Annotated in this window: 51 protein-coding genes and 1 pseudogene (1 of these 52 running past the window's edge); 23 read left to right on the forward strand and 29 right to left on the reverse strand. The window is 59.4% G+C overall.

The genetic code is table 11. The annotated features are described in order from the left end of the window. Window positions 1–104 precede the first annotated feature (104 nt). From GV764_RS07830 to GV764_RS07870, 9 genes are all read right to left on the reverse strand, one after another. Window positions 105–758: an aspartate/glutamate racemase family protein gene (locus tag GV764_RS07830; protein ID WP_161659666.1), complete on the reverse strand. Its 654-nt coding sequence runs from the start codon at window positions 756–758 to the stop codon at window positions 105–107. Continuing rightward, window positions 755–1,174 (reverse strand): GlcG/HbpS family heme-binding protein, encoded by a 420-nt coding sequence (locus GV764_RS07835; protein ID WP_161659667.1) that lies wholly within the window; start codon window positions 1,172–1,174, stop codon window positions 755–757. The genes GV764_RS07830 and GV764_RS07835 overlap by 4 nt, the downstream gene beginning before the upstream one ends. Window positions 1,175–1,182: 8 nt before the next feature. Continuing rightward, on the reverse strand, window positions 1,183–2,532 hold the full coding sequence (locus tag GV764_RS07840) for a bile acid:sodium symporter family protein (RefSeq protein ID WP_161659668.1): 1,350 nt from the start codon (window positions 2,530–2,532) through the stop codon (window positions 1,183–1,185). Between the two features lie 42 nt (window positions 2,533–2,574). Beyond that, entirely contained in the window at window positions 2,575–3,381 is an 807-nt protein-coding gene (locus GV764_RS07845) for a beta-keto acid cleavage family enzyme (RefSeq protein ID WP_161659669.1), read from the reverse strand. Window positions 3,382–3,410: 29 nt separating this feature from the next. Further along, window positions 3,411–4,187: a hydroxypyruvate isomerase family protein gene (locus GV764_RS07850; protein ID WP_161659670.1), complete on the reverse strand. Its 777-nt coding sequence runs from the start codon at window positions 4,185–4,187 to the stop codon at window positions 3,411–3,413. Then, window positions 4,180–4,980 carry a DeoR/GlpR family DNA-binding transcription regulator gene (locus GV764_RS07855; protein ID WP_161659671.1) on the reverse strand — a complete coding sequence of 267 codons (801 nt, stop codon included), beginning with the start codon at window positions 4,978–4,980 and terminating at the stop codon, window positions 4,180–4,182. The genes GV764_RS07850 and GV764_RS07855 overlap by 8 nt, the downstream gene beginning before the upstream one ends. Beyond that, complete coding sequence (gene otnC, locus GV764_RS07860) at window positions 4,980–5,645, reverse strand: 3-oxo-tetronate 4-phosphate decarboxylase (RefSeq protein WP_161659672.1); 666 nt, start codon at window positions 5,643–5,645, stop codon at window positions 4,980–4,982. The genes GV764_RS07855 and otnC overlap by 1 nt, the downstream gene beginning before the upstream one ends. Next, a complete protein-coding gene (gene otnK, locus GV764_RS07865) occupies window positions 5,642–6,907 on the reverse strand; it encodes a 3-oxo-tetronate kinase (RefSeq protein ID WP_161659673.1) in 1,266 nt (421 codons plus the stop codon). Before otnK ends, otnC begins: the two co-directional genes overlap by 4 nt. A gap of 214 nt (window positions 6,908–7,121) precedes the next feature. Continuing rightward, window positions 7,122–7,706, reverse strand: a complete 585-nt coding sequence (locus GV764_RS07870; RefSeq protein ID WP_161659674.1) for a TetR/AcrR family transcriptional regulator — start codon at window positions 7,704–7,706, stop codon at window positions 7,122–7,124. A 255-nt stretch (window positions 7,707–7,961) separates the two neighbouring features. Between GV764_RS07870 and GV764_RS07875 the strand changes: the two genes are divergently transcribed. Both GV764_RS07875 and GV764_RS07880 read left to right on the forward strand, forming a co-directional pair. Beyond that, entirely contained in the window at window positions 7,962–8,306 is a 345-nt protein-coding gene (locus GV764_RS07875; RefSeq protein ID WP_161659675.1) for a RamA family antibiotic efflux transcriptional regulator, read from the forward strand. Between the two features lie 66 nt (window positions 8,307–8,372). Further along, window positions 8,373–8,624 (forward strand): DUF1158 domain-containing protein, encoded by a 252-nt coding sequence (locus GV764_RS07880; protein ID WP_161659676.1) that lies wholly within the window; start codon window positions 8,373–8,375, stop codon window positions 8,622–8,624. On the opposite strand, the gene GV764_RS07885 is transcribed toward GV764_RS07880, so the two are convergent. Next, window positions 8,625–9,665 (reverse strand): LacI family DNA-binding transcriptional regulator, encoded by a 1,041-nt coding sequence (locus GV764_RS07885; protein ID WP_161659677.1) that lies wholly within the window; start codon window positions 9,663–9,665, stop codon window positions 8,625–8,627. A gap of 187 nt (window positions 9,666–9,852) precedes the next feature. Between GV764_RS07885 and GV764_RS07890 the strand changes: the two genes are divergently transcribed. After that, window positions 9,853–12,942, forward strand: coding sequence for a beta-galactosidase (locus tag GV764_RS07890; protein ID WP_161659678.1), 3,090 nt, complete (start codon window positions 9,853–9,855; stop codon window positions 12,940–12,942). A 35-nt stretch (window positions 12,943–12,977) separates the two neighbouring features. Here the strand turns inward: GV764_RS07890 and GV764_RS07895 are convergent, their stop codons facing one another. Together GV764_RS07895 and GV764_RS07900 are read right to left on the reverse strand one after the other, a co-directional pair. Then, window positions 12,978–14,882 carry a methyl-accepting chemotaxis protein gene (locus GV764_RS07895; RefSeq protein ID WP_161659679.1) on the reverse strand — a complete coding sequence of 635 codons (1,905 nt, stop codon included), beginning with the start codon at window positions 14,880–14,882 and terminating at the stop codon, window positions 12,978–12,980. 264 nt (window positions 14,883–15,146) lie between these two features. Continuing rightward, the gene (locus tag GV764_RS07900; RefSeq protein WP_161659680.1) at window positions 15,147–16,268 is read right to left on the reverse strand and encodes a YbdK family carboxylate-amine ligase; all 1,122 of its coding nucleotides are present in this window, start codon (window positions 16,266–16,268) and stop codon (window positions 15,147–15,149) included. Window positions 16,269–16,474: 206 nt separating this feature from the next. On the opposite strand from GV764_RS07900, the gene GV764_RS07905 reads away from it, so the two are divergent. Beyond that, on the forward strand, window positions 16,475–17,182 hold the full coding sequence (locus GV764_RS07905; protein ID WP_161659681.1) for a GNAT family N-acetyltransferase: 708 nt from the start codon (window positions 16,475–16,477) through the stop codon (window positions 17,180–17,182). A 46-nt stretch (window positions 17,183–17,228) separates the two neighbouring features. Here the strand turns inward: GV764_RS07905 and GV764_RS07910 are convergent, their stop codons facing one another. From GV764_RS07910 to GV764_RS07930, 5 genes are all read right to left on the reverse strand, one after another. After that, a complete protein-coding gene (locus tag GV764_RS07910) occupies window positions 17,229–18,341 on the reverse strand; it encodes a M20 family metallopeptidase (protein WP_161659682.1) in 1,113 nt (370 codons plus the stop codon). 10 nt (window positions 18,342–18,351) lie between these two features. After that, window positions 18,352–18,819 carry a YjiG family protein gene (locus tag GV764_RS07915; protein ID WP_161659683.1) on the reverse strand — a complete coding sequence of 156 codons (468 nt, stop codon included), beginning with the start codon at window positions 18,817–18,819 and terminating at the stop codon, window positions 18,352–18,354. Further along, window positions 18,816–19,538, reverse strand: coding sequence for a nucleoside recognition domain-containing protein (locus tag GV764_RS07920; RefSeq protein WP_161659684.1), 723 nt, complete (start codon window positions 19,536–19,538; stop codon window positions 18,816–18,818). Before GV764_RS07920 ends, GV764_RS07915 begins: the two co-directional genes overlap by 4 nt. A gap of 198 nt (window positions 19,539–19,736) precedes the next feature. Beyond that, entirely contained in the window at window positions 19,737–20,402 is a 666-nt protein-coding gene (locus GV764_RS07925; RefSeq protein ID WP_161659685.1) for a 4'-phosphopantetheinyl transferase family protein, read from the reverse strand. Window positions 20,403–20,505: 103 nt separating this feature from the next. Then, a complete protein-coding gene (locus tag GV764_RS07930) occupies window positions 20,506–22,758 on the reverse strand; it encodes a TonB-dependent siderophore receptor (protein WP_161659686.1) in 2,253 nt (750 codons plus the stop codon). Window positions 22,759–22,998: 240 nt separating this feature from the next. On the opposite strand from GV764_RS07930, the gene fes reads away from it, so the two are divergent. The 3 genes from fes to GV764_RS07945 are packed head-to-tail and all read left to right on the forward strand — an operon-like array spanning window position 22,999 to window position 28,347. Beyond that, window positions 22,999–24,228 carry an enterochelin esterase gene (fes, locus tag GV764_RS07935; protein WP_161659687.1) on the forward strand — a complete coding sequence of 410 codons (1,230 nt, stop codon included), beginning with the start codon at window positions 22,999–23,001 and terminating at the stop codon, window positions 24,226–24,228. 16 nt (window positions 24,229–24,244) lie between these two features. Then, a complete protein-coding gene (locus GV764_RS07940; protein WP_161659688.1) occupies window positions 24,245–24,460 on the forward strand; it encodes an MbtH family protein in 216 nt (71 codons plus the stop codon). Next, complete coding sequence (locus GV764_RS07945; RefSeq protein WP_161659689.1) at window positions 24,457–28,347, forward strand: enterobactin synthase subunit F; 3,891 nt, start codon at window positions 24,457–24,459, stop codon at window positions 28,345–28,347. The genes GV764_RS07940 and GV764_RS07945 overlap by 4 nt, the downstream gene beginning before the upstream one ends. Before the next feature lie 88 nt (window positions 28,348–28,435). Here the strand turns inward: GV764_RS07945 and fepC are convergent, their stop codons facing one another. From fepC to fepD, 3 genes are read right to left on the reverse strand one after another with little or no spacing between them, the layout of a single operon-like run. Beyond that, entirely contained in the window at window positions 28,436–29,239 is an 804-nt protein-coding gene (fepC, locus tag GV764_RS07950) for an iron-enterobactin ABC transporter ATP-binding protein (protein ID WP_161659690.1), read from the reverse strand. Further along, the gene (gene fepG, locus GV764_RS07955) at window positions 29,236–30,225 is read right to left on the reverse strand and encodes an iron-enterobactin ABC transporter permease (RefSeq protein WP_161659691.1); all 990 of its coding nucleotides are present in this window, start codon (window positions 30,223–30,225) and stop codon (window positions 29,236–29,238) included. Before fepG ends, fepC begins: the two co-directional genes overlap by 4 nt. Then, a complete protein-coding gene (fepD, locus tag GV764_RS07960) occupies window positions 30,222–31,229 on the reverse strand; it encodes a Fe(3+)-siderophore ABC transporter permease (protein WP_161659779.1) in 1,008 nt (335 codons plus the stop codon). Before fepD ends, fepG begins: the two co-directional genes overlap by 4 nt. A 110-nt stretch (window positions 31,230–31,339) precedes the next feature. On the opposite strand from fepD, the gene entS reads away from it, so the two are divergent. Then, on the forward strand, window positions 31,340–32,587 hold the full coding sequence (gene entS, locus GV764_RS07965) for an enterobactin transporter EntS (protein ID WP_161659692.1): 1,248 nt from the start codon (window positions 31,340–31,342) through the stop codon (window positions 32,585–32,587). On the opposite strand, the gene fepB is transcribed toward entS, so the two are convergent. Further along, entirely contained in the window at window positions 32,582–33,538 is a 957-nt protein-coding gene (fepB, locus tag GV764_RS07970) for a Fe2+-enterobactin ABC transporter substrate-binding protein (RefSeq protein ID WP_476561214.1), read from the reverse strand. The genes entS and fepB overlap by 6 nt on opposite strands. 210 nt (window positions 33,539–33,748) lie before the next feature. On the opposite strand from fepB, the gene entC reads away from it, so the two are divergent. The 6 genes from entC (at window position 33,749) to GV764_RS08000 (ending at window position 39,843) form a co-directional block, all read left to right on the forward strand. Continuing rightward, complete coding sequence (entC, locus tag GV764_RS07975) at window positions 33,749–34,939, forward strand: isochorismate synthase EntC (protein ID WP_161659694.1); 1,191 nt, start codon at window positions 33,749–33,751, stop codon at window positions 34,937–34,939. Beyond that, window positions 34,936–36,549 carry a (2,3-dihydroxybenzoyl)adenylate synthase gene (locus tag GV764_RS07980; RefSeq protein ID WP_161659695.1) on the forward strand — a complete coding sequence of 538 codons (1,614 nt, stop codon included), beginning with the start codon at window positions 34,936–34,938 and terminating at the stop codon, window positions 36,547–36,549. The genes entC and GV764_RS07980 overlap by 4 nt, the downstream gene beginning before the upstream one ends. A gap of 11 nt (window positions 36,550–36,560) precedes the next feature. Beyond that, complete coding sequence (locus GV764_RS07985) at window positions 36,561–37,412, forward strand: isochorismatase family protein (protein WP_161659696.1); 852 nt, start codon at window positions 36,561–36,563, stop codon at window positions 37,410–37,412. Continuing rightward, window positions 37,412–38,161, forward strand: a complete 750-nt coding sequence (gene entA, locus GV764_RS07990) for a 2,3-dihydro-2,3-dihydroxybenzoate dehydrogenase EntA (RefSeq protein WP_161659697.1) — start codon at window positions 37,412–37,414, stop codon at window positions 38,159–38,161. The genes GV764_RS07985 and entA overlap by 1 nt, the downstream gene beginning before the upstream one ends. Next, window positions 38,162–38,575, forward strand: a complete 414-nt coding sequence (gene entH, locus GV764_RS07995; protein WP_161659698.1) for a proofreading thioesterase EntH — start codon at window positions 38,162–38,164, stop codon at window positions 38,573–38,575. A 107-nt stretch (window positions 38,576–38,682) separates the two neighbouring features. Next, complete coding sequence (locus GV764_RS08000; RefSeq protein ID WP_161659699.1) at window positions 38,683–39,843, forward strand: pyridoxal phosphate-dependent aminotransferase; 1,161 nt, start codon at window positions 38,683–38,685, stop codon at window positions 39,841–39,843. Between the two features lie 9 nt (window positions 39,844–39,852). Here the strand turns inward: GV764_RS08000 and citR are convergent, their stop codons facing one another. Both citR and dsbG read right to left on the reverse strand, forming a co-directional pair. Then, on the reverse strand, window positions 39,853–40,767 hold the full coding sequence (gene citR / locus GV764_RS08005; protein ID WP_161659700.1) for a DNA-binding transcriptional repressor CitR: 915 nt from the start codon (window positions 40,765–40,767) through the stop codon (window positions 39,853–39,855). Between the two features lie 115 nt (window positions 40,768–40,882). After that, the gene (dsbG, locus tag GV764_RS08010) at window positions 40,883–41,641 is read right to left on the reverse strand and encodes a thiol:disulfide interchange protein DsbG (protein ID WP_161659701.1); all 759 of its coding nucleotides are present in this window, start codon (window positions 41,639–41,641) and stop codon (window positions 40,883–40,885) included. Window positions 41,642–42,021: 380 nt separating this feature from the next. Between dsbG and ahpC the strand changes: the two genes are divergently transcribed. Both ahpC and ahpF read left to right on the forward strand, forming a co-directional pair. Next, on the forward strand, window positions 42,022–42,585 hold the full coding sequence (gene ahpC, locus GV764_RS08015) for an alkyl hydroperoxide reductase subunit C (protein ID WP_125294595.1): 564 nt from the start codon (window positions 42,022–42,024) through the stop codon (window positions 42,583–42,585). A 132-nt stretch (window positions 42,586–42,717) separates the two neighbouring features. After that, window positions 42,718–44,283, forward strand: a complete 1,566-nt coding sequence (gene ahpF / locus GV764_RS08020) for an alkyl hydroperoxide reductase subunit F (RefSeq protein WP_161659702.1) — start codon at window positions 42,718–42,720, stop codon at window positions 44,281–44,283. 64 nt (window positions 44,284–44,347) lie between these two features. Here the strand turns inward: ahpF and uspG are convergent, their stop codons facing one another. After that, window positions 44,348–44,776: a universal stress protein UspG gene (gene uspG / locus GV764_RS08025; protein ID WP_161659703.1), complete on the reverse strand. Its 429-nt coding sequence runs from the start codon at window positions 44,774–44,776 to the stop codon at window positions 44,348–44,350. 257 nt (window positions 44,777–45,033) lie between these two features. On the opposite strand from uspG, the gene GV764_RS08030 reads away from it, so the two are divergent. Continuing rightward, on the forward strand, window positions 45,034–46,272 hold the full coding sequence (locus GV764_RS08030; protein WP_161659704.1) for a zinc-dependent alcohol dehydrogenase: 1,239 nt from the start codon (window positions 45,034–45,036) through the stop codon (window positions 46,270–46,272). Between the two features lie 79 nt (window positions 46,273–46,351). On the opposite strand, the pseudogene GV764_RS08035 reads toward GV764_RS08030, so the two are convergent. Beyond that, window positions 46,352–46,537, reverse strand: a pseudogene (locus GV764_RS08035) (IS1 family transposase); the annotation flags it as partial. A 34-nt stretch (window positions 46,538–46,571) separates the two neighbouring features. Between GV764_RS08035 and GV764_RS08040 the strand changes: the two are divergent. Continuing rightward, window positions 46,572–48,509 (forward strand): inverse autotransporter beta domain-containing protein, encoded by a 1,938-nt coding sequence (locus GV764_RS08040; RefSeq protein ID WP_236651856.1) that lies wholly within the window; start codon window positions 46,572–46,574, stop codon window positions 48,507–48,509. Between the two features lie 399 nt (window positions 48,510–48,908). Here the strand turns inward: GV764_RS08040 and rnk are convergent, their stop codons facing one another. Together rnk and GV764_RS08050 are read right to left on the reverse strand one after the other, a co-directional pair. Next, on the reverse strand, window positions 48,909–49,319 hold the full coding sequence (rnk, locus tag GV764_RS08045) for a nucleoside diphosphate kinase regulator (RefSeq protein WP_161659706.1): 411 nt from the start codon (window positions 49,317–49,319) through the stop codon (window positions 48,909–48,911). A 149-nt stretch (window positions 49,320–49,468) separates the two neighbouring features. Then, complete coding sequence (locus tag GV764_RS08050; RefSeq protein ID WP_161659707.1) at window positions 49,469–50,845, reverse strand: GntP family permease; 1,377 nt, start codon at window positions 50,843–50,845, stop codon at window positions 49,469–49,471. Window positions 50,846–51,188: 343 nt separating this feature from the next. Between GV764_RS08050 and GV764_RS08055 the strand changes: the two genes are divergently transcribed. After that, entirely contained in the window at window positions 51,189–52,019 is an 831-nt protein-coding gene (locus tag GV764_RS08055; protein ID WP_161659708.1) for an alpha/beta fold hydrolase, read from the forward strand. A gap of 14 nt (window positions 52,020–52,033) precedes the next feature. Here GV764_RS08055 and rna read toward each other — a convergent pair whose 3' ends face one another. Beyond that, window positions 52,034–52,840, reverse strand: a complete 807-nt coding sequence (gene rna, locus GV764_RS08060; RefSeq protein WP_161659780.1) for a ribonuclease I — start codon at window positions 52,838–52,840, stop codon at window positions 52,034–52,036. Between the two features lie 102 nt (window positions 52,841–52,942). After that, window positions 52,943–54,319, reverse strand: coding sequence for an anaerobic C4-dicarboxylate transporter DcuC (dcuC, locus tag GV764_RS08065; protein ID WP_161659709.1), 1,377 nt, complete (start codon window positions 54,317–54,319; stop codon window positions 52,943–52,945). A gap of 423 nt (window positions 54,320–54,742) precedes the next feature. Between dcuC and GV764_RS08070 the strand changes: the two genes are divergently transcribed. From GV764_RS08070 to GV764_RS08085, 4 genes are all read left to right on the forward strand, one after another. Then, window positions 54,743–55,150 (forward strand): hypothetical protein, encoded by a 408-nt coding sequence (locus tag GV764_RS08070; RefSeq protein ID WP_236651854.1) that lies wholly within the window; start codon window positions 54,743–54,745, stop codon window positions 55,148–55,150. Window positions 55,151–55,214: 64 nt separating this feature from the next. Next, window positions 55,215–55,550 carry a copper-binding protein gene (locus tag GV764_RS08075; protein ID WP_161659710.1) on the forward strand — a complete coding sequence of 112 codons (336 nt, stop codon included), beginning with the start codon at window positions 55,215–55,217 and terminating at the stop codon, window positions 55,548–55,550. A gap of 11 nt (window positions 55,551–55,561) precedes the next feature. Then, on the forward strand, window positions 55,562–56,821 hold the full coding sequence (locus GV764_RS08080; RefSeq protein WP_161659711.1) for a TolC family protein: 1,260 nt from the start codon (window positions 55,562–55,564) through the stop codon (window positions 56,819–56,821). Next, window positions 56,814–57,671: the 5' portion of an efflux RND transporter periplasmic adaptor subunit gene (locus GV764_RS08085; protein WP_161659712.1), read on the forward strand. 573 nt of this gene lie beyond the right edge of the window; the window shows 858 of its 1,431 coding nt (coding positions 1–858); its start codon is at window positions 56,814–56,816; its stop codon lies off the right edge, out of view. The genes GV764_RS08080 and GV764_RS08085 overlap by 8 nt, the downstream gene beginning before the upstream one ends.

Raw genomic sequence — 57,671 nt, forward strand, 5'->3', positions numbered from 1 at the left:
CGTAGTCTGAGCGAACGGAACCCTTCCACCTTATAAAAAAACGGAACCCTTCCACCGACCTGAACACTCCCGCCAAACGGAACAATTCCCCCGAACGGAATGATCTAACTGGCACTCGCCTCCTTAAGCCACTTAATCCCACTTTCCGGTGACGTCAGCACCGGCACCGGCGGTTCCGGCAACTGCTGCAACACCCGCGCCATTGACGCCTGCGCCAGCATCACCACATCACTGCTGGCGAACGCCTGCTTCAGCCCCTCCGCGACAATCGCGTCATGCTTCGCCATATCCCCCGCCAGCAGCGCGGTAAACGCCTCCGACATCAGCAGCGGGGTGATTTCCAGCGCTTTACCCGCCTCGGCGGCTTTGCGCTTCACATAGGCCAGCGTCGGCTCCAGCGTCGTGCCCACCGTTGCCAGCACCGCCAGCCGCCCGCCTTTAACAATAGCGGCATCCACCATGGCGCAATCGATGCGCGCCAACTGTAGCGGCGTCATAAACTGGCATTGCTCCACCGCGCCGCCAATCGAGGAACAGGCGGTCATAAAGATCTCGCATCCGGCTTTTTCCGCCACCTGAATGTACCCGGCGATGCGGGCACTGATATCCGGCGTCACGCCGTCGTTTTTCATCACCTGCTTAATCATCGACTCTTCGATGATATGCATCACGTCCGCATCGGGTATGATGTCGCCAATCAACTGCTGCATCATCGCCAGCGTCGCAGAACTGGTGTGGAACAGGGCTATCTTTTTCATGCCGGGATCTCCTCATTGAGATAGTGGGCGACGGCCTGCGCCGCCTCGTGATCTTCTTTAGCGGACAGGCCGCCAATCGCCACCGCGCCGAGGCAGCGATTGCCATCGGTGAGCGGAATGCCGCCCGGCAGCGCCGTGAACCGCGGGTCGCCAAAGTAGCCGATATCCAGCTGCTCGGTTTGCAGGCGCTGTAAAAACGCCTGCGTCGTGCAGCCCAGACGGCTGCTGGTACGGGCTTTGCGCTGCGTCAGTTCGATGGTCAGCAGCTTTGCGCCGTCCATGCGGGCAAAGGCCAGCAAATCGCCGTTGGCGTCGCTCACCGCCACGCTGAACGGGCGCTGCGCGTAAGTTTCCTGCGCCAGCTGTAAGGCATAGTCCACCGCCTGGCGCGCCTGTTGTAAGGTCAGAGTTTTCATGGTTATCCCTATAAGGTCTGTTCAGAAGAATACGGCTTTTCCGCCGTCGCGCTGCTCCGGGCGGCAGGCTTTGCGGCGCGGGCGTCTTTTTTGCGCCAGTAGTTGGCGAGCAGCGATCCGCTGACGTTGCCAAGCGGCGTCATTACCGCCGAGGCCAGCCCTACCGTCGCCAGCTTGCCCATCGCCGCCGCGAGGCCGGAGGCCATCCCGCCGTTTTGCAGGCCCACTTCAAAGGCCACGGTGCGGGCGGATTGCACATCCATGCGGAAAACAAAGCGGCTCATCAGATAGCCGATGGAGAAGCCGCCGAGGTTGTGCAGCAGCATGGCGACGCAGAGTAAAAAGCCCACCTGCATCAGATTGTCGCGCCCGGCGGCGGCGGCGGTGGTGGTGAAGAAAATAATCCCGATCATCGACACCTTCGGCATGTAGCTCTGGATCTTCGGTTTCTGCTGGGTCAGCCAGTTATAGAACAGGCTCCAGATAATCCCGCCGGCAAAGAAGTTCGCCACCACGGCAAACATCTGGGCATCCGCCGGGGCGCTTTCGAACAGACTGTTCCAGCCGCCGAACGCCATAAACAGCAGCCAGCAGGCGCTGAGGGCCGCCAGTCCCTGCACGATGCGCCGACCGCGCAGCGAGGCATAGCTTTTGAGGTAATCGTTGAGGATCGCCGCGCCAATCGGGATCAGCACGATTTTGATCACGTCCATAATCATCGACATCAGCTTGATGTCGATCAGCGAGCCGGCCAGCAGGTTGACCCACAGCGGCGTCATAATGGTGGCGGCGAGGGTCGAGACCGCGCAAATGGAGACCGCCAGCGCCAGATTGGCATTGGCGATATACACCATCACCGTGGACGACAGCCCGCTTGGACAGGCGCCGATCAGCAGAATGCCTACCGCCACCTCTGGCGGGAAATCAAACATAACGGTCAGCGCAAAGCCGAGCAGCGGCATGATCAGGAAGTGGCAGAAGGTGCCGACGAATACCGCCCACGGCATTTTGGCGACGTCGATAAAGTCCTGAATAGTCAGTTTGGTGCCCATGCTGAACATGGTGGCCTGGATCACCAGGAACACGATCCATTTGTGGGTGATATTAAAGCCGCCCCAGATAATCAGCTCGCTGGCGTATACCATCGCGGCGACAAACCCGGCGATGATCCACAAGGTAAACTGATAACTGCGTAGCGCAGGCCAGAAGCCCGCGCCGATGGCAAACCCGGTCACCCCTAATACCAGGCCGCCATGCCAGACGTTGGTGGCCTGGATAAGCGCGCCGACCACGGCAATAAGCGCGCCAGCGGCGCTGGCCGCGAGGCCAGCCTTATAAACTGCTGCGTTGATGGTCATTGTGATGCCTCCCGGAGGCGTTGAGTATTATTATTAGCGCGATTAACGGTGGCGAATATTCAGCAGCTTGCGGGCATATTCCGGCGTTGCCACTTCTTTATCCTGGCTGCGAATTAACGTGGCGAGTTTTTCCACCAGTAATACATTTCGGGTCACAGTTTCGCTGGCGTTAATATAATAGCTGTCTTCAAAACCAATTCTGACTTCACAGGCCCCCATGCCCACCGCAGCGGCAATTAATCCAAAATCGCGGCGGCCAAAATGAGTAATTCCCCATAAGGCGTCGCGCGGGATCATACTGCGCATGGCAATTAACGCGTCGATAGTGGCGGGCGTACTGCCGCGATGGCCTAACACAATATTAAACAGCATCGGCTGGGTGAAATTAATTTTCTCCTGTAATGCCAGAATATTATTAATCATGCCGATCTCGAAGACTTCAAATTCGGGAATAATGCCGCGCTCAACGATATGGCGTGAGCAGTATTCCACGTCCGGCGTCGGGTTAAAGTAGACGTTATCGCCGAGGTTCACCGAGCCGACATTCAGCGAGGCCATCTCAACGCCCCGGCAGGCCAGCGGCGCGCAGCGTTCGGCAATGCTCATCGGCGACACGCCGCCGGTCGAGGCCTGAATAATCAGATCAGACTGCGCCATGACCGGCGCAATAGTTTGTTCAAAGTAGCGGGTGTCGGGAGTGAGTTTCCCCTGCGGGTCACGCACATGCAGATGCACGATGGCGGCACCCGCCTCCACGCAGGCTAAAATCTCATCCGCCACTTCACTGGGTTCTACTCGGGGGCAATCCGCGGCGACGGGCGCCAGCGAAATAATCACGCGATCGGACATAATTCATTCCTCAGGGTCAGAGTGTTATTTTATTTATACGGCGCTAACCAGTGAATATCGGCACCTGGCGGTGTTAGCGGTTGATATTCACAACCCACCCAGCCGTGATAGTTCATGTTGTCGATTTGCGAAAAAATCCAGTCGTCATTTAATTCGCCGCTTCCCGGTTCATTGCGACCGGGCGAGGAGGCAACCTGATAATGACGGGTAATCGGTAAATAGCGTTGAATATGGGTAATAATATTGCCGTGCAATTTCTGGCAGTGATAAATATCGAACTGCAAACCGATATTATCGCACCCGACATCGTGAATAATCTTTTCCGCCAGCGGAAAACTATTCACAAAATAGCCCGGCATATCCTCTTTATTTAACGGCTCAATTAAGACGTTGATATTTTTCTCCGCCAGTAAACTGGCCGCCTGGCGTAACCGTTGAATCAATAATTGATACTGCTGCTGTTCACTCAGGCTATTCACCCGATGGCCCGCCATAACGTGTACCTGACGGCAGCCGAGGGCGCTGGCGTATTCGCGGGCTAACAGGATCGCGTCGATAAACGCCTCATCACAGTCCGGCTGCGCCGCCAGCCCGCGTGCGCCGCGCGCCCAGTCGCCGGGCGGCGCATTGATTAATACCACCGGCAGGCCGCTCTGCCGCTGCGCCTCGCACAGTTCTGCAAGCGGAACGTCATAGGGAAACAGACACTCGACGCCGGTAAAACCGGCTTCACGGGCGCGGGCGAAGCGCGCGACAAACGGCAGTTCGGTGAACAGCCAGCTGATATTCGCCGCGAACTTAGGCATGATTTTGCTCCCGCTCGGTGGACACCAGGTGCAGCTTGAGGTTTTGCGCCGCCAGCGTCTGCCGCGCGTCATCCGGCAGCGCCGTGTCGCAAATAATATCGGTAAGCTGCGACAGGGCGCAGATATGGAACATGGCGTATTTGCCGAATTTGCTGCTGTCCGACACCAGAACCCGCCGTTTCGACACCTGCAATACCCGCTCTTTCACCGACGCCTTGCCTTCATCCGGCGTCGACATGCCGCGTTCCAGATCCCAGGAGGAAGAGCTGATAAACGCCACATCAATATTGATGGTGCTGAGGAAGTTCGCCGCGCTTTTTCCCAGGCACGAACGGTTGCGTTTTTCCACCAGACCGCCGGTGTGGTACAGGGTAATGTGCGGCATATCCATCAGGTAATGGCTGATGGAGAAATCGTTTGTCACCACCGTCAGGTTGAAGCAGTTGCTGGCCGCCACCGCTTTGGCGACTTCAAAAATTGAGGTGCCGGCGTCGAGATAAATCGTCTGGCCCGGTTCGATCAGCATCGCCGCCAGCTCGCCCATTTTGCGCTTCACTTCATGGTTGAGTTCCGCTTTTTCGCGCCACGGCAACTCCAGCTTGAGCAAGTTGTTCAGCTTGATGCCGCCGTTGATCAGCACCACTTTGCCTTCTTCTTCCAGCGTGAGGATGTCGCGGCGCACGGTCATGTGCGACACGTTCATCAACTCCGCCAGCTCGTTAAAGGAGGCGACGTTTTTTTCATGCACGTAGCGATAGATAAAGTCGCGTCGTTGTTCCGGGATCATTGTCATTACCCCATTTTTGCACGGTAGACCTGCTCCAGTTCCGCGATGGCGGCATCGCTTAGCGGAACGTGGCCCAGCGGTTTTAAGGTCAGCCAGATACGGGCGCTGTCTTCCAGTTCTTCAATGTTGAACACCGCTTCGCGCAGCGTACCGCCGCACACTACCGGGCCGTGGTTGGCTAACAGCGCTGCGGTGTGCTGGCCTGCGGATTCATACAGCGCCACGGCGATATCCTGATGACCCGGGCGGAAGTAGGGCAGCAGCGGCAGTTTGCCGATGCGCATCACGTAATAGGGCGTCAGCGGCGGCAGGCAGTTTTCCGGCGTCTCGCACGGCAGGCAGGCGAGGGCGGTCAGCCATGGCGAATGCAGATGCACCACCGCGCCGCAGGCCGGACGGCGCTGATAAAACGCCATGTGCATCGGCACTTCTTTGGACGGACGGTCGCCGCCAATGTGCTCGCCGCTGGCGTCCAGGCGGCTCAGACTGTCGATCTCTAACTCCCCAAGACAGGAATTGGTCGGCGTGACCAGAAAGCCGCCGTCGGGCAGCTTGACGCTGATATTCCCGGAACCGCCGCTGCTGTAGCCGCGCTGAAACAGCGAGCGGCCATAATGAACCAGTTGCTGACGCAGCGCGGTCTCTTCGGCGCTGATGGCGTAACGACTCATGCCTGGTACTCCTGTGCACGGAAAAAGAAATCTTCATCGCCAAAATTGCCGGATTTCAGCGCCAGCGAGAGCTGCTGCGCGCTGTCCTGCACCCAGGGTACGCCGGGGACGATGGGGCGGCCTACCTTCAGGCGCTTGACCTTCAGCGCGTCCACCGTGGTACCGGAGGTTTCGCCGCCCGCCACGATAAAGGTATTGAAACCGCGTTCCCGCAGCCGGGCGGCCAGTTGGGCGAAGGTGCGTTCGACGGCGGCGCTGGCGGCGCGTTCCCCGAAGCGCTGTTGTGTGGCCTTAAGCTGCTCTGGCGGCTGGGTGGCGTACACCAGCGGCGCAAGAGTGCCGCCGCTGTGTGCGTCAACCCAGTCGGCGAGAGTGGCGAGGTACTGCGGGTCACCGCTAATGCAGGACGCAACGTCCAGCGCCAGCGCGGGGGCCTGGGCCTTATAGGCATTGACCTGGCGGTTAGTCATCACTGAACAGCTGCCGGACAGCACCACCGCTTTTTTATCCCCGGGAAAGATAAAACGCCCGGCAGCCGTGACCTGCGTCGACGCGCGCGCCGCCAGCGCGCCGCCGAGGCCGGAACCGCCCGCCAGCAGCGGTAAATCGCCAAACGCCGCAGCCTGGATCGCCAGGTCGTCTTCGGTTAACGCATCCACCACGATATGGCTGAATCCCTGGTCGGCAAGCGCCTGATAACGTGCGCGCAGCGCAGCGCAACCGGCGCGCACCGTGACAAGATCGATCACCGCCGCCTTGCCGTCGGTTTGCGGTTTCAGCAGTTCGACCAGCCGGGCGTCCCACATCGGGTTAATCGGGTGATTTTCCATACCGGACTGGTTTAACAGCAAGCCGTTCACAAACAGATGCCCGTGCACCAGGGTGCGGCCATTCTGCGGCAGCGCCGGGCTGTGAATGATGGCGCGGCACGGCGTCCGGGCCATCAGCGCGTCGCTGACCGGGCCGATATTGCCGTCGGGCGTGGAGTCGAAGGTGGAGCAGTATTTGAAGTAGATCTGCCGGGCGCCGGCGAATTCTGTCAGCCACTGGGCGCAGCACAGCGTCTGGCGAATCGCCTCTTCTGCGGGCAGCGAGCGGCTTTTCAGGGAGATGACAATGACGTCGGCGTCATCCTGCCAGCGGGCGTCGGGGGCCGGAACGCCGGGCAGCAGCGCTACCTGCAATCCCTGCTGCGCCATAAATCCGGCGATGTCCGTCGCGCCGGTAAAATCATCGGCGATAACGCCGGTAAGAAGGGCCATGAGGCTGTTTCCTGTCGCTCTGCTTTCGAATGGGATCATTATTCAAAAGCGGGCTTCACATTCCCACGACAGGTCTCACAAATATTATCATCCTGAATGTGTAACTCAGAATGATTAACTATTTGAAATGAATCAATAAATGAATGATGAGGGGATTTTTTCGCTTCACACTACGCTGTGAAAATTCGTGAACATCCCCGGAATGCACAAATTCTCACAAATCCTGCCTGCCCAGCGCGCGCCACATCGCTTCGTAGCCGACGGTTTTAAACTCCTCGGTACGCGCGGGTTCGCGGGTGGCGAATTCCATGGTGGTTTCCGCCATCGCAAAGAAAATGGTGTCGCCAAAGCGGCGAAACGGCGGGCTTAAAAACAGCGGCAGAATGGATTTTTCACACATCTGATGCAGTTCAGGATTGCTGTCGTTGACCTGCTGCTCGGTTTCCTCGGTGATTTTGTCGCTGATCGCCAGCTGGCGCATCGCCTGGTGGGCGACCGGATGGGCAAGGCCCCAGTCGATCAGCCGATCCCAGATGTAGCGGGTTAAGCCTTTGCTGTCCGCCGGGCGGTCCGGCTGTTCAAGGATAGAACGGCCAAACTCGACTTTGAGATGCAGATACAACGCGTTGAGCAACACGTCCTTGGTCGCGAAATAGCGGAACAGCGTGCCTTCCGCCACGCCCGCGCCGCGGGCAATCATCGCGGTGGAAGCGCTAATGCCAGCGCTGGCGATGGCTTCGGTTGCCGCATCAAGCAGCGCCATTCTCTTATCTTCACTACGGGGACGAGCCACTAACATTACCCTCCAGTCATCAGGACCGCAGATTGAAACACGGAGGCCGCAGGGCTGCAAGCCGCCAGAAGTACTCAAAAACCGGTTGACGCTTAACGCATCGTTTCTATAATGAGTGTTTACTCACTCATTATCAATGTCTGACGTAGGGTTTTCTGTAACCTGTGCGGGATCTCAACTTTTCAGGTAACAAAAGACGGCGTTGTACATTGAAGTGAGCAGGGTACTAACGTTTGTAACGGCGAGTAAAGGGGAACAGGCATGGAACTACCCGCTCAGGTTATTGAAACCATTACCGGCTGGATTGATGACAATTTGCATAAACCGCTGCGCATTGATGAAATCGCGCGTCACGCGGGCTATTCAAAATGGCATTTGCAGCGGCTCTTTCAGCATCACACCGGCGAAAGTCTCGGGCGCTACATCCGCGAGAAAAAGCTGCGGCTGGCGGCGCAGGATTTACGCAGTACCGACGCGCGCGTGCTGGATATCTCCCTGAAATACGGCTTTGAATCCCAGCAATCGTTTACCCGGCTGTTTACCCGTAAATTCAATATGTCGCCGGGTAACTATCGCCGTCATGGCGGCGACAGCGCCATCCATTAGCGCCACGGTTTGCAAGGCCCGACAAATTCCCGGACAATGCCCGTTTTAACTCGGGCGTAACATCCAATGAAACATCCACTCGAAACGCTGGTGACCGCAGGCGGTATTTTGCTGCTGGCTTTTCTCTCCTGCCTGCTGCTGCCCGCGCCTGCGCTGACGGTGTCGCTGGCAAAACAGCTAATGGAGACCTTCCATCTGGTGGACTTAAACCAGCTTTACACCCTTATCTTCTGTATCTGGTTTTTACTGCTGGGCGCGCTGGAATATGTCGTTATTCGCTTTATCTGGCGGCGCTGGTTTTCCATCGAACGCATCTAGCTACAGTTGACGGGCAAGCGCTTTGATCCGGGCGATCAGCGCATCGCGCGGCGCGGCGATGGATTTCGGCGCGGTGGATTGCCGGACGATCAGCCGCGTCGGCAGGCGATGATGGCGACGCGCGGGCTCGGCTAACAGTGCGACGGCGCGCTCGCCCAGCAGGTGGAAATCCTGCGCCACCGTGGTCAGCGTCGGCTGGAAATACTGGCTGTCCGGCGTATCGTCGTAGCCGGTGACAGAAATCTCCCGGCGGTCCATCTGCGCCAGCGCGCTTAATACCCCCAGCGCCATCTGATCGTTTGCCACCACAATCGCCGACAGCGTCGGCTGCTGCGCCAGCATCTCCACGGTGCGGATAAACCCGCTGCCCGCGCTCCAGTCGCCGAATGCGGTAATGGCCTGATGGCCGCCGTTGCGGTGCAGCGCATCGCGCCAGGCATGCAGCCGCAGCCGGGCCGAAATGGCGCTCTCCGGCCCGGCTAAAAAACCAAACTCCCGATGCCCTGAATCCCACAGATGGTCGATGGTGGCCCGGCAGCCCTGCTGGTGGTCGAACAACAAACTGGCGACCTCGCTGTCCGGCGGCACATCGAGAAACAGGCAGTGGATATCCGGGTTTTCCCGCGCCAGCTGTTCCGCCATTGCGCTCTCGAGCGGCAGGTTGACGATCGCGCCGCCAATATTCTGCGCCCGGCACTCCGCCAGCGCCGCCTGCAACGCCCCGTAATCCGCCTGACTGAGCATCGCGATGGACACGTCCAGCCCGCGAGCCTGGGCGTGGGTTTTCACCGACGCAGCGATTTGCGACGGAGCATGTAGCGTTAGCGACGCGCTGATCAGGCCGATAGCGGGCAGCACTTTCCCGGCCAGCAGCTGAGCGGAGCGGTTCGGCACGTAGTGCAGATCGCGCATCGCCTTGTGCACCGCGTCCTGGGTGCGTGCCGCCACTTTATTCGGGCTGTTCAATACCCGCGAAACGGTTTGCAGAGAGACGCCAGCGGCTCTGGCGACATCATCAAGGGTGGCGACGCGTCGGGTCATGGTGTTTTCCTGAGCAAAATGTCGTGCGTTAACACGCAATGAGTGGGGTACGACATTTTACCCGCTTTATCCGCCATTTCTGTGAGGGCCGCCGGAGAGTTGCTGCGCGGTTATTGCTGAAAACGCGCCATTACGCGATAACGGTCGCTATATGTTGTGCGTATGACATTTAAGGCGACAAACTCTGATGAATCAGCAACAGCCCACTTTTACTGAGATCCTGGCGCGCCAGGACTGGCAAAACCCCACCATCACGCATCTCAACCGGCTGGACGCGCACCCCGCATTCTCCAGTTGGCATAGCGTTGAAGCCGCGCGCGATGCCGAAGCCAGCGCCCGCCGCCAGTCGCTGGACGGCATCTGGCAATTTCACTACGCCGCCAGCCCGCAGGCAGTGGATGCAGCGTGGATTGACGGCGATTTGCCGGACAGCGCGCCGCTTAACGTGCCGTCAAACTGGCAGATGGCGGGTTATGACGCGCCGATTTACACCAACGTGCGCTATCCCATTGACACTCAGCCGCCGCGCGTCCCGGCGCAGAACCCCACCGGCTGCTATTCGCGCACCTTCACCCTCGACCCGCAGTGGCGGGATAACGGCCAGACGCGGATCATCTTTGACGGCGTCAACTCGGCGTTTCATCTGTGGTGCAACGGTGTCTGGGTGGGCTATTCCCAGGACAGCCGCCTGCCTGCGGAATTCGATCTGACGCCGTTCCTCAGGGCGGGCGAAAACCGGCTGTGCGTGATGGTGATGCGCTGGAGCGCAGGCACCTGGCTGGAAGATCAGGACATGTGGCGAATGAGCGGCATTTTCCGTTCGGTGTCGCTGCTGAATAAACCCGACTGCCATCTGGCGGATTTGCAGGTCACGCCGCAGCTGGATGATACATACCGCGACGCGGTGGTCAATGTTGCGCTGCGCGTTGCCGCACCCGCCGCGCAGCTGGCGAACGTAACCGTCGAACTCACCCTGTGGGATGGCGACCAACAGGTAGCGCAACTGCGCGGTAAACCGGGCAGCGCGCCGGTGGATGAGCGCGGCAACTATCCCGAGCGCGGATTTTATCGCCTGCCGGTGCGCGAGCCGAAAAAGTGGAGCGCCGAAACCCCGCACGGCTACCGGCTGGTGGCGGCGCTGTGGCAGGACGACATGCTGCTGGAAGCCGAAGCCTGCGACGTGGGATTCCGGCGCGTGGAGATCGACAACGGCCTGCTGAAACTGAACGGCAAACCGCTGCTGATCCGTGGCGTTAACCGTCATGAACATCATCCCGAGCGCGGTCAGGTGGTTACCGAGCAGGATATGATCCAGGACATCCTGCTGATGAAGCAGAACAACTTTAACGCCGTGCGCTGCTCCCACTATCCGAACGTGGCGCGCTGGTATGAACTTTGCACCCGCTACGGGCTGTACGTGGTGGATGAAGCGAATATCGAAACCCACGGCATGGAGCCGATGAACCGCCTGTCGGACGATCCGGCGTGGTTCGCGGCCTTCAGCGCCCGCGTCACCCGGATGGTGCAGTGCCACCGCAATCACCCCAGCATTATCATCTGGTCGCTGGGCAACGAATCCGGCCATGGCGCGACCCACGACGCGCTGTACCGCTGGGTGAAAACCGCCGATCCGTCGCGCCCGGTACAGTACGAAGGCGGCGGCGCGGATACCGCCGCCACCGATATCATCTGCCCGATGTACGCCCGCGTTGAACAGGATCAGCCGTTCCCGGCGGTGCCGAAGTGGAGCATCAAAAAATGGCTCAGCCTGCCGGGGGAGCAGCGCCCGCTGATCCTGTGCGAATACGCCCACGCCATGGGCAACAGCCTGGGGAATTACGCCGCCTACTGGCAGGCGTTCCGGGAGTATCCGCGCTTGCAGGGCGGTTTTGTCTGGGACTGGGCCGACCAGGCGATTGTCAAAACCTTCGATGACGGCACCACCGGCTGGGCCTACGGCGGCGATTTCGGCGACAAACCCAACGATCGCCAGTTTTGCATGAACGGCCTGGTGTTCCCGGACCGCACCCCGCATCCGTCGCTGACTGAAGCCAGGCACGCCCAGCAGTTTTTCCGGTTCGCGCTGGTCAGCCAGCAGCCGTTAACCGTGCGCATCGCCAGCGAATACCTGTTCCGTCATACCGATAACGAAACGCTGGCCTGGCGGGTAGAAAGCGCGGGGCAGATAGTGGCACAAGGGGAGGTGGCGCTGGATCTGGCCCCGGAAACCGACGCGTTGCTGACCCTGGCTGATACGCTGGCGCTGCCGGACAACGCCCGCGACGTCTGGCTCCAGTTGGACGTGATCCAACCCAACGCCACGGCCTGGTCGGATGCCGGGCATCGCGTCGCCTGGCAGCAGTTTGCCCTGGCCGCGCCGCTGGTTATCGAACCGCAAACGCCGCGCGGCGCGGCGCCGTCGCTGGTGGTCACGGATGAGGCCTTCACCGTGCAGTACCACCATCAGCGCTGGCAGGTTGCGCGCGCCAGCGGGCGGATCGTCCAGTGGGAGATCGACGGCGAGCCGCAGTTATTATCGCCGCTTGCGGATCAATTTGTGCGCGCGCCGCTGGATAACGATATCGGCGTCAGCGAAGTGGATCGCATCGATCCCAACGCCTGGGTCGAGCGCTGGAAAAGCGCCGGTCTGTACGATCTGCAAACCACCTGCATCCGCTGCGAAGCCGAGGCGCGCGCCCATGAGGTGATGATTGAAAGCGTCTGGCATTACCGTAATGCCCGGGGCGTGGTGCTGGTGTCGCGCTGGGAAATGCGTTTTGACGACGCCGGGAAACTGCATATCGCGGCGAGCGGCGAGCGGGCCGGGGACGTGCCGCCGCTGGCGCGCACCGGGCTGCGTTTCCAGGTGAAACCGCAGTCGGCGCAGGTCTCCTGGCTGGGCCTCGGCCCGCACGAAAACTACCCGGACCGTAAAAGCAGCGCGCGGTTCTCCCGCTGGCAGTTGCCGGTTGACCAGATGCATACGCCGTATATTTTCCCGACGGAAAACGGCCTGCGCTGCGATACCCGGCAGCTCCGGTGGGGCCAATGGCACGTGGAAGGGGATTTTCATTTCTCGCTGCAACCCTTCGGCACGGAACAGCTTACCCGCGTCGACCACTGGCACCGGATGCAGCCGGAAGAGGGGGTGTGGATCACCCTCGACGGGCAACACATGGGCATCGGCGGCGACGACTCCTGGACGCCGAGCGTCCAGCCTCCGTTCCTGTTGAACGACACCCGCTGGCGCTACGCCGTTACGATCTGGATGGGGTGATCCTGAAAACGTCGCCCCGCGCAGGGCGACGTGGTTCATGCCACAAAGCGATCGACTAATTCCGTCATGGCGGCGCTTTGCTGATCCAGACTCAGGCTTTCGCTGGCGGCCTGGGAGACCAGCGCGGCGTTTTGCTGGGTCACCTGTTCCAGCTGGCTCAGCGCCAGATGCACCTGGGCGACGCCCAGCGACTGTTCCCCGGCGGCGCGGGCGATATCGCTGATGTAATCGCGCATCCGGTCGCTCTGCTCGGCGGCCAGCTGCAACGCTTTGCCGGAAGCGGTGACCCGATCCACCCCCTCGCCAATCTTCGCCATATTCTCATTCACCAGCTCGCGGATTTGCTGCGCCTGAGTGGCGCAGCGCTGCGACAGGTTGCGCACTTCCGTCGCCACCACGGCGAAACCGCGCCCGGCTTCTCCGGCGCGCGCCGCTTCCACCGCCGCATTCAGCGCCAGCAGGTTGGTCTGGAACGAGATATCGTCAATCGACTTAATGATGCTGGAAATCTGCTCGCTGGAGGCGCGGATCGCTTCCATACTCTGGCTGGCCTGCGCCGCCACGGTATTGGCCTGGCTGACCTCCTGCTGCATGGCGAGGGTCAGTTTTTCGGCTTCGCGGGCGTTGTCCGCCGTCAGGTTGATGGTGGTGGAGATCTGCTCCATGCTGGCGGCGGTTTCCACCAGCGAGGCCGCCTGTTCATCGGTGCGCTGGGCCAGGTTCTGATTGCCGTCGGCAATGTTGGCGCTGGCGTGGCGCAGCACTGTGGCGCCGGATTTAATCTCGCTGACGATATGCTGAATATTTTCGATAGCGTGGTTATAGGCACGATTGAGCGACGACAGCTCATCACTGCCGGGCACCGTCAGGCGACGGGTTAAATCGCCCTCCATCTCGGCAATTTCCCGCAGCGTCGATCGCAACTGACGGTGAATGCTGCGCGCGACAATCGCGGCAATAGTGAGCGCCACGATCAGCGCCAGCAGGCTGACAGCCAGGAAGCGCAGCCAGGCGGCGTGCGCCTCATCCGCCAGCCGCGCGGCGGTGGTCAGCAGGTTGCTGGCAGCGGCGTCCTCCCGGGTTTTTAAAATTTCGATGCGCTGGGTCTGAATGGCGAACCAGGTGGTGGCCTGCACGCCAAACCCGCCTGCGTCGGCTTTGGCGATAGCCGCATCACGCAGGGCCAGCGCGTCGGCGGCTTTCGGCTGCGCCAGCGCAGCATCCAGCGCCCGGGCCTGATCCGGGGTGAGGAAACGCCGCGCCGCATTCAGCCACGCCTCCTGTTTGCCGACCACATTGCTCAGGCGTTGAAACTGGCCGGGGGCAAACTGGTCGGCGGAAAAAATATTCGCTAACAGCGCGCGCTCAATTCCGGCCTGCTCTTTGGCATTCAGCAGGCTGAAATAACCTGCCAGCTGATTGACTATTTCGCCGGACGGGGAGAGATGGCTGATATCGGAAACAATATTCAATAAGGTGGTGACGCTCTCGGTGTAATTCGCCAGCGCGCGATTGGTTTCAATGGCGATATCGCTGACCTGCTGGCGCAGAGCGGTAAATTGCTGGCGGGTTTGTTCAAAACGCGCCAGCGCATCGGCGACATGCCCGGAAAGAATCGTGCCGTCGAGGCGGGTAAACGCCCGATCAAAACGCGTCAGCGCCTGGTCGGTTAACTGACGCTGGGCCGCCAGTTCATCGCGAAATCCCTGGCCTTTTGCGCCGAGGTAGCCAGCGCTCATTCCGCGCTCTTTCTGCAGTTCGTGGACCACTTCCCCGGCTTTAATGGCAAGCTGAGTCAGGGTCGCCATATTTTCCATCTGCCTTTGCGCCGCCACGCGCCCGGCAATCCCGGAACCTCCCAGCCACAATAGCGCCAGCAATAATGGCAACAGCGCGATGAATAATTTCATTTTCATCGAAATACGATATATCCATAACATGGAAGTTTCCCTCTAATAATGGCAGGTTGATTTAAGGCTTATCGGAGGGAGGATTTATTTACTTTAGCGCTAATGGCGCAGCTATCAGAAATTCCATTTGATGGCATATTTTGAATAACTCTTTAGAGTTATTTTGGCGATCCAGATTAATAAAGCATGCGTTATTTATCGGCTTGTGAATAATCGTTTTCGACGGTAATTAATAAATTAGAAATAATTTTTGCTTATGCCTGGAAAGGGTATTCCAGGCATAAGACAACGTTATTACAGCGGGGCTGCCCAAATTTCCGTCATTCGCCTGACCATTTCCGACAGCACGCCGCCGTTGGCGATAAACTCGCGCATCAGCGCCGCGTCGCTGTGGTTGGTGCGCACGATTTGCTCGATATCCAGCAGCGCGCTTTCGCCGTTGAGGCGCTGGGCGTAAGGCATCAGTATCGGGATATGGCGCAGAATGTCGTCGGCAATCGAAGAATGCTCACCGGTACAGACATCGGTCAAGGTGCCCTTCAGGCCGTAGCGACATGCCTGGAAGCGGTTAAAGCGATACAGCAAATAGTCGTCGCGCTGCGGCCTGAACGGGCGCTCCTCCAGCAGCCAGTTGGCCAGCGCCTGAAGGAAGCCGGCAACATTGATCGCGCGCGTCATGGTCAGCGGCGTATCCATCACCCGCACCTCCACGGTGCCGAAGCCGGGGCTGGGGCGGATATCCCAGTGCAAATCCTTAATCGACTCAATGATCCGGCTGCGTTCCAGATGGTGATACATGGTCTCGAACTGCTGCCAGTTTTCAACAAACGGCGCGGGACCGTTATCCGGGAAGGCGGAAAAAATGTTCAGCCGCGAGGAGGCAAACTGGGTGTCGGTGCCCTGGATCCACGGCGACGCGGCGCACAGGGCGATGACGTGCGGCACGAAACGCGACAAACCGTGCAGCAGATAAATCGCATCATCGCCGTTGCGACAGCCAATATGCACATGCTGACCAAATACCGTGGCCTGCTGCATCAGGTAACCGAAGCTTTCCAGAGTGCGGGTGTAGCGCTCGCTCTTGCAAATCTCCTGGCGCTGCCATTTTTGATACGGGTGCGTCCCGCCGCCGCAAATCGCCAGATGGTGGCGGCCCGCAACGGCCAGAATCACCTGCTGTAGCGCGGAAAACTGGCTGCTGGCCTGGTGAATGTCTTTGCACACCCCCGTGGCGATCTCCAGCATGCTTTCGGTGATGTCGTGTTTAACTTCCCCCGCGCGAATCTGGCCCGCAATTTCATCAATCAACGTAGAGGAGTCCTGACTCAAATCCCAGCCTGGCGGCGTGACGATTTGCAGTTCAAGCTCAATCCCCAGAGTATAGGGTTCGGAAGCGGTAAAAGGCGTAAGAGGCATAGTGGCTCACTTTTTCAGGCGTTAACCTTAAAAAGTATAGCCAGCAGGGGAAATGTTACAGCTGAAAGACATGTCTGAAAAACATGGCATTTCAGGGCGGCAGAAAGCGAGGGCGCTAATTTTGCGCGCCGGTTGGCCCTTTATTGATTTATCCCTTGTATGATTAATGCCTTTCCATTACAGCGCTCATTTACCCGGAGAAATCTATGCCCGAAATTAACGCTTATGGTCAGCCGGTCGGCGATGTGGTTCCCGGCTGGCAAGGCGCGCAGCCGTTGCCCCGCACGCCGCTTCAGGGGCGGGCCTGCCGGCTGGAGCCGTTGAATGCCGAACGGCACAGCGACGACCTGTTTCTGGACTACCAGCAGGCGGCGGACGATCGCGACTGGACGTGGCTCGGCGCATCGCGGCCCGATACCCGCCAGGCGACGTGGCACTGGGTTCAGGGCAAAATCGCGGATGACAGCCTGATCCCCTGGGCGGTCGTTGACCAGGCCAGCGGGCGGGCGGTGGGCGTGGTGTGCTTTATGCGCATCGACCCGGTCAATGGGGTGGTGGAAATCGGCCACGTCACCTGGTCGCCGAAGATGAAACGCACCCTGATGAGCACCGAGGCGCAGTGGCTGCTCTTAACGGCGGCTTTTGGCGCAGGCTATCGCCGGGTGGAATGGAAATGCGACTCGCTGAACGCCGCCTCTCGCGCGGCGGCAGAGCGTCTGGGATTCAGCTGGGAAGGGCGCTTTCGTCAGGCGATGGTCAGAAACGGCCGCAACCGGGATACCGACTGGTTATCGATGTTAGACAGCGAATGGCCGCGCATCAATGCCGCGCTAACCCGCTGGCTGGCGGTGGATAATTATGATGCGAACGGCGGGCAGATACAGCGGTTAGGGGATTTACTGGCGGCGGAGTGACAACGAAAATCCCGTACCCGGCCAGAACCGGATACGGGGAAAGTCATTACAACATACTGACCACGCGACGCAGCAGGCGGATGCGCGGTTCCACCGAGGCGATCTCCAGATATTCGGCAGGGCTGTGGAAGCCCGCGCCAATCGGGCCAAAACCATCCAGCGTCGGAATGCCCAGCGCGGAGGTGTAGTTGGCATCGCTGCCGCCGCCGACCGCTTTCCAGCTGATCGCCACGCCTTCCTGCTCACCGGCGTGTTCGACGAGCTTCATCAGCGCTTCGGTTTGCGCGTTGATCGCCATGGCCGGTTTATGGTTCCGGCGGGTAATCGTGGTGGTCACACCGTCCATAAAGCCTTTTTCGCACAGCGCGTGCAGGGCGCGATTAACCCGCTCATCTTCACTGTTCTCCCAGAAGCGCAGATCGACTTCCGCTTTCGCCCAGGATGCGACGATATTCGAGGCGTCGCCGCCGCTGACCACGCCGACGTTGAGCGTGGTGCCGCGTTCCGGGTCCGCCAGCGCGTTGATCGCCAGGATACTGTGCGCCAGCGCGGTCACCGCCGAACGGCCTTTTTCCGGATCGTTGCCCGCGTGGGCCGCAACGCCGGTAAAGGTCAGTTCATAACCCGCCAGCCCCTTGCGGGCGTTGACCAGCGAACCGTCCGCCCGCGCCGCTTCGCACACCAGCACGTGACGCGAGCGCTCCGCCAGCTCCCCCAGCCACTGGTGGGAATGCACCGAGCCGGTCTCTTCATCCGGGTTCATGGCGACGGCAATCGACAGGCGTTGCAGGCGGTTTTTCTCCATCCCACGCATCGCCCAAAGTATATTCAGCAGACCGCTCTTCATATCTGACGCGCCCGGGCCGTAGATGCGCGTCTCGTCCTGGCTCATCGGGCGCTGCGCCACGGTTCCGGCGGGGAATACGGTATCCAGGTGGCCGATCAGCAGCACATCAAAATGGGTGGCGTGAGGCTTGTTGGTCACCAGCACGCCCGGCCCTACCGCAGTGCCCAGATCGACTTTCTCGCACTGCCAGCCCTCTTTTGCCCAGAACGACGCCAGAATATCCGCCACCTGTGCCACGCCCTCAGTCGTCCCGGTGCCGCAGTCAACGTTAACTAACTGACGCAGCTCGTCAGTCCATAATTTCAAATCCATTTGTCTCTCCTTAAATAATCACGCGCATAAGCAGCATGGCGATAAACGCATTGAGCACAGAGATAGCGATCATCAGCGGAATACGTTTGGCGCGGGTGCCAATCACGCCGAGGATGCGCCCGAGATACTGCACCTGCGAGCCCATTAAATAGATAGCCGGGGCGAGGATCGCCAGGTGCTCGCCGGTAATAATGCCTTTTTCAAACAGGCCGATGGCGACGCCGATCCCGCCGCCCATCGACATCCAGCCGCCAATCAGCACCGCAGCGGCTTCGCCCGGCAGGCCGAACAGCCCCATCAGCGGGGCGAACACCATGCCCAGCCCTTTTAGCGCGCCGGTGATTTCCAGCGCCTTGATGATGATAAAAGCCATGACAACGTTAGGCAGCGTGCTGGACGTGGCGATGCCCCAGCCCTTGCGCGCGCCTTCTACAAACACATCGGTGATAACCGGTTTGGCATTTCCCTGCGCACTCATGATGCTTCTCCCTGGGTATCCAGACGCTGTTGGGCTTTGTTACCGCTGAGTTTGAGGATCAGGCGCAGTATATTCGCGCCAACGATTTTCATCATAAACATCACCGCCACGCAGGCGCCGATGGAGGCAGGCACCGCCGTGGTGCCGTCAGCCGCCACCAGGGTAAACAGCACCGCGCCGGAGGAGAAGAAGTTAGTGATCATCGCGCCCGCGGAGAACTGGAACATGGCGAAAATGTCCTTTTCGCGCTCGGTGATTTGCCCTTCATCGGCCAGGTTGCGGGTTAACGACGCGCCAACATCCGTGCTTTGCAGGCTGCCGATCAGCGCCAGCCCGGCGGTGCCGGGGATGCCCAGCAGCGGGCGCAGCAGCGGAGTGAGCAGCCGTCTTGCGGCCCGAAGCGCGCCGTAGTGTTCCAGCACGTTAATCATGCCCAGCGCGAACATCACGGCAGGAATCAGCCCCAGCGCAAACAGAAAGCCGTCCATCGCCCCATGACCGCCGGTGCCGCGAAACGCGCTGGTGGCGGTGACCAGCTCATCGCCGTTCAGGCTGACTTTGCTGACCACTTTGCCGAATGCGCCGTTCAGGGTGGTGAAATCAAACACCCCGTACCACTCTTTCCCTCCCAATAATCCTGAAAAGAACACCGCCGCGAACGCCAGCGCGATATACGCGCCGATGCCCGGACGATTGTCCTGCGTATCGAACTTATCCATTTCATTTTCCTTGTGTTTACACGCGAACGCCTCGCCGCCGTATCATTACCGGCCGATCCTCAGGAAAAAATGACGGTAGTCATGTTTATTGTGTGGTTATTAGGGTGGGTGTCGGTTCTGTGAGGCTGCGCATTTAAGATAACGCATTCCAGTATCGGGTTTTTTCACCTGAAATTGACGTTTTATGTCGTGATGGCGTTACAGGTCGGCAAGGGTGACGATGCCGTCGCCAAACGGCATCCAGGCAAGGGTAAAGCGCGACCCCACCGGAAAGGGGCCCAGTGGGCAGGCGAGTTCCAGCGTCACCGTCCGGGGAGCCAGCGCAACCATCTGTGCGCAATCAAACCCAAACCAGTTTTGCACGGCGGGGAACAGCGCTTTGAACAGGCTCTCTTTCGCCGAAAAAATCTGGCTGAGCGCCAGGTGGAAGGGCATGGATGCCGCCTGAATCCGCGCCCGCTCATCGCCGAACAGTACGCCGTCGGCCAGCTTTTGCGCATCGTTATCGGTGAGCAGCGGCTGGTAATCAATCCCCAGGCTGGCAAAGCGCTCGCCGGTTGGTTTCGCCGTCGCCAGCGCCAGGTTGCCCGCATGGGTAATGCTGCCGGTAAAGCCTGCCGGCCACAGCGGCTCGCGGTACGCGCCAATCCCCGGCGGCGTCGCGGGGCCGCCCGCCTGGCGCAAGGCGTGGACCGCCGCAATGCGTCCGGCGAGATGCTCGGCTTTGCGCGACACTACCGCCCGGGCCAGCATCGCGTGATGCGGCAACCACAGCAGATCCTGCGCGGCAAAGCTGTCCGGCGCGAAGCGCAGGCAAAACAGCGTGCGCTGATTTAACGCGAGCGTGGTGAGTTCGGTATTCATCGGGTTCCGGTGCGGCGAAAGGGGAAATCACTGTTACACAACCGGGGCCTGGCCGCCAATAAAAAAGGGGAACCGCAGTTCCCCCTGTCATCAGGCTTTTATATCAGAAGTGGGTATTCACACTCACGAAGTAAGTCCGGCCCGGTTCGTTATAGGTTTCCGCACCCGCGCCATACATCCAGGAGTTGGTGTTAGCGTTGCCGGTGGTCTGGGCGTTGCCCGCGCGCCACTGGCGTTTGTCGAACACGTTGTCGATACCGGCGGTGAAGCTGACGTTTTTAGTGGCATCCCAGGTGCCGCTCAGGCCAACGATGCTGTAAGGGCTCACTTCCTTGGTTTCAGGATAGCCAACGCGCTGGCCCTTGTAGTTGTACATTTTCGGCTTCTGACGGCCGTACCAGGTCAGGGTGCTCTGCAGGGAGATATCCTGGCGAACCTGCCAGCTCAGCGTGGAGTTAAGCGTAAATTCCGGGATGATCGACAGACGATCGCCGGTGGTTTTGTTCTTACTCTCCAGCATCCAGGTCATGTTGTTGCTCCACTGAACGGTGTCGGTGACCGGTACGTTCAGCGTCCCTTCCAGCCCTTCAACCACGGCTTTCGGTACGTTTTCCCACTGGTAGATATCGGTGGTGGTACGGCCGTTGCTGGTGCGGCCAATCGGCGCATAGCCCGCTTCAATCTTGTCGCGGTAGTCGTTGCGGAACCAGGTCACGCCCGCCAGCCAGCCTTCGTGTTTGTACTCCAGGCCGATTTCTTTGTTGATGCTGGTTTCGGCATCCAGATTGTTGTTGCCCATCATGTAGCAGCCACCCGCGCTGGCGTAGCAGCCCTGACCGCGGCTGTACAGGATGTAGTTCGGGTTGGTCTGGTACAGGCTCGGCGCTTTATAGGCGCGGGCGATGCCCATTTTCAGGGTGATGTCGTCGGTCAGGCCCTGGGACAGGTTCAGCGCCGGGCTCCAGTTGTCGCCCACGATGGAGTGATGATCGAAACGCAGCCCCGGCGTCAGGATGGTGCTGTCGGTCAGCTCCATGTTGTTTTCGGCGAACAGCGAGAAGATTTCCGCGCTGGAGTACGGGTTGCGGTGGGTGCTGTCGACGCCCGGGATCGGGCCGCCTTCAATCAGCGACTGTATGTTGGACGAGCGGTCCTTCATGCGCTGCTGGGTCCATTCGGTGCCCAGGGTCAGCGTCTGGTTCACCAGCACGTCGAGCGGCAGGTTAACTTCGCTGTGCAACGTGACATCGCTTAAATCGATGTCGGATTTCAGCGCGTCAGAGAAAATCCCTTCGGTGCCGCCCGCCAGGCCTTCATTGGTGCGCGAGTTACGGGTTTTTTCATACTGCGCCCAGGTGCTGGAGGTCACGCCGTTATCCCAGCCGCCGTTCCAGGTGAGGGAGTAGTCCTGGCGATAGAGACGGTTGGTCTCTTTGCCGTAGTTGCTCTTCACCAGCGCGTTGCTGTTGGTGTTCTGGGTATCGCCCGCGTACAGGTTGCCCTGGCGGCCATAGCCCGCTTCAAATTCCAGCGACTGCATCGGGGCGAATTCCCAGCGCAGCTGGCCGTTGACGTCTTTGTTTTCAACCCCTTCCCGTCCGGCGGGCAGGGTGCTGGCATAAGTGCCGGTACGCTCGGACTGATGGCCTTTGTTGATGTCCCACGCGTCGGCCTGGGTTTTATCCAGGTTGCCGTACAGGCGGAAGCTGACGCTGTCGCCCAGCGGGCCGGTCAGGCTGAAGTTGGTGCGTTTGGTGGAGCCTTCCTGCTTGTGCTGCGGCGCGTTCAGGTAGGTATCCCAGGTGCCGTGCCACTCGTTGCTGCTGCGTTTGGTGATGATGTTCACCACGCCGCCCGCCGCGCCGTCGCCGTAACGCGCTGCCGCCGGGCCGCGCAGCACTTCGATGCGTTCGATCATTTCCGGCGGCACCCAGCCGGTATCGCCACGGGTGTCGCGCTCGCCGCGCCAGCCCAGACGCACCGAGTTACGGCTGCTGACCGGTTTGCCGTCAATCAGGATCAGGGTGTTTTCCGGGCCCATGCCGCGAATATCAATCTGACGATTGTTGCCGCGCTGGCCGCTGGTGGAGTTGCCGGTCAGGTTGACGCCCGGCATGGTGCGGATGATCTCCGACACATCGCGCGCCGGCGGGTTTTTACGGATCTCTTCCGCGGTAATGGTCGATACGCCCGGCGCCTGCAAATTTTGCTCGGCGGCGGTAACGACCATGGTGTCTTCGTATGTTTGCGCGCCATCTTCTGAGGTCGTGGTTTCGGCAGCCAGAACCGGCATAGCCGCGCCGTAAATCCCCAGATTGATTAACATGGCGAGGGAGTAGTGGATTTTCTTATTCATTTTTTTGCCTGCTTTTCTCTGCTGCGTCTCGCTTTTTCCGTGCCAGGGGCGGATAGCAGCATGATGTCGTCTAACAAATTTTTGGCGCACCGAAGGTGACTGCCAGGTAAACGCCAGTGAGTGAACAAAAACAACGGGATAATGCGCGCCAATACGCTATTGCAAATACGAATAATTATCAATAATATTATCAAACATTTCTTACGGTAATTTTTTAATGCCATATAATTCATAAGGTTGATGGTTGAGATGTTGCTCGAAACAGGAAGTGAGGCGTGGTGGCAAGCACGCCAGCGGCAGGGCATTCCCTGCATAGAGCCGTTGGAAAAGGGCAAATGTCGGGTAACATTCTGGTGGCGCGATCCGGCTGGCGATGAGCGGCATTCCGCCGTACAGCGGGTGTGGCTGAATATTACCGGCGTCACGGACCATCATCAGCGGGCGCGTCCGGTGACGCTCGCGCGCCATCCCGGCACCGATGTCTGGCATTATCAACTCGAACTCACCGATAGCTGGCGCGGCAGTTACTGCCTGATCCCGTCAACCGCGACGGACGATTTCCCGCCGGAAGCCTTCACCGACGATCTTCCCTCACCGATGGTGCTGCGCGCGGGCTGGCGCAAGCTGTTCCCGCAGGCGCAGGTCGACCCGTTTAATCCGCGCCAGTGGCGCGGCGGACGCGGCCACCCGGTGTGCGCGCTGGAGATGCCGCGCGCGCCGCAGCAGCCAGGCTGGGACGCGCCGGATACGCCGCATCAGCCGCCGCTGTGCATCGACTGGCAGAGCGAAAAACTCGCCAACACCCGCAAGGTCTGGGTGTTTACCACCGGGGAAGAGAACGGCGGCAATCGTCCGCTGGCGCTGCTGCTCGACGGCCAGTTCTGGGCGCAAAGTATGCCGGTCTGGCCCGCGCTGCAATCCCTGACCGATCGGGGCCTGTTACCTCCGGCGGTGTATGTGCTGATTGACGCCATCGACACCGCCCATCGCGGCGCAGAGCTGCCCTGTAACCCCGCGTTCTGGCAGGCGGTGCAGGACGAACTGCTGCCGCAGATCCAGAATCTCGCCCCGTGGCGCGACGACCCGTCTACCACCGTGGTGGCGGGCCAGAGCTTTGGCGGGCTTTCTTCCCTGTACGCGGGCCTTAACTGGCCGGAGCGTTTTGGCTGCGTGCTGAGCCAGTCGGGGTCGTACTGGTGGCCCGGGCGCGAAACCCGGCAGGGCTGGCTGATTTCGCAGCTTGAGCAGGGCGCGCTGGGCCAGGCGTCGCTGCGGATTTTCCTCGAAGCGGGCAAGCGCGAGCCGGTGATCCATCAGGCCAACCTACGGCTCTGTTCCCTGCTGCAACGCACCCAACAGCAGCTGTTCTGGCGTGAAGTCGACGGCGGCCACGACGCGCTGTGCTGGCGCGGCGGCTTAACGGAAGGGCTAATTACCCTGTGGGGCGACAAAGTGCTTACGGCACGATGAATTTCAGGAGTTTGTTATGGAATACACCCATCCCTTCGACGATCCGCAGGGCCATTTTTATCTGTTGAAGAATCAGCTCGGGCAGCTCAGCCTGTGGCCGGAAGCCTGCGCGTTACCTGCCGGTTGGGCCATCGTTGCGCCGCCGCGCCCGCACGCCGACTGTGTCGCCTGGCTGGAACAGCGCGGCGGCGATTTGCATCCCGCCGCGTATGTCAAAGGTGATAAAGCATGAAAATCCCTTCCGTGACCTTACCGCTGATTGCCGCCCAGCCGGGGATTTGGGTGGCAGATACCCTGAGTCAGCAGCCCGCCGCATGGAGCGTGGCGCATTACGTCGAACTCAACGGCGAACTGGACGCGCCGCTGCTGGCGAAAGCCATCGTCGCCGGGATGGGCGAGGCCGATACCCTGCGGATGCGCTTTGCCGAAATCGACGGCGAGCCGCGCCAGTGGGTGGATGAGTCGATAACGTTCCCGCAGCCTGACTGCGTTGACTTACGCCATCACGCCGATCCGGCACAGGCCGCGCTGACGCTGATGCGTCAGGATTTGCAGCAGGATCTGCGCCGCTCGGCGGGGAAAGCGCCCTGGCATCATCAGCTATTGCGCCTGAGCGACACCCGCTGGTTCTGGTATCAGCGTTATCACCATTTACTGGTGGATGGCTTCAGCTTCACTGCCATTACCCGCCGGATCGCCGATATTTACCGCGCCTGGCGCGAAGGCCAGACGCCGGACGCCTCGCCGTTTACCTCATTTAGCGAGGTGGTGGAAGAGTATCAGCAGTACCAGGCTTCCGCGTCTTGCGAAAAAGACCGTGCTTTCTGGGCCGAACAGCTTGCCCGCTTGCCGGAGCCGGCCACCCTGTCAGACGAGCCGCTTACCACCCGCGAGCCGTCCACGCAGTTGATTCGCCGCAGCATCCGGTTCGATAACGGCCAGGTTCAGGCGCTGCTGGCGCATGCCCCCGGCATCAATCCTGCCGACATGGCTTTTGCGCTGGTTTCCCTGTGGATTGGCCGCCTGAGCGGGCGCAACGACTTCGCCGCCGGGGTGATTTTTATGCGCCGGATGGGGTCGGCGGCGCTGTGCGCGACCGGCCCGGTGCTGAACGTGCTGCCGCTGGCGGTGCGCATCCCGCCCGCCGGAACGCTGCCGGAACTGGCCGCCAGCCTGGCGCGCCAGATGAAAAGCGCGCGTCGCCACCAGCGTTATGACGCCGAGCAGATCCTGCGCGATGCCGGACGCGTCACCCAACTGACGCCGCTGTACGGCACGGTGTTCAACTTCAAAATGTTCGACTACCGGCTGGACGTCGGCGGTATCAATGGCATTACCCACCAGCTGGCGTCCGGCCCGGTTAACGACATCGAGCTGGCGCTGTACCAGGACGAGCAGGGCGGTCTGGGGCTGGAAGTCCTGGCGAATGCGCAACGCTATGATGACGTGACCCTGGAGCAGCATTTCGCCCGTCTGCCGCTGCTGCTGAGCCAGTTCGCGGCAAACCCGCAGCTGGCCTGCTGCGACGCCGGGGTGGTGCTCCCCCATGAAGCGCAGCTGATTGAACGCGTCAACGACACCGGCATGATGCTGCCCGCCGACACGCTTTCGGCGGCGATTGCTCGCCAGGCGCTGAAAACCCCCGATGCGCCTGCCTTAGCGGACGATAACCATCAGTTTAGCTATCGCGAAATGCGCCAGCAGGTCCACGCGCTGGCGGTGGAATTACGGGCGCAGGGCGTTCAGCCCGGCGACGTGGTAGCGGTGGCGCTGCCACGTTCGGTGTTTTTATCGCTGGCCTTACAGGCGATCGTCGAGACAGGCGCGGCCTGGCTGCCGCTGGATACCGGCTACCCCGACGACCGTTTGCAGATGATGCTGGAAGACGCCAGGCCGCGCCTGGCGATCACCAGCGCGGCGCTGGAAGCGCGTTTTGCCGGGCTCACCTCCCAGCCACTGATGATTTACGACGCGCCGCTGGCGGAGTCTGGCGCGCCTGCGCTGGACCTCTCGCGCCCGGAGCACACCGCGTATGTGATTTTCACCTCCGGCTCGACGGGGCGGCCAAAGGGCGTGATGGTCGGCCAGGCCGCTATCATTAACCGCCTGTGGTGGATGCAAAATCACTATCCGATGGCGGCAGGCGATGTGGTATTGCAGAAAACCCCGTGCAGTTTCGACGTCTCGGTGTGGGAATTTTTCTGGCCGTTGATGGTGGGCGCGCAACTGGTAATGGCTCCGCCGGAGGCGCACCGCGATCCGCAGGCTTTACAGGCGCTGTTTGCCCGCTGGAATGTCACGACCACCCATTTTGTGCCATCAATGCTGGCGGCGTTCGTCGGCGCGTTAACCACGCCGCAGGCCATCGCCCGGTGCCGCTCTCTGCGCCAGGTGTTCTGTAGCGGCGAGGCCCTGCCGACCGAGCTGTGCCGCCAGTGGGAAAGCCTGACCGGCGTGGCGCTGCACAATCTGTACGGCCCCACCGAGGCCGCCGTGGACGTGAGCTGGTATCCGGCTTACGGCGAAGCGCTGGCGGCGGTGAAGGGCAACAGCGTGCCGATTGGCTATCCGGTGTGGAATACCGGCTTACGGGTGCTGGACGGGGCAATGCGCCCGGTGCCGCCCGGCGTGGCAGGGGATTTGTACCTGACCGGCGTGCAGCTGGCGCAGGGATATCTGGGCCGCGCGGATCTCACCGCCAGCCGCTTTATTGCCGACCCGTTCGCCCCCGGCGAACGGATGTACCGCACCGGCGACGTGGCGCGCTATCTGGCTGACGGGGCCGTTGAATACCTTGGCCGCAGCGATTTTCAACTTAAACTGCGCGGTCAGCGTATTGAGCTGGGGGACATTGACAGCGCGTTAATGTCGCTGGCAGATATCGCCCAGGCGGTCACCCACGCCTGTGTGCTGAACCAGGCTGCAGCCAGTGAAGGCGACGCCCGCCAGCTGGTGGGCTATGTGGTGTCGGCAAGCGGTTTGCCGCTGGATACCGACGCCCTGCGCCGCCAGCTGGAAAACTTGCTGCCCGCCCATATGGTGCCGGTGATGGTTATTCAGCTGGCGGAAATGCCGCTGAGCGCCAATGGCAAGCTGGACCGCAAAGCGCTGCCTCTGCCGGATCTGGCCCGCGCCGCAACGGGCCGCGCCCCGCAATCCGCACTGGAAAAGATCATCGCCGGGGCGTTTGCCCGGCTGCTGAACGGCGAGGTTTGCCACGCCAGTGCCGATTTCTTTGCCCTGGGCGGGCATTCGCTGCTGGCGATGCGTCTGGCGGCGGATCTGCGCGAGACGCTGGGAATCGACGTGACGGTAGGGCAGGTGATGGAAGCTTCGACGGTGGAAAAACTGGCGGCGCGCCTGAGCGCCCCGGACGGCGCGGCGCAGGAGGCGGGTTTTGGCGCGCTGTTGCCGCTGCGTGACGGCAACGGGCCGCGCCTGTTCTGTTTCCATCCCGCTTCCGGATTCGCCTGGCAGTTCAGCGTACTGCAACGCTATCTGGGGCCGCAGTGGGCGATTACCGGCATCCAGTCGCCGCGCCCGGACGGCCCCATGGCCAGCGCGCGGGATTTCGATCAGCTGTGCGAAATGCAGTTTGCCGCGCTGCGCCGCGCTCAGCCCAGCGGCCCTTACTATCTGCTGGGATACTCGCTGGGGGGCACCCTGGCGCAAAACCTGGCGGCGCGCCTCGACGCGGCGGGCGAGCAGGTAGCCTGGCTGGGCTTGCTTGACACCTGGCCGCCGGAAACCCAAAACTGGGCGCAGAAGGGCGACCAGCCTGACCCGGCGGTGCTGGCGGAAATTGAACGCGAGCGTGAAGCCTTTATCGCCGCCCAGCGCGGGCAGGGCAGTGAACGGTTGTTTACCACCATCGAAGGGAACTACGCGGACGCCATCCGGCTGCTGACTTCGGCGCATACGCTGCCGTATGGCGGGCCGACCACCCTGTTTGTGGCCGAAAAAACCGTGCCCAACGGCATGAGCGCCAGCGACGGCTGGTCAAACTGGCTTAAGCAGATGACGGTGCATTCGCTGGATTGCGCCCATGTGGAGGTGGTGTCGCCGAAGATGTTTGAGGTGATTGGTCCGTTGATTGCGCGAGCGTTAAATCACGGCTAAAACGGGAGCCCTCACCCCGCAAGAGGAGAGGGCTGCGCGTTACTCATGGCGGAAAAACGCATACAAATGGGCGGCGCTCCAGGAGAAATCAGGTGCGCCCTGCTGCGCGCCGTCCCAGCGGCACCACCAGCGGCGTGCCCGCCACCGGATCGTCAATAATCATGCAGCGCATCCCGTAGATGCGTTCGATCAGATCCGCCGTGACAATCTCTTTCGGATCGCCTTCGGCCACAATCACCCCTTCACGCAGCGCGATGATATGGTTCGCATAGCGGCACGCCTGGTTGAGATCGTGCAGCACCGCCGCCAGGGTAAAGCCCTGCTGTTTATTCAGCGCGCTCAGCAGCTCCAGCAGATCGATCTGATGGCTGATGTCCAGCCAGGTGGTGGGTTCATCCAGCAGCAGGATCGAGGTTTCCTGCGCCAGCACCATGGCGATCCAGGCGCGCTGGCGCTGGCCGCCGGACAGGGTATCCACGCTCTGGCTGGCGAGGGCTTCAATCCCGGTGGCTTTCATGGCGCGGCTCACGGCGCGTTCGTCCTCTTCGCGCCAGCGGGTAAACAGCGGCTGGTGCGGGTAGCGGCCACGGCTGACCAGCTCCTGCACCGTGATATCGCCGGGCGCGCTGGCGTTTTGCGGCAGCAAACCGATGCGCCGCGCCACGTCTTTGGTGGCGTACCGTTCGATTTGCTCGCCGTCGAGCCACACCTGGCCGTTCAGCGGCTTCATCAGACGGCTTAAGGTGCGCAGCAGCGTCGATTTGCCGCAGCCGTTCGGGCCGATAATGGCGGTAAATTTGCCATCGGGGATCGAGACGTTAAGCGACCCGGCAATGATTTTTTTGCCGTAGCCGAGCGTCAGCGTTGCGCCATGCAGGCGGGACTGGGTCATCTCTTGCGGGACTCCTGAATCAACAAGGCGATGAGGTAAATACCGCCGATACTGACGGTAACAACGCCCACGGGAAGCTGGTAGGGGGTAAACAGGCGCTGGGCGCATAAATCAGCGGCCAGTAACAACGTGCCGCCGCACAGCGCCGACTGCAACAAACCAAAGCGCGAGGTCAGGCTTAAGCGCCGGGCGATATGCGGCGCGACCAGCGCAATAAACGAAATCGGGCCGGCCAGGGCGGTCGCGGCGGCGGTGAGCGTCACGGCGGTGAGCATCAGCAGCAGTCGCGAACGTTCCACCGCCACGCCCAGCGCGCAGGCGCTGTCATCGCCCATCTCCAGCAGCCGCATCCGGCGCACCAGCAGGGCCGCCGCCAGCAGGGCGAGGGCAATCAGCGGCACCGCCGGGAAGGTTTTACTCCAGGTCAGGCCGTTGAGCGATCCGGCGTTCCACATCTCGGCGGACAGCGCGGTCTCCAGCGACGCCTGCAACAGCAGCCAGGTATTGAACGCCACCAGCATGGCGCGCATGCCGATGCCGATAATAATCAGCCGGAAGGTGTCGATGCCGTTGCGCCAGGCCAGCGCCCACACCAGCAGCGAGGTAACGATACCGCCGCCGAGCGCCGCCAGGGTGATGGCGCTTAAGCTCTGGCCGAACAGCACCATGGCGATCAGCACCCCGCTCCACGCGCCCATGTTAAAGCCCATTACGTCCGGGCTGCCCAGCGGGTTGCGCATCAGCGACTGGAAGATCGCGCCGCTGACGCCCAGCGCCGCGCCAATCACCAGCGCCATGCATACCCGCGGCAATCGCCATTCCACCACCACTAACGAAATCTGGCGCGGGCCGTCGCCCAGCAACGCGCTAATCACCTGCGAGGCGGAAAGCGGCAGCGCGCCGCTGGATAAACTCCACACCGACATCGCCGCCGCCGCCAGGCAAAACAGCGCCAGCACAATTAACAGGCGAGGGGAGAGGCTCATAGCGTCACTCCATTACGCCGACGGCGCACCAGATAAATCAGCACCGGCGCGCCGATAAACGCGCTCACCACCGAGACGCGGATTTCGCCCGGTACGATGACGCGGCCAATAATATCCGCCAGCAGCAATAACAGCGGCGTCGCCAGCAGCGTGGCGGGCAGCGACCAGCGGTGATCCTGGCCCACCAGCCAGCGCGACAGGTGCGGCATCATCAGGCCGATAAAGGCGATCGGGCCGACCAGCGCGGTGGCGCTGCCGCACAGCAGGGTAATCGCCACCAGTCCGGACAGTTGGGTCCGCGCGACGCGGCTGCCCAGCGCGGTGGCGGTATCGCTGCCCATGCTCAGGCTGTTTAACGACCGGGCCAGCAGCAGCGCAATTAACAGGCCGATTAACACCGGGGTCAGTACCACTTTCAGGGTCATCAGGGTGCGGATATCCAGCGAGCCGGACTGCCAGAAACGCAGCTGGTCATAGACCACCGGGTTTAACAGCGCGATCCCGCTGGACAGCCCTTCCAGCACGGCCGCCAGCGCCACGCCCGCCAGCGTCAGGCGCACCGGGCTAAGCTGCCCGCCGCCCGCGCTGCCGGTAAACGCCACCACCAGCGAGGCCGCCATCGCGCCGCCAAAGGCGAGGGCCAGCAGCATCATCGGAGAAGAGAGACCTAACAGCGCGGTACCGACCACGATGGCGAAGCTGGCGCCGGAGTTAACGCCCAACAGACCGGGGTCGGCGAGGGGATTGCGGGTCAGCGTTTGCATCAGCGCGCCCGATACGCCCAGCGCGCAGCCCGCCAGCAATCCCGCCAGGGTGCGGGGCAGGCGCACATCGCGCACGATGGTGCAGTCGGGGCTTTGACACTGGCCGCTTAGCGCGTCCAGCACAACGGAGAATGCAATCGGCTTCGCGCCAATCGACAGGCTTAACGCCGCCATCAGCAGCAGCAAAATGATAAGGCCCAACAGCGCAGCCGTGCGCCCTGGTAACCGGAAAAGCGACATCACAAATATTCCACAATTGGTAATGATAGTTATTATCACTCTTATTGGGGCTATGTTAGCATGACGCCCCCGTTATTCGGTAAGAAAAAATTCCGCTCTAAGGCCATGTAATGAACCAACATTCGCTGTTGCTCAATCTTTCCCTGCTCAAAACTAACCCGGCTTTCCGGGCGGTGTTTCTGGCGCGCTTTATTTCCATTGTTTCTCTGGGGCTACTGGGCGTGGCCGTACCGGTGCAGATCCAGACCCTGACCGGCTCGCCGTGGCTGGTGGGGCTGGCGGTCACCCTGACCGGCGGGGCGATGTTTGTCGGATTGATTTCCGGCGGCGTGCTGGCGGACCGCCATGAACGCAAGCGGCTGATCCTGATCGCCCGCTCCACCTGCGGCTTAGGGTTTATCGGGCTGTTTATCAACGCCCTGCTGCCGGAACCCTCTTTAACGGCGATTTATCTGCTGGGATTGTGGGACGGCTTTTTCGGCGCGATTGGCGTCACGGCGCTGCTGGCCGCCACGCCGGGCCTGGTGGGGCGCGAGAATGTGATGCAGGCGGGGGCGATCACCATGCTGACGGTGCGTCTCGGTTCGGTCATCGCCCCGATGCTCGGCGGGCTGCTGCTGGCGAGCGGCGGCGTGGCATGGAACTTTGGGCTGGCGGCGATGGGCACCTTTATCACGCTGATCCCGCTGTTCAGCCTGCCGCGTATGCCCGCCCCGCAGATGCAGCGCGAACACCCGCTGCGCGCGCTGTTGCAGGCGTTTCGCTTTCTGCTGAGCAATCCGCTGATCGGCGGCGTGGCGCTGGTGGGGGCGTTATTGACGATGGCGAGCGCGGTGCGGGTGCTGTATCCGGCGCTGGCGAATCACTGGCAGATGTCCGCCAGCCAGATTGGGTTTTTATACGCCGCCGTGCCGCTCGGCGCGGCGCTGGGGGCGCTGACCAGCGGGCGCATCGCCCATACCGCGATGCCGGGCAGAGTGATGCTGGCGACCACCGTGGCGGCCTTCCTGGCGGTGGGCGCGTTTGGCGTGATGCCGTTTTGGGGGCTGGCGGTGGTGTGCCTGGCGCTGTTCGGCTACCTCAGCGCCATCAGCTCGCTGTTACAGTACACTCTGATTCAAACCCAAACGCCGGACGACATGCTGGGGCGCATCAACGGACTCTGGACGGCGCAGAACGTGACCGGAGATGCCCTCGGCGCGGCGCTGCTGGGAGCGTTCGGGACGCTGCTGACGCCAGCCGCCTCGGCCAGCGTCAGCGGTCTGGGACTGGCGGTGATGGGCGTATTGCTGGCGCTGCTGCTCAACGAACTGCGCCGCTTCCGTCAACCTGCGCCGCAAGCGGCGCAGTCATCATGATTTAAACAGCTGCGTCAGCCGGGTCAACAGCTGGCTGGCGCTGTAGTAATCGAGACGAAAAGTTTCGGTGCCCAGCGGGTAGACGCGCTGCTGCTGTACCGCGGGCAGATGTTTTAACAGCGGATTATCCGCCAGCGCTTTGGCGTCCCGCTCATCCCCGGCAAACAGAAACAGCGTCTCGCCATTCAAACCCGCCGCCAGATTTTCACCGCCAAGCTGAACGATGTCGTGACGTTTGCCCTGCGACTGGCTGGTTTGCAGATTAGCGGGCAGGGCGGCCTGGGTAAAACCGAGCTGCTGCAACAATTTCCCCTGCGCCGATTCCGGCCTCCAGAGATTCGCGCCGTGCGCCGCCGGGTTGTACACCAGCGCGCTCACCGGCTGCGGCGGCAGCGCGATCTGCGCTTTGACTTCGGCTAACCGCTTATCGAAACTGGCGATGCGCCCGGCGGCCTGCTTTTCGTGACCGGTAATGGCGCCGAGCTGGGTTAACAGCTGCTGCCAGCTTTTATCGTCGTAATTAATGATTAACGTCGGGGCAATAGCCGAGAGCTGATCGTAAAGCGGTAGCGCCGAATCGCCGCCGGTGGCGCTGATCAAAATCAGATCCGGCATCTGGGCCGCGACCGCTTCGGCATTGGCTTCGCCAATATACAGCCGCTGCACGTTACGCTGCTTCGCCACCTCACCCCACTGTTTCAGAAAGCCCTGATCGTCCGCCACCCGGTTGCCCGGCGAGGTGGCGCCGCTGGCGATCACCGGCGCGTCAATCGCCAGCAGCGAGCCGGTCAGCGTGACGCTGGTGGAGACAATGCGCTGGGGCATCTGCTCAAGCGTGTGCGTGCCCCGGCTGTCCTGGATCTGGCGCGGCCAGTCGGCGGCCTGGGTGAGTGAGGAAAATCCGAAAGCGAGCAGGGAGAGCAGCAGCCCAAAGGTGAAGCGTGATTTCACGGCGTAAAGTCCCACGGTAGAGGTTAGTAATGCTTCTCATTTTCAACATTGCCCGGTCCGGTTGCAAGCGCTGTGAACAACAATTGCCGCTGGCTTTGTACCCGAAATCGCTCGCGCTGCATTGACAATCGGGCGCTTTGCCCTTAGGTTACGCCACCAAACGCAAATGATAATAATTATTAAACACCTTATCATTTTATGGAGGAGCGTATGGAGGCGTCTTTGGCAGAGGAATCCCAACAGCACGCTGTCACCCTTTCACCTGACAGCTTTTTCTTTATGTCGCCGCATCGCAATCTGGTGACATCCGGCTGCCTGTCCCGGCTGACCACCCCCGCCGCTGACGGCGAAGATCTTAACGGCGAATTCCAGCAGCAACTGCGTGCGACCTTCGCCGCCGCCCGTGACAAGGGCTGCGACATGCCGATTGTGGTCGGCGCAATTCCGTTCGATACCCGTAAACCCTCGGCGCTGTTTGTACCGCGCGACTATCAGGCGTTTTCCCCTGGCGCGATGTTAGCCCGCGCGCGTACTGCCGCGCCGCCGCAGCTGAGGATGATGGCGCAGCAGGCCATCCCGGAAAAACCGCAGTTTATGACCATAGTGGAGCGCGCCGCCGCGCTGACCGCCACGCCGGAAGTCAGCAAAGTGGTGCTGTCGCGCCTGATCGATATCACTACCGCCGACGCGCCGGATCGCCAACAACTGTTGAACCGGCTGGTGGCGCTTAACCCCGCCAGCTACAACTTCCACGTTCCGCTGGCGGACGGCGGCGCGCTGATCGGCGCCAGCCCGGAGCTGTTGCTGCGTAAACAGCAAAATCAGTTTTACTCGCTGCCGCTGGCGGGTTCCGCGCGCCGCCACCCTAACAGCACCGAAGATAAGCTGGCCGGGGATCGCCTGCTGCATTCAACAAAAGATCGCCATGAACATCACCTAGTCACCCAGGCCATGCGCCAGATCCTCGCTGGCCGCAGCCAGCGCCTGCGGGTGCCGGAAACCCCCGAACTGATCACCACCCCGACGCTGTGGCATCTGGCGACCGCCATCACGGGCGAAACCTGCGCTGAACAGGAAAACGCGCTGTCGCTGGCCTGCCTGCTGCATCCGACGCCCGCGTTGAGCGGCTTCCCGCATAGCATCGCCCGTCAACTGATCGCCGAACTGGAGCCGTTCGATCGCGAACTGTTCGGCGGGATCGTCGGCTGGTGCGATGACCAGGGCAACGGCGAATGGGCGGTGGCGATCCGCTGCGCGCAGTTAAACGATAAGCAGATCCGCTGTTTCGCCGGTGCGGGGATCGTCCCGGCGTCGGTAGCGGAATCGGAATGGCATGAAACGGGCGTCAAGCTCTCCACTATGCTCAACGTATTTGGCCTGAACGACAGGAGCGCGTCATGATTATTCCCTATACCCGTTGGCCGGATGAGTTCGCCGCCCGCTACCGCGAGAAGGGCTACTGGCTCGATTTGCCGCTGAGCGACATTTTGCAGCGCCATGCCGGCAACGACGCGGTGGCGCTGATTGACGGCGAGCGCGCGCTCACTTACCGCGAGCTTGACCAGGCGGCCAACCGCCTGGCGGCGGCGCTGTCGCGGCGCGGTTTACGCCGTGGCGAAACCGCGCTGGTGCAGTTGGGCAACGTCGCCGAGTTCTATATCGTCTTTTTTGCCCTGCTGAAAATCGGCGTCGCGCCGGTGAATGCCCTGTTCAGCCACCAGCGCACCGAACTGGAAGCCTACGCCCGGCAAATCGAACCGGCGCTGTTGATTGCCGATCGCGCTCACGGGTTATTCGCCAGCGATGATTATCTGACGCAACTGCGTGAAGCGACCCCGTCGATCCGCCATGTCTTACTGAACCGCGATGGCGGCGAGCAGGGGCTGGCGCGGCTGCTTGAACAGTCTGCCGACGGCTTTATCGCCACCCCGACGCCTGCGGATGAAGTGGCCTTTTTCCAGCTCTCCGGCGGCAGTACCGGCACGCCGAAGCTGATCCCGCGCACCCATAACGATTACTACTACAGCATCCGCCGCAGTAACGAAATCTGCCGGTTTGATGCCGATACCCGCTATCTGTGCGCCCTGCCAGCGGCCCATAACTACCCGATGAGCTCGCCGGGCGCGCTGGGGGTTTATCTGGCGGGCGGAACGGTGGTGCTGGCTAACGATCCCAGCGCCAGCCACTGCTTCCCGCTGATCGCCCGGCATCAGATTAACGTTACTGCGCTGGTGCCGCCGGCGGTCAGCCTGTGGTTACAGGCGCTGAGAGAGGGCGAAGATCGTGCGCAGTTAGCTTCTCTGCGGCTGTTGCAGGTCGGCGGCGCGCGGCTGTCGAATGCGCTGGCGGCACGCATTCCCGCTGAGATCGGTTGCCAGTTGCAGCAGGTCTTTGGAATGGCGGAAGGGCTGGTGAACTACACCCGTCTGGACGACAGCGATGAACGTATTTTCAATACCCAGGGCAGTCCGATGTGCCCGGACGATGAAGTCTGGGTGGCGGATGAAAACGGTAATGCGCTGCCTGCCGGGCAGGTTGGGCGGCTGATGACGCGCGGGCCGTATACCTTCCGGGGCTACTACCAGAGCCCGGAGCACAATGCCCGGGCGTTCGATGCCGACGGTTTTTACTGCTCCGGCGATCTGATCGCCATTGACGAGGACGGCTACATCACCGTCCAGGGCCGCGAGAAAGATCAGATCAACCGGGGCGGCGAGAAGATCGCCGCCGAAGAGATCGAAAACCTGCTGCTGCGTCACGAGGCGATTATTCAGGCGGCGCTGGTGTCGATGGAAGACAGCCTGATGGGCGAGAAGAGCTGCGCATTCCTGGTCACCCGCCGGGCGGTGAAAGCGGTGGAAATCCGCCGCTACCTGCGCGAGCTCGGCGTCGCCGATTTTAAACTGCCGGACCGGGTGGAAAGCGTGGCGGAATTGCCGCTCACCCCGGTGGGCAAAGTCGATAAAAAACAGTTGCGTCAACGGCTGGCGGAACGCCAGTCGGCATCATGAAGGAGAACACCGTGGCGATCCCTAAACTTAACGCGTACAGCCTGCCGGGCGCGGCAGATATCCCGGACAACAAAGTGCAGTGGGCCTTTGAGCCAGCGCGCGCCGCGCTGTTAATCCACGATATGCAGGATTATTTCGTTAATTTCTGGGGCGAGAACTGCCCGATGATGGCTCAGGTGATCGCCAACATCGCTGCGCTACGCCGCTACTGCAAACAGCAGGGCATTCCGGTGTATTACACCGCGCAGCCGGACAACCAGAGCCCGGAAGATCGCGCACTGCTCAACGATATGTGGGGGCCTGGGCTGAACAATTATCCGGAGCAGCAGCGCGTAGTGGCGGAACTGGCCCCCGACAGCGACGACACGGTGCTGGTGAAGTGGCGCTACAGCGCATTTCACCGCTCGCCGCTGGAGCAGGCGCTGAAAGACTCGGGTCGCGATCAACTGCTGATTTGCGGGGTTTACGCCCATATCGGCTGCATGACCACCGCAACCGACGCGTTTATGCGTGATATCCAGCCGTTTATGGTGGCCGACGCGCTGGCGGATTTCAGCCGCGAAGAGCACCTGATGGCGCTGAAATACGTGGCGGGACGCGCCGGGCGCGTGGTGATGAGCGCGGATTTGCTGCCGACGCCGCAAAGCAAAGAACAGCTGCGCGCGCTGGTGCTGCCGCTGCTGGATGAATCCGACGAACCGGAAGATGATGAAAACCTGATCGACTACGGGCTGGATTCGGTGCGCATGATGGCGCTGGCTTCGCGCTGGCGGCAGGTTTATCCGGACATTGATTTCGTGATGCTGGCGAAGAAACCCACTCTCGACGCGTGGTGGGCGCTGCTGTCCAGGGACGTGCGCTAATGGCCGGGGTGTTTGACGGCAAAACGGTGTGGGTTACCGGCGCGGGCAAGGGCATCGGTTATGCCGCCGCGCTGGCGTTTCATCAACAGGGCGCGACGGTCATCGGCCTTGATCGGGCATTTAACGGCGATTACCCGTTCGCGACTGAACCGCTGGATATCGCCGATGCCGGACAGGTGGTTGACGTGTGTCAGCGGTTACTGGCCGCGCAACCGCGCCTCGATGTGCTGGTCAACGCGGCGGGGATTTTGCGCATGGGGCCGACCGATGCGCTATCGCTGGCCGACTGGCAGCAGACCTTTGCGGTTAACGTGGGCGGTGCGTTTAATCTGTATCAGCAGCTGATGCCGGTATTCCGCGCACAACGGGGCGGGGCGATAGTGACCGTGGCGTCCGACGCGGCGCATACGCCGCGCATTGGCATGTCGGCCTACGGCGCGTCCAAGGCCGCGCTGAAAAGCCTGACGCTCACCGTCGGGCTGGAGCTGGCGTCGTTCGGCGTACGGGTCAATCTGGTGTCGCCGGGCTCTACCGACACCGATATGCAGCGCACCCTGTGGACCACGGACGATGCCGAACAGCGGCGTATCGCCGGGTTCGCCGAACAGTTCAAGCTCGGCATTCCGCTGGGCAAAATCGCCAAACCGCAGGAAATCGCCAGCACCATTCTGTTTCTTGCGTCCGATCAGGCCAGCCATATCACCCTACAGGATATTGTGATTGATGGCGGATCGACCCTGGGAGCCTGAATGATCTGGAAACGTGAAATTACACTTGATGAACTGAACGCCATGGGCGACGGCACGCTGGTGGCCCACCTTGGCATTGTGTTTACCGAAATCGGCGCGGAGTCGCTGGTGGCGGAAATGCCGGTGGACAGCCGCACGCTTCAGCCGTTTGGCCTGCTGCACGGCGGCGCGTCGGCGGCGCTGGCGGAAACCCTTGGCTCGATGGCCGGGTTTCTGACCACCAAAGAGGGGCAGAGCGTGGTGGGCACCGAGCTAAACGCCACTCACCATCGGCCCATCTTCGAAGGCAAAGTGCGCGGCGTTTGCCGGGCCATCCACCCGGGGCGGCAAAGCCAGTGCTGGGAAATCGTCATTTATGATGCCGACGGGCGGCGCTGCTGCACCAGCCGGTTAAGCACCATGGTGATGGGCTAACGGATTTCAGGCGCAGGGAAGCGCATTTAGCCATCTAAGCGTCTTGATTGCCAAAGGGAAGCGTCGTGCTATAGTGGAGCGATATTTTTCCCGCAGGGCACGGTACGATGAGCAATAATCCTTTGATTCCTCAGAGCAAACTTCCTTCACTCGGCACCACTATCTTCACCCGGATGAGTGCGCTGGCGCAGCAGCACCAGGCCATCAACCTCTCCCAGGGGTTCCCGGATTTTGACGGACCGCGCTTTTTGCAGGAACGGCTGGCGTTTCACGTCGCCGCCGGAGCCAATCAGTACGCGCCGATGACCGGCGCGCAGCCGCTGCGCGAGGCGATTGCCGATAAAACCGCCGCGCTTTACGGCTTTCGTCCCGACGCCAACAGCGATATCACCGTTACGGCGGGCGCGACGGAAGCGCTGTATGCCGCCATTACCGCGCTGGTGCGCCCCGGCGATGAAGTCATCTGTTTTGACCCGAGCTATGACAGCTATGATCCGGCTATCACGTTAAGCGGGGGCGTCTCAAAACGGCTGGCGCTCCAGCCGCCGCATTTTCGCGTCGACTGGCAGCAGTTCGCCGACGCGCTGTCGCCGCGCACCCGGCTGGTGATCCTGAATACGCCGCACAACCCTACCGCCACGGTCTGGCAAAAAAGCGATGTTGACGCGCTGTGGCAGGCGATTGCCGATCGGGAAATTTATGTGATTAGCGATGAGGTGTATGAGCACATCTGTTTTGACGCCGACGGTCACGCCAGCGTGCTGGCCCATCCGCAACTGCGCGAGCGGGCGGTGGCGGTATCGTCATTCGGCAAAACCTATCATATGACCGGCTGGAAAGTAGGGTACTGCGTCGCGCCTGCCGCCATCAGCGTGGAACTGCGCAAAGTGCACCAGTATTTAACCTTTTCAGTAAATACGCCTGCCCAGCTGGCCCTGGCGGATATGCTGCGGGAAGAACCGGCGCATTATCAGCAGTTGCCGGAATTTTACCGCGCCAAACGCGATCGGTTTGCGGATGCGCTCTCCGCCAGCCGCCTGAAACTGCTGCCCTGTGCGGGCACTTATTTCTTACTGGCGGATTACCGCGCGATTAGCGGCAGGGACGACGTGAGTTTTTGCCAGTGGCTGACGGAAGAAGTGGGCGTCGCCGCCATCCCGTTGTCAGTATTTTGCGCCGCGCCGTTCTCGCACACCTTAATCCGCCTGTGCTTTGCCAAACAGGATGCGACGCTGGATGCGGCGGCAGCGCGGCTGGGGGTATTGTAGCCACGCGCCTTACCGTGCCGTTAACAGTCGCTGGCTAATATTTTCAAGTAGCAGCTTAAATGCGCTGCTTTGCAGCGCGAAACGGTTGTACATCATATGAAACTCTAGCGTCGGCAGTTGCACCGGTAGTTCGACACGTTTGAGATTAAACATATCACTGAAACGTTCGAATCCTCTTTCGCCGATCACGCCAAGCAGTTCGCTTTGACCAATCGCCGACATCACGGTAAGCGGCGAGTCACTCTGGAAAATAAACTCCCGCTCGGGGAGGGCTTCCGTAGATTTGACGTGATACTGGCGAATGCCTTCTTCAAGCCCGGTGATCTTAGTGAATTTTTCTTTTTCTAATTGGCTAAGTGTGGCGCTATTACCGATACGTGGATGATTTTTACTGCATACCATCACCGGCACTGTATGAAAACAAGGCGTACAAATAACGGAATGATTGACTACCGGGGTACTCCCTATCACTAAATCGGCTTTACGGTATGTCAGCAGGTCTTCAGCAGAATTTGAGGTTACCGACATATCATAATGGATGAGTTCAAATCCCTGTTGACGGCAAAAATTTTCCGCCAGGGGAGATAAAAACTCAAAGCCCATAAAGGTTGAGCAGTAAATAATAAAATTTTTACGCTGGGGCGCGCCCTGTACCACGCGGATCGTCTGCTCAAGCTGTTGCAGATTATCCTCAAGGTAAATATGCAGGTTATCGGCAACGGTCGTCGGGGTGATGCCCTTTCCCTCACGCAGAAACAGCGGGTCGTTCAACTGGTTACGCAGTCGCTGGATGGACTGGCTGATGGCGGAAGGCGTCAGGAACAGCGCCTCGGCGGCTTTACTCACGCTACGATGTAAATAAACGCATTCGAAAATAACCAACAGATTAAGATCGAATTTTTTCAGATCATGAAGATTGGCCATCATTAATCCCATCACCCAAATAGGTCATGATTATGATATTAAATCAAATAATAGGCGGGGCAAATAAAATAGCAGCCATTTTTATGACTGCTGTGACAATTACTTAAAGGTCATTTTAGTTTTTCTTAATCTCTCCACCCATCATTACCGCCAGCTTCTCGGCGTCGGGTAAGCCGACGACTTGCTGTAATTCATTAGCGTCATTCATGTAATAAATCGCCGGCGTCGCGTTAGCGCCCAGTTCATCCATTAATTTCTGATTGATATTTAATGTCTTCGCTTGTTCGGGGGCGACAGCGGCAGGGATATCCAGCGTCATTTTTCCACCGGCCTGTTCAAAGTCGCGCCAGGTTTTTGCCGGATCCTGCGCGGCCATGATCGCTGCCGCAGTCGCCCGGCTTTCTGGTTTGATCACGCCCACCATCAGCGTGCGGATCTGCACCTTGCCTGCATCAACCCAGGGGCGGGACTGCTGCCAGAACTGGTGGCAGTACGGGCAGAACGGATCGGCAAACACATAAATGGTGCGCGGCGCGTCAGCTTTGCCATCCTGGATCCAGCTGGCTTTTTCCATTTGTTTCCACAGCTCCCGGCCTGCGGGAGCATAAATCTCCTGGGCGATCAGTTTTTCGCTCAGATTGGTGCCCTGCTCATCGTACAGATAGCCAGAAATGGCGTGTTTGCCATCCGGCGTCACATAAATGGTAACGCCCATCTCCTGGAATTTACCCAGATAGCCGGTCATTCCGTTGGGGCCGGGAAACGATTTGATAATCGTGATGCCTTGCTGCTCAAGCGCCTTTACCGGGGCAGGGAGGTCGCTGGCGTGAAGAAAGAAGGGCGCGAGGGCCAGCAGAAGTAAACGTTTCGTCATGTCTGATCCTGAAATTGTCGGATGTTCGATAAAACCTATCGCAACCATCGGAAAGAGGGGCGGTTCAATGGATTGCCGTAATAGATCGGCAGTGGTCTAATCAGGGCGCTGATACGACCTTGTTAAGGTAAAGTAAAGCGCAACGCATTGCCAGTCTACTGGCGCTGGACCGCCTCCGGGCGCTTCAGGTAAGGAGGCCACCCGATTGGGTGGCCTTTTTATATGGCGGGTGTGCAAGACGCGTGTCGCACAGGCTCAGCACAAAAAGGCCTAAGCCGGGTTGTTAGTTATTGCTTATTGATTTGATAACGCCAACCCATTGGCGCCGATTGTTCAGATTCGTTAACTTACACCTCAACGAAAACACGGAGGAAGTACAGATGTCCTTAATTAATACCAAGATTAAACCTTTTAAAAACCAGGCGTTCAAAAACGGTGAATTCGTCGAAGTGACCGAGAAAGATACCGAAGGCCGCTGGAGTGTGTTCTTCTTCTATCCGGCAGATTTCACCTTCGTTTGCCCGACTGAACTGGGCGACGTGGCTGACCATTACGAAGAGTTCCAGAAGCTGGGCGTAGATATCTACTCTGTGTCTACCGATACCCACTTCACTCACAAAGCGTGGCACAGCAGCTCCGATACTATCGCTAAAATCAAATACGCGATGATCGGCGACCCGACTGGCGCCCTGACCCGTAACTTCGACAACATGCGTGAAGACCAGGGTCTGGCTGACCGCGGTACTTTCATCGTTGACCCGCAGGGCATCATCCAGGCGGTGGAAGTTACCGCTGAAGGCATCGGCCGTGACGCCTCTGACCTGCTGCGTAAAGTAAAAGCCGCTCAGTACGTTGCTTCTCACCCAGGCGAAGTGTGCCCGGCTAAATGGAAAGAAGGCGACGCGACGCTGGCACCGTCTTTAGACCTGGTTGGTAAGATTTGATTCTTAAGTAACTCGCCAGATTCGGGTGCTCAGGCACCCGATTTTCTTCCCAACACCATGATTCAAGTTGCATTCAGGCCGCCCGACTAAGGCAGCTTGCATGATGATGTTTTATGCTCAGGAGATGTACTCATGCTCGACACCAATATGAAAACTCAACTCAAGGCCTATCTTGAGCGTCTGACAAAACCTGTTGAGTTAGTGGCCACGCTGGATGACAGCGCGAAATCATTAGAAATCAAAACGCTGCTGACGGAAATCGCTGAGCTGTCTGACAAAGTCTCCTTCCGGGAAGACAACAGCCTCGCGGCACGTAAACCTTCATTTTTGATCACCACGCCTGGCTCCAGCCAGGGACCGCGCTTCGCGGGTTCGCCGCTGGGCCACGAGTTCACTTCGCTGGTGTTAGCGCTGCTGTGGACCGGTGGTCATCCGGCGAAAGAAGCGCAGGAGCTGCTGGAGCAGATCCGCGATCTGGACGGCGATTTTGAATTCGAAACCTATTATTCGCTGTCCTGCCACAACTGCCCGGACGTGGTGCAGGCGCTGAACCTGATGGCGGTGCTCAATCCGCGAATCAAACATACCGCGATTGACGGCGGCGCGTTCCAGAATGAAATCACCGATCGCGGCGTGATGGGCGTTCCGGCGGTATTCGTTAACGGGAAAGCGTTCGGTCAGGGCCGTATGACGCTGGCGGAAATCGTCGCCAAAGTCGACAGCGGCGCGGAAAAACGCGCGGCGGATGCGCTGAACAAACGTGACGCCTACGATGTGCTGATTGTTGGCTCCGGCCCGGCGGGCGCGGCAGCAGCGGTGTATTCTGCCCGTAAAGGCATTCGCACCGGTTTGATGGGCGAGCGCTTTGGCGGCCAGGTGCTGGATACCGTTGATATCGAAAACTACATTTCCGTGCCGAAAACCGAAGGCCAGAAGCTGGCAGGCGCGCTGAAAGCCCACGTTGATGATTACGATGTGGATGTAATCGACACCCAGAGCGCCACCAGACTGGTTCCGGCGGCGGTAGAAGGCGGTCTGCACCAGATTGAAACCGCGTCTGGCGCGGTACTGAAAGCGCGCAGCATTATCATTGCCACTGGCGCGAAATGGCGCAACATGAACGTGCCTGGCGAAGAGCAGTATCGCACCAAAGGGGTAACCTATTGCCCGCACTGCGACGGCCCGCTGTTCAAAGGCAAGCGCGTGGCGGTGATCGGCGGCGGTAACTCCGGCGTGGAAGCGGCCATTGACCTGGCCGGTATCGTTGAACACGTCACGCTGCTGGAATTCGCGCCGGAAATGAAAGCCGACCAGGTGTTGCAGGACAAAGTGCGCAGTCTGAAAAACGTCGACATCATTCTTAATGCCCAGACCACCGAAGTGAAGGGCGACGGCACCAAATTGACCGGTCTGGAATACCGCGATCGCGTCAGCGGCGATGTGCATCACATCGACCTGGCAGGGATTTTCGTGCAGATTGGTTTGCTGCCTAACACCAACTGGCTGGAAGGCGCGATTGAGCGCAACCGTATGGGTGAGATCATGATCGACGCCAAATGCGAAACCAGCGTTAAAGGTGTGTTCGCGGCGGGCGACTGCACCACCGTGCCTTACAAGCAAATTATCATCGCAACCGGTGAAGGTGCGAAAGCGTCGCTAAGCGCGTTCGATTACCTGATTCGCACCAAAACCGCGTAAAAAAGAAAGTAAGACACCTGCAAAAAATCAAAGCCACCGAAAGGTGGCTTTTTTGTCTGCGCGGTTAGCGGATCACAAACACCGGGATATGGGCATGGCGGATCACGCTGGAGGCGTTAGAGCCTAACAGGTGCGTGGAGATGGAAGGATTGCGCGACCCGATCACCACGACATCCGCATCCAGTTCATTCGCCAGGGTGTTGACGCAGTCGCGTACGCTGCCGAATCGTACATGGGTTTTAATGCGCTCGGGCGAGATATTGAAATGGTCCGTCATTGAGGCCAGGCGCGTTTGCGCTTCCTGAAGCAGATGCTCCTCAAACCGACGCACGTCCATGGCGAAACGGTGCATGCTGAGATTGCCTGAACTGGGCAATACATGCATCAAATGAATAATTCCTTTCTCCTGAGCCAGGAATTCAGCGTGGCGCACCGCTTTGTCGCTCAGCTCCATTTCAAATACGTCAACCGGCATAATAATCGTGTTGTACATACTCACTCCTCCTTGGGTTCTGAAGTCAACGCAATCTTAAACCCATAGGCCGAATAAATAGTTGCGCTGGGTTGGCAAAACGCGATTTTGGCCTTGATCGCGCGGGCGAAGCGGGAGAAACCGCGCATGAAATGCCAGGATTGCTCTTAAAATTTCCAGAAAACCGCTGCCGGGCAAAGAGGCGGCCTGAAGGTTGCTAACCTTTGTAAGGAGTCATTTTTCCTGACACTTTCCCCTTTTTCCCTTTGGAGGTCAGCATGAGAGCTTTGACGTACCATGGCGCGCATTCCGTGCGCGTTGAAAATGTTCCCGATCCTGCCATTGAACAACCTGACGACATCATTCTGCGCGTCACTGCCACCGCAATTTGCGGCTCCGACCTGCATCTCTATCGCGGCAAAATCCCCCAGGTGAAACACGGCGATATCTTCGGCCATGAATTTATGGGGGAAGTGGTGGAAGTTGGCGGCGGGGTAAAAGACATTCAGCGCGGCGACCGGGTAGTGATCCCGTTTGTCATTGCCTGCGGCGACTGCTTCTTTTGTAAACAGCATCAATACTCCGCCTGTGAAACTACCAATACGGGTCCCGGCGCATCGTTAAATAAAAAACAGATCCCGCCGCCGGCGGCGCTGTTTGGCTACAGCCACCTGTATGGGGGGATCCCCGGCGGGCAGGCGGAATATGTGCGGGTGCCGAAAGGCAACGTCGGGCCGTTTAAAGTGCCGCAAGTGCTTTCGGACGATAAGGCGCTGTTTCTGTCTGATATCCTCCCCACCGCCTGGCAGGCTGTAAAAAATGCCGAAGTCACTAAAGGCTCCAGCGTAGCGATCTACGGTGCCGGCCCGGTGGGCTTACTGACCGCCGCCTGCGCACGCTATCTCGGCGCGGAGCAGATCTTTATTGTCGATCACCATCCCTATCGGCTGGAATTCGCAAAGCAGCGTTACGGCGCGATCCCGATTAACTTCGATAAGGATGACGATCCGGCCGCGCTGATTATCGAGCAAACCGCAGGCAATCGCGGCGTGGATGCGGTGATCGACGCCATCGGCTTTGAGGCCAAGGGCAGCACCACCGAGACGGTGTTAACCACCCTGAAGTTGGAAGGCAGCAGCGGCAAAGCCCTGCGCCAGTGTATTGCCGCGGTACGCCGTGGTGGGATTGTCAGCGTGCCGGGCGTGTATGCCGGATTCATTCACGCTTTTATGTTCGGCGATGCGTTTGATAAGGGGATTTCGTTCCGCATGGGCCAAACCCACGTTCATGCCTGGCTACCGGAACTGCTGCCGCTGATCGAACAGGGGTTACTGCGCCCGGAAGAGATCGTGACCCATTATCTGCCGCTGGAAGACGCCGCGCGCGGGTATGAAGTGTTTGAGAAGCGTCAGGAGGATTGCCGCAAAATTATCCTGGTGCCTGGTGCGGAATCCCCGGAAACCGCGCGGGAGAAAGCGACCAGCGTTGGGATAGTCAATCCCGCGATCCTGCCGTAATCATTTATTTCATTAATCATTATTAAGGGCGCATAGTGCCCTTAATTATTTCGGTCGCGTATTCAATGTGTAGATTAGGTCATTGCAAATAATGCTCACGTTCGATGAATGTACCGATTATCTTGTCGTGCATTTCCGCTGATTTTGAATACCCAGGAGTCTTGCGATTCAGTCGTTTTAACCGGTTACGAAGGTTCAGGGTTTCTCGCTCAATCCATTGTGTATAAAGCTTGCCTGTGATGTGTTTTTTACCCGGCAACAGCTTCCTTGATTATGATTTATCCCGCGAACATACCCGTATGGGGCTTGGGCTGGAGTACGGGCGTGATTATCTGAAGCTCAGCGCTAACAACTATCAGCGCCTGACCGGATGGAAAGACTCGAAAGATTTTGATGATTATCAGGAGCGCGTGGCCAACGGCTGGGATGTCCGTGCTGAAGGCTGGTTGCCGGCCTACCCGCAACTGGGCATGAAGCTGGTGTATGAACAATATTATGGTAACGAAGTCGCGCTTTTTGATAAGGACGATCGTCAGAAGGATCCCCATGCCGTGACGGTAGGCGTTAACTATACGCCGGTTCCACTGCTGACGTTAAGCGCCGGGCAACGTGAAGGAAAAGCCGATGACAGCGAGACCCGCGTAGGTCTCCAGATGAATTATCAGCTGGGCGTTCCCTGGATGCACCAGGTTGATCCGGACAGCGTGGCCGCACTGCGCACCCTTACGGGTAGCCGGTACGACCTGGTGGATCGTAATAACAATATTATCCTGGAATACCGTAAAAAAGAGGTTATCCGCTTACATACCACCGACCTGATTACCGGGAATGGCGGTGAACAGAAATCGTCAGGCGTCGCCGTCAATAGCAAGTACGGTGTTAAGCAGGTCGACTGGTCTGCCCCTGCCTTAATTGCGGCGGGCGGTAAAATAGTCAGTAATAGCCCCACGAATTATGACGTAGTATTACCCGCCTGGCAGAGCGGCAATGGTGCCGTCAATACTTATACCGTCACCGGTGTTGCTGTCGACAACAAAGGCAACCGTTCCAGTGAGAGTGAAACGCAGGTAACAGTCAATGCCGCTGAAATCAGCGTGCTTTATTCCACGTTTACGCCAGAATCGCCGTTAAGTTCCTCAACAACGGACAGCGACCTTCCTGCCGATGGCGTGAGCAGCGAAGTGATGACCCTGACATTGCTGGATGAACAGAAACACCCTGTGGATGTCCCGTTAGAGGATATTACCCTCACGACAAAATTTACCACGCGGTCATCAAGTTCCAGCGGGCTCCGGGCGCAGCCTGAAGTGGATGCAACCGTCTCAGCCCTGACCCGGAAATCTTCAGGGGTGTATGAAGCCACAGTCACAGCGGGTACAAAAGTCGAGCTGGTCACCATTACGCCTTCCGTCAGGAAAACGACGCTGTCTGCAGCGCGCGTCTTCATTATCAAAAAAGCGCCTAATGGTGGTCAATCTATCTTCACTGCCAGCCCGAAAACGGTGGCCGCAGACGGCATAGCTGCGTCCACTCTTACCCTGACGGCGAAGGATGTCGCCGGTAATATATTGCCTGGCATTGCCGGTAATTTATCTGTCAGCGTGGTCGATAGCCATAACGGAATTCCTGCTGCCGATAAGATCACCGTAAGCAGCATGACTGAAACCGCGACGCCGAGTATCTATACCGCGACAATTAAAAGTAGTCTGGTTGATACCTTAACGATTAAGCCGAGGTTTAATGGCATTCAACTGGGAGCTTTAAGTGCTGCTGTGGAGTTTGTGCCGGGAGCGTTTAAAAAAGTGACTGTGAAAGACTATGTATTTAGCAATTCAGCAGGTTTCCCGACAACGACCTTTAATGGCGCCAATTTTACACTTGGAACGCCGGATGGAAAGAATGCTTCAGACTATACATGGACCAGCAGCCAGACCAGTTGGGTCTCGGTTAATTCATCAGGTGTGGTGACATTAACCGGTAAACCAACATCGGCTACAAAATCAGTCACCATTTTGGCGACACCGAAAACGACCGGATTAGTGTTGAGTTATAAATTTACAGTGAAATACTGGTTCGCGACGGGGCAGTGGGCGGATTTAAGCTATGCCGATTCTGTCACTAAATGTGCGTCACAAAGTGGAGCATCAATACCTCCAACCGAAGTCTTGACTTCCGGGAACTACAGTCGTGCTGTAGGTAATTTACACGGCGAGTGGGGGGATATGATCACGAACTAGGGATGGCCGACCTGGTGGTATTTTACTTCCACTCCTAATGGTGCCGGGAAAACCATCGTTGCGCTTAGTACAGGAATTATTTACGGATCACCATGGACGGGGACAGCTTCCCATGCATGTGCGGTTTCGTTGTAGTCATCCTGAAATGTTATGGCGAGGTCGTTAACTAAATAAAGGGATGAGTAACAAGCCAGACGGTAGTTAGTGATCCTTTTGTTGGCACCGACCTCAGTATGGCGGCTGAACGGCCTGTGTTCGCTCTCGTACCGAACTCAGGCTGTTCAGCGTTGTCTCGATTGATTGATATCACAGAAGATGGGGTGTAGGCACATGGCGGGAAAGCGTTGAAATCATCTCAAAACAAAAAGGGCGCCTCGCGCCCTTTTTTACATCTAACCCTTAGCGAAGGTACTCGCCCGCCGCTTCCGGCTGATACAGCAGTTCCAACACTTCAAGATGCGTCTCGTTGCCGTTAGGCAGCGTCCAGTGGATGGCATTTCCGACGCGTAACCCCAGCAGCGCCGCGCCCACCGGGGCCATCACCGACAGCGCTTCCGCACTGTCATGCACCTGGTTCGGATAGACCAGCGTGCGGATATACTCTTCGTTGGTCGCCAAATCGCGAAAACGCACCTTGCTGTTCATGGTCACCACATCGGCAGGCATCTCCTCCGGGCGACACATCTGGGCGCGATCCAACTCCTCATTCAACGCGTCGGCAACCGGCAAACTGGCAAACGCCGGTTGCTCCAGCAGGCGGTCGATGCGTTCGGCATCAAGGTCATTAATAATAATGGCAGGTCTGGACATCGTTTACTCCATGTCATTGGCGCGCCATATCGCGCGGCACGAATTTTTCCAAAGAAAAACCCTCACCGTCAAAAGCGATGAGGGTTAACTAAGGGGATGATACTTATCCGGACCGAACTAATGAAGTGATATATCTCACGAATTCGGGCTTACAGGATCATACTTCCCACGGCAGCCAGCAGGAAGGCGATGGTGCCCAGCAGGGTTTCCATCACGGTCCAGGTTTTCAGGGTGGTTTTCTCGTCCATTTCCAGGAAGCGGCCCACCAGCCAGAAGCCGGAATCGTTCACGTGCGACAGCACCGTTGCGCCGCCCGCGATGGCGATAACGATAAAGCACAGGTCAAACTGGCTGAGGCCCGGCGTAGCCTGTACCATCGGCGCAATCAGCGCGGCGGTGGTGGTCAGCGCCACGGTAGCGGAACCCTGCGCCACGCGCAGTGCGGTAGAGATCACGAACGCCGCCACAATGATCGGCAAGCCGGTATCCGCCAGCACGCCAGCCAGCGCGTCGCCGATGCCGCTGGCGCGCAGTACGCCGCCGAACATGCCGCCCGCGCCAGTCACCAGGATGATGCCGCAGATCGGGCCCAGTGCGCCTTCACAGATTTTTTCCAGATGCTGACGGGTGTGGTTCTTGCTAAATACCGCCAGCGCGAAGAACACGGTGATTAACAGCGCTACCGGCGTTTTACCCAGCATGCGCAGGAAGTTCACCACAGTATTGTCACCGCTAACCCAGCCCAGCACTTTGGCGGTGTTCAGGCCGGTATCAAGGAAAATTAACGCCAGCGGCAGCAGCAGGATGGTCAGCACCATGCCAAACGACGGCGGCTGATGGTTGGCATCAACTTCCACATCGCCCAGGAAAGATTTAGGCAGTTTGACGTCGAATTTTTTACCGGCATACAGGCCAAACAGATAGGCGCCGAAATACCAGGTCGGAATCGCGATAATCAGACCCAGCAGCACCAGCAGACCGATGTTGGCGCCAAGCAGCTCGCTCGCGGCAACCGGGCCCGGATGCGGCGGAACCAGGGCATGCATCACCGCAAATGCGCCTGCCGCAGGCAGGGCGTATTTCAGGGTCGAGCCGCCAAACTGTTTTGCAACGCTAAAGATAATCGGCAGCATTACTACCAGACCGGCGTCGAAGAAGATCGGGAAGCCGAACAGCAGTGAAGCAACACCCAGCGCAAACGGCGCGCGGTGAGAGCCAAATTTATTAATCAGGGTATCCGCCAGCACTTTCGCGCCGCCGGAGACTTCCAGCAAACGTCCAATCATCGCGCCCAGGCCAACCAGCAGGGCGACGCCTGCCAGGGTGCTGCCGAAGCCGCTCAGAATGGTAGGGACAATTTTGTCGAACGGGACTTTGGTGACCAGCGCGACCACAATGCTCACCACCGTCAGGGCCAAAAAGGCGTGCACGCGAAAGCGCATGATCAACACCAGCAGCAGCGCAACGGCCCCTGCGGCGATACCAAGCAGCGTTCCCGCGCCGTATGCGTATGTCATTTCTGTCATCATCAATTTCCTCTGCATTCAATTCAGGGAGAAGGCAGGATGAGCGCCGTGTTCCTCACTGATACCGGTAACATGATACTGGTAACATCGGTAGGGATGTAAATAACTCCGGCGTGTTTATTAACATTTTGAGAGCGACATCAAACATCTGTAATAAATGCAATTCATCGTTTTCATTCGCAAAGCAACCTGAAATCAATCCAACATATTGATTTTAGACCGCATCGGCAAACCTGCCGCAGCGCCGCCCGTGAAAAGTGTTTTTAACGGCCTCGTTCTGGCAGCGGATAGCTATTCTTAAGAGGTTTGTCTGGCCCGCTATCACAATCCCTGAGGAGTTCCCATGAGCGATATTGATAAAATCACGCTAAGCGACGGCAGTTATCTTTACTTCAAAGACTGGGGGGCGGGGCAGCCGATCGTGTTCAGCCACGGTTGGCCGCTGACGGCGGATGCGTTTGAGGATCAGATACTGTTTTTAGGGCAGCAGGGCTACCGCGTGATCGCCCACGACCGGCGCGGCCACGGGCGCTCTTCCCAGCCCTGGGAAGGTCATAATATGGATCGCTATGCCGATGACTTAGCGGAGCTGACGGCGCACCTCGATTTGCATGACGCGATCCACGTCGGGCACTCCACCGGCGGCGGCGAAGTGGCGCGCTATATCGGGCGGCACGGCACCTCGCGGGTCGCAAAAGCGGTATTAATCGGCGCGGTGACACCGATTATGATCAACACCGATTTTAATCCGAATGGCGTACCGAAGTCGGTGTTTGACGGCATTCGCGACGGCGTAATCAACGATCGCGCGGCGTTTTTTAAAGAGCTGACGCTGGCGTTTTACGGCTACAACCGCGACGGCGCGCAGGCGTCGGAAGAGGTGCGCAATAGCTTTGTGCGTCAGGGAATGCAGGGATCAATTAAAGCGCTGTATGATTGTATTCAGCCGTTTTCAGAAACCGATTTGCGGGAAGATTTGCGCAAAATGACGGTGCCGACGCTGGTGATCCACGGTGACGACGACCAGATTGTCCCCTTCGAAACCTGCGGCAAAGTGGCGGCGGAAATACTGCCAGACGCCACGCTGAAGGTTTACGAAGGGGGATCGCACGGTATCTGCACCACGCATAAGCAGCAGATTAACCAGGATTTGCTGGAATTTATTCGTCGTTAGCGGTAACCCCGCCTTCAGTACCCTACCTCATCCAGGCGGAACTGCTTGCCGCAGTTGCCGGGGTGGGGCTGGACGCTAAAGGAGGCGGGGCTCAGCGGCGCATTGATGGCGGCGGCGTTCAGCGAAATCTGCATCTCGGTAAGATAAGCCGGGTTGCCGCTGCATATCAGCTTAAAGGCCCTGACGTTCTGTTTGCCGAAGGATTTCGCCACTGCGTTATCAAAGGCCTTCCGGGAAACGGTTTCCCCATAGTGCTCAGCGATGAATGCACCCAACGCGCTTTGTTTCACTTCGCTGTTCATACGCACCATTGTGGTGAAATAGGCATCCGGATCGAAGCCGAAACAGACGCCGTGTTTGGCGAACTCATAGCGTTCCAGGCAGGAGGTGCCGCCTGCGGCCGGCATCACGCTGCTGAGTTTAGCCGCGGCTTCCAGCGACAGGCCGGTTTCGGCAGCAGCGCACTTCTGCCCGACCCGGGCTTCCGGCATATTCGGCACCGGGCGGGTGGCGCAGCCAAAGCGCATCCAGCGCTTTTCGTCGACGCCGCGCGCGGAAATCGACTTCGGCAGGCCCGGCCACAGCCCGTGCACGGTCAAAAAGGCGCGCTTATCGTCCTGCTCTTTTTGCAGGCGGCATTCGTCGGTTTCATTACGGTTACGGTCGTGCTGCTCCTGGCAAAAACCGGTCTGCCAGGAAAGCGCCAGCACGTAGCGGTCAAAATCGCCGTAGCGTTGCGCCACCAGCGGCGCGGTTTGCGCGGCGGCGAAAGGGGAGATCAGCACGCTGCAAACCAGTGCGGCGGCTGCGCTGTTCATCATTTTTTGCATTAATGTATTCTTTGATTTCATTTAGTCACGGTATTAAAGCATAAAAAAAGCGCCGAACCGGCGCTTTTTCAGTGTGACGAGCCGGTAACGGCATTACGGCAGCAGCGCCGCCGACGGCACCAGAATTTCGGTGGCGATAATGACCACAATCAGGCCGACCAGCACCGGTACTGACGTGCGTTTTACCACTTCAAACGGGGAAATTTTCGCCATCCCTGCGACGGCCACCACCACGCCGGAAACCGGGGAGATGGTACGGCCCAGGTTGGAGGCCTGCAGCATCGGAATTGTCAGATAAGCCGGGTTGATGCCTGAGCTGTGCGCCAGTTTCGGGATCATCTCCACGAACGCGTAGAAAGGTGCGTTACCGGAGCCGGTGGTCATGGCTGCCAGCATGGTCAGGATCACCAGCACCAGCATCAGAATAATGCTGGCCGAACCAAACGAGGTGGCGATGGAGATCAGCCCCTGGATAAAGCCGATGGTGCTCAGGCCCTGGGCGAACACCCCGGCGGCCACCAGCAGCATCACCACGTTGGCAAACGCATCCGCCATACCGCGGTATGCCACTTCCAGGCCGGAGTACACTTTCTGGGTGTTAAAGCCGCGCACAAATTCAATCACCGCCGCCAGCGCAATACAGATCACCAGAATGGTGATGATATGTAATTGCGGGCCCCATTTGCCGTCGAAAATCAACACGCCGATGATCGGGGTAAATGGCAGGATGGCGTAAAACGACGGGGCTGTGGTCTGGATTTCGCTGACGTCGAGCATTTCATGGCTGACCTGCTCTTTATTATCCAGATAGCGCTGCCAGAAGTAGTGGGCAATCGCCATGGCGATAATCGCGGCGATGGAAATCGGTAGTGTCGTTTTGAAGGCGAAGTCGATCAGCGGCATCTCTGCGGCCTGGGCGGCCAGCACCACGTCGCCGGACGTTGGCGAAAGGATGATAGCTGCCGGAGAGGCGCAAATCGCCGCCGCCGCGCCGCGGCTGATCCCGACGTTAACCATTACCGGGAACAGCGTTGCCATCAGCAGCACGCCGAGGCCGGTGGCGGATGACACCGCCAGTGACATCAGGCAGGCCACGAAGTAGGCGGCAATCATCAGGATATACGGCGAGTTGATATAGCGCAGCGGTTTCGACGCCAGTTTGACCACCATATCGTTGGCACCGATATGGGTCATATAGGCCGCAAAACCACACAGCATCATGATCATCATGCCGAGATCGCCGCCGCGGCTCATCAGCAGGATTTTGATGTACTCAAAAATATCGGTAGCGGTATAACCCGTGGACGTGGCGCTGGACGGCAGCACTTTATGGCCCATCAGGGCGCTAACGATAAGTAGCGCCAGACCGCCGACAAACAGCACGCCGGTGGCGGAATAGCCCTTAATGATATAGCGCGCGACGCCAATAATGACGACCAGTCCTATCAGAAGTTCTAAAAAGGTCAGCATAAAGTCCTCATATTTCGACAGTGAAAAGACGACTGGTCGAATAAACAAAATGGATGGTGAATGATTTCTGCACTCAATCGATGCGGATTTTGCGGATATGCCATAAATCTTTGCTGACAAATATCAAGAAACAAATAATTAGTAACTATTTATATGTAGATAAGCGGTTAACGCATGTTCTTTATGCTGCCATGACAAGGGATAGTGATGGATTGTGTGGCAGGCGTTTCCGGGCTGTTTCACGGCTGTGATGAAGCGAGATTATTAAAAACATTTCATTTGATGGTAATTAACAAAATAAAAATAACGATTAACCTTTAATTCACAAATAAATGCACTGAATGTAAAGCATTAAAAATCCCCTTTATTTCTAAATTTTTCACCGCTTATACTCGGCCCACTACAGGCTTTATTAAGACCATCATGAACCGTCGCTCCCTGATAAAAACCGTTCGCGTTTTACGTCAGCATCTCTGGATGCTGGCGATGGCGTTGGGTTTTCTGCTGGTGGCGGGTCAGACGGCGCAGGCATCCCACGGTTGCCCGCTGGATCTTGAAGGCGAGGTGGTAAGCGTTCAGCATCAGGATCACCTGATGGGCCATGACGCAACGCCATCGCACTCTACCGCGTCACCGCTTTGCGAAAAGCACTGCGTCCCTGACGTAATGCAAAAAGAGAACCCGCAAAGTCATCTGGTGGCGCTGCCGGTGGTGGATACCCTGGCGGTGATTGAACCGCAGTGCGTTCAGCATATCGATAACCACGGGTTTTTAACCCCTCCCGCAGCAGGGCCGCCGGCAACCATCCGGTTTTGCCGGTTCAGAGAATAACTCCCACATCGTCGACCGTTTTTTACGCGTTAATTTTTCTTTCGACTTTGCTGGAGTAACTACAATGGCTTTACTTTCACGACTGCTGCCGGTTGCCGCGCTGCTGTTCACCTTTTCCGCCTTTTCCGCTGCGGACGACACCGCCCATCACCATCACGCCATGAATATATCTGCCGAACAGCCGGTATGGCAAAGCGAAGGCGTGGTGAAAAAAATCACCGACCGCCAGATCACTATTTCTCACCAGGCTATCGGGGCGCTTAACTGGCCGCCGATGACCATGGCTTTTGACCGTCCTGCCGGGCAGGAGACGTCGGTGCAGCCGGGTGAGAAGGTGGCATTCTCCTTCACCCGGACCGACAGCGGCTACCAGCTCGTTCGCATAACGCCTGCGCAATAACCGGAGGCGTTATGAAGCAAACGACCCTGAGCCTCTGGCTCGGCGGGGTTTTGCTCGTCCTGACCAGCGCGGCCGCCCAGGCGGCGGCGCTGAGTCTTGAGCAGACTCTCGACCTGGCGGAGCGCTACTCCGCCCAGCTTTCCGCCAACCGCAACCAGGTGCGCGCTTTTGGTTCAATGGCCGATTCGGCGCGCCAGTTGCCCGATCCGGAACTGAAATTCGGTATCGAAAACCTGCCGGTACAGGGCAGCAATGCCCATCGCTTTACCCGTGAAGGGATGACTATGCAGCGCGTCGGCGTGATGCAGAAGTATGTGAGCGCCGACAAACGTGACCGCAAGGCCGACACGCTGCTGGCGCAGTCCGCCAGCGCCAGCGCCCAGGCGCAGGTGATCCGCGCGCAGCTGCAGCGGGATACCGCCCAGGCGTGGCTGGATCTGGCGCTGTCGGAAAAAGCCGTCGAGGCGGCGCGGCAGCTGTTACAGGAAACCGAAAAACAGATCCCGGTGCAGCGCAGCGGCGTGGCCAGCGGTTCGGCGTCTGCATCCGGGGCGCTGGCGCTGCAAACCACGCTTTCCGCCCTGCGCGATAACCTGACGCTGGCGCAACGCGACGTCCGGCTGGCGCAAACTCGCCTGTACCAACTTACCGGTGAAAATATCGATAACGTCGCCGGAGCGCTGCCGCGCTATCAGCGGCTGCCCGCCGATGAGCCGGTGCTCGAACAGGGCGTGGCGGCGCATCCGGAAGTGGTGCTGGCCGCCCGGGAAGCCGACGTGGCGAAAGCCCGCTCGGCGCAGTCGGCGGTGGCGTCGAAGCCCGATGTCGGCGTGGAGGTCTATTACGCCCGCCGCGCCGAGGAGTATGGCGATTTGGCCGGGGTGATGTTCACCGTGGATATGCCGTTGTTTCAGTCTCATCGTCAGGACAAAGACTATGCCGCCGATGTCTCGCGGGCCATGGAGGCCAACGACCAGCTGGCGCAGGCGACCCGCGATCGGGTGGCGCTGGTGCGCAGTCTGGTGGCGGAATACCAGGCGGCGCAAACCCTGTGGAGCCGCAAGCAGCAGGAGATCGTGCCGCTTAATCAACAGCGCCTGACGGTGATCAATGCCGAATACCGTTCCGGGCAGGCGTCGCTGGATGCGGTGCTGGAAGCGCGGCGCGGCCTGCTGGATGCACAGCTTGGCGCGATTAACGCCGAAAAGGAGATGGCGCAGCGCTGGGCCGCTATCCGATATCTGACGGTGCAAGGAGCCGCCCATGAATAGCAAATCCCTTTCACTTATCGCGCTGGTGGTCGGCGCGGCGCTGGCTGGCGGCTACTGGCTGGGGCAACAGCATCACGCGACATCCACTTCCACTGAACAGCCGGAACGCAAAGTGCTCTACTGGTACGATCCGATGGTGCCGGGCCAGCGCTTTGATAAGCCGGGCAAATCGCCGTTTATGGATATGGAATTGCAGCCGCGTTACGCCGATGAAGCGGCTGATGAATCGGGCGTGTCGATCAGCGCACGCCAGCAGCAGAATCTCGGCATCCGCACTGCCAGAGCGGAAAGGCGTGAGTTGGTTGCCCCGTTTACCGCTTACGCCACGGTACAAAACGATGAGCGCAGCAGCGAAATCATTCCGGCCCCGGCCTCGGGCGTGGTGGAAAAACTTTACGTGCGGGCGCCGTTGCAGGCGGTGAAAAAGGGCGAACCGCTGGCGCAGTTGTGGATCCCGGAATGGACCGCCGCCCAGCAGGAGTACCTCGCGGTGCGTTTGCTGGGAGATAGCGCATTAACCGCCGCCGCGCGCGAGCGGCTGGCGTTGCAGTTTATGCCGGAAGAGATTATTCGCCGCGTGGAGCGCAGCGGAAAACCGCAAACCCGTCTGGTGCTGCGCGCCGGGCGCGACGGCTATATCGCGAAGCTGGAAACCCGCGCCGGGGCGCAGGTCAGCGCGACCGCGCCGCTGTTTGAGCTGGCGAGCCTCGACCCGGTGTGGGTGGTGGTGGATTACCCGCAATCCCAGGCCCAGGCGCTGCGCCAGGGCGCGACGGTCACGGCGACCACCGAAAGCTATCCCGGCGACGCGTTTAACGGCAAGGTCAGCGAACTGCTGCCCGCGCTGGAA

This window comes from Atlantibacter hermannii, assembly GCF_009907385.1.
Lineage (GTDB): Bacteria > Pseudomonadota > Gammaproteobacteria > Enterobacterales > Enterobacteriaceae > Atlantibacter > Atlantibacter hermannii_A.

Coding starts and splice junctions, on each gene's coding strand:
- GV764_RS07830 (WP_161659666.1), bottom strand. CDS start 758: ATGAAAAAGATAGCCCTGTTCCACACCAGTTCTGCGACGCTGGCGATG.
- GV764_RS07835 (WP_161659667.1), bottom strand. CDS start 1,174: ATGAAAACTCTGACCTTACAACAGGCGCGCCAGGCGGTGGACTATGCC.
- GV764_RS07840 (WP_161659668.1), bottom strand. CDS start 2,532: ATGACCATCAACGCAGCAGTTTATAAGGCTGGCCTCGCGGCCAGCGCC.
- GV764_RS07845 (WP_161659669.1), bottom strand. CDS start 3,381: ATGTCCGATCGCGTGATTATTTCGCTGGCGCCCGTCGCCGCGGATTGC.
- GV764_RS07850 (WP_161659670.1), bottom strand. CDS start 4,187: ATGCCTAAGTTCGCGGCGAATATCAGCTGGCTGTTCACCGAACTGCCG.
- GV764_RS07855 (WP_161659671.1), bottom strand. CDS start 4,980: ATGACAATGATCCCGGAACAACGACGCGACTTTATCTATCGCTACGTG.
- otnC (WP_161659672.1), bottom strand. CDS start 5,645: ATGAGTCGTTACGCCATCAGCGCCGAAGAGACCGCGCTGCGTCAGCAA.
- otnK (WP_161659673.1), bottom strand. CDS start 6,907: ATGGCCCTTCTTACCGGCGTTATCGCCGATGATTTTACCGGCGCGACG.
- GV764_RS07870 (WP_161659674.1), bottom strand. CDS start 7,706: ATGTTAGTGGCTCGTCCCCGTAGTGAAGATAAGAGAATGGCGCTGCTT.
- GV764_RS07875 (WP_161659675.1), top strand. CDS start 7,962: ATGGAACTACCCGCTCAGGTTATTGAAACCATTACCGGCTGGATTGAT.
- GV764_RS07880 (WP_161659676.1), top strand. CDS start 8,373: ATGAAACATCCACTCGAAACGCTGGTGACCGCAGGCGGTATTTTGCTG.
- GV764_RS07885 (WP_161659677.1), bottom strand. CDS start 9,665: ATGACCCGACGCGTCGCCACCCTTGATGATGTCGCCAGAGCCGCTGGC.
- GV764_RS07890 (WP_161659678.1), top strand. CDS start 9,853: ATGAATCAGCAACAGCCCACTTTTACTGAGATCCTGGCGCGCCAGGAC.
- GV764_RS07895 (WP_161659679.1), bottom strand. CDS start 14,882: ATGTTATGGATATATCGTATTTCGATGAAAATGAAATTATTCATCGCG.
- GV764_RS07900 (WP_161659680.1), bottom strand. CDS start 16,268: ATGCCTCTTACGCCTTTTACCGCTTCCGAACCCTATACTCTGGGGATT.
- GV764_RS07905 (WP_161659681.1), top strand. CDS start 16,475: ATGCCCGAAATTAACGCTTATGGTCAGCCGGTCGGCGATGTGGTTCCC.
- GV764_RS07910 (WP_161659682.1), bottom strand. CDS start 18,341: ATGGATTTGAAATTATGGACTGACGAGCTGCGTCAGTTAGTTAACGTT.
- GV764_RS07915 (WP_161659683.1), bottom strand. CDS start 18,819: ATGAGTGCGCAGGGAAATGCCAAACCGGTTATCACCGATGTGTTTGTA.
- GV764_RS07920 (WP_161659684.1), bottom strand. CDS start 19,538: ATGGATAAGTTCGATACGCAGGACAATCGTCCGGGCATCGGCGCGTAT.
- GV764_RS07925 (WP_161659685.1), bottom strand. CDS start 20,402: ATGAATACCGAACTCACCACGCTCGCGTTAAATCAGCGCACGCTGTTT.
- GV764_RS07930 (WP_161659686.1), bottom strand. CDS start 22,758: ATGAATAAGAAAATCCACTACTCCCTCGCCATGTTAATCAATCTGGGG.
- fes (WP_161659687.1), top strand. CDS start 22,999: ATGGTTGAGATGTTGCTCGAAACAGGAAGTGAGGCGTGGTGGCAAGCA.
- GV764_RS07940 (WP_161659688.1), top strand. CDS start 24,245: ATGGAATACACCCATCCCTTCGACGATCCGCAGGGCCATTTTTATCTG.
- GV764_RS07945 (WP_161659689.1), top strand. CDS start 24,457: ATGAAAATCCCTTCCGTGACCTTACCGCTGATTGCCGCCCAGCCGGGG.
- fepC (WP_161659690.1), bottom strand. CDS start 29,239: ATGACCCAGTCCCGCCTGCATGGCGCAACGCTGACGCTCGGCTACGGC.
- fepG (WP_161659691.1), bottom strand. CDS start 30,225: ATGAGCCTCTCCCCTCGCCTGTTAATTGTGCTGGCGCTGTTTTGCCTG.
- fepD (WP_161659779.1), bottom strand. CDS start 31,229: ATGTCGCTTTTCCGGTTACCAGGGCGCACGGCTGCGCTGTTGGGCCTT.
- entS (WP_161659692.1), top strand. CDS start 31,340: ATGAACCAACATTCGCTGTTGCTCAATCTTTCCCTGCTCAAAACTAAC.
- entC (WP_161659694.1), top strand. CDS start 33,749: ATGGAGGCGTCTTTGGCAGAGGAATCCCAACAGCACGCTGTCACCCTT.
- GV764_RS07980 (WP_161659695.1), top strand. CDS start 34,936: ATGATTATTCCCTATACCCGTTGGCCGGATGAGTTCGCCGCCCGCTAC.
- entA (WP_161659697.1), top strand. CDS start 37,412: ATGGCCGGGGTGTTTGACGGCAAAACGGTGTGGGTTACCGGCGCGGGC.
- entH (WP_161659698.1), top strand. CDS start 38,162: ATGATCTGGAAACGTGAAATTACACTTGATGAACTGAACGCCATGGGC.
- GV764_RS08000 (WP_161659699.1), top strand. CDS start 38,683: ATGAGCAATAATCCTTTGATTCCTCAGAGCAAACTTCCTTCACTCGGC.
- citR (WP_161659700.1), bottom strand. CDS start 40,767: ATGGCCAATCTTCATGATCTGAAAAAATTCGATCTTAATCTGTTGGTT.
- dsbG (WP_161659701.1), bottom strand. CDS start 41,641: ATGACGAAACGTTTACTTCTGCTGGCCCTCGCGCCCTTCTTTCTTCAC.
- ahpC (WP_125294595.1), top strand. CDS start 42,022: ATGTCCTTAATTAATACCAAGATTAAACCTTTTAAAAACCAGGCGTTC.
- ahpF (WP_161659702.1), top strand. CDS start 42,718: ATGCTCGACACCAATATGAAAACTCAACTCAAGGCCTATCTTGAGCGT.
- uspG (WP_161659703.1), bottom strand. CDS start 44,776: ATGTACAACACGATTATTATGCCGGTTGACGTATTTGAAATGGAGCTG.
- GV764_RS08030 (WP_161659704.1), top strand. CDS start 45,034: ATGAGAGCTTTGACGTACCATGGCGCGCATTCCGTGCGCGTTGAAAAT.
- GV764_RS08040 (WP_236651856.1), top strand. CDS start 46,572: ATGGGGCTTGGGCTGGAGTACGGGCGTGATTATCTGAAGCTCAGCGCT.
- rnk (WP_161659706.1), bottom strand. CDS start 49,319: ATGTCCAGACCTGCCATTATTATTAATGACCTTGATGCCGAACGCATC.
- GV764_RS08050 (WP_161659707.1), bottom strand. CDS start 50,845: ATGACAGAAATGACATACGCATACGGCGCGGGAACGCTGCTTGGTATC.
- GV764_RS08055 (WP_161659708.1), top strand. CDS start 51,189: ATGAGCGATATTGATAAAATCACGCTAAGCGACGGCAGTTATCTTTAC.
- rna (WP_161659780.1), bottom strand. CDS start 52,840: ATGATGAACAGCGCAGCCGCCGCACTGGTTTGCAGCGTGCTGATCTCC.
- dcuC (WP_161659709.1), bottom strand. CDS start 54,319: ATGCTGACCTTTTTAGAACTTCTGATAGGACTGGTCGTCATTATTGGC.
- GV764_RS08070 (WP_236651854.1), top strand. CDS start 54,743: ATGAACCGTCGCTCCCTGATAAAAACCGTTCGCGTTTTACGTCAGCAT.
- GV764_RS08075 (WP_161659710.1), top strand. CDS start 55,215: ATGGCTTTACTTTCACGACTGCTGCCGGTTGCCGCGCTGCTGTTCACC.
- GV764_RS08080 (WP_161659711.1), top strand. CDS start 55,562: ATGAAGCAAACGACCCTGAGCCTCTGGCTCGGCGGGGTTTTGCTCGTC.